At 63.3% G+C, this 57,671-nt stretch carries 48 protein-coding genes, 1 tRNA gene and 1 pseudogene (2 of these 50 running past the window's edge); 16 read left to right on the top strand and 34 right to left on the bottom strand.

Translation table 11 applies throughout. The features are described from left to right. The 3 genes and pseudogenes from P3T16_RS26450 to P3T16_RS26440 form a co-directional block, all read right to left on the bottom strand. Positions 1–157: the 5' portion of a 2-dehydropantoate 2-reductase gene (locus P3T16_RS26450; protein ID WP_429344516.1), read on the bottom strand. Its footprint begins 839 nt before the window's first position; only the first 157 of its 996 coding nucleotides appear in the window; its start codon is at positions 155–157; its stop codon lies off the left edge, out of view. Between the two features lie 7 nt (positions 158–164). Further along, a pseudogene (locus P3T16_RS26445) lies at positions 165–951 on the bottom strand (class II aldolase/adducin family protein). A 193-nt stretch (positions 952–1,144) separates the two neighbouring features. Further along, a complete protein-coding gene (locus P3T16_RS26440; protein WP_429256414.1) occupies positions 1,145–1,978 on the bottom strand; it encodes a squalene/phytoene synthase family protein in 834 nt (277 codons plus the stop codon). A gap of 227 nt (positions 1,979–2,205) precedes the next feature. Here P3T16_RS26440 and P3T16_RS26435 point away from each other — a divergent pair. Then, positions 2,206–2,292 (top strand) — tRNA-Leu (locus tag P3T16_RS26435). 69 nt (positions 2,293–2,361) lie between these two features. On the opposite strand, the gene P3T16_RS26430 is transcribed toward P3T16_RS26435, so the two are convergent. The 3 genes from P3T16_RS26430 to P3T16_RS26420 form a co-directional block, all read right to left on the bottom strand. Beyond that, positions 2,362–3,636, bottom strand: a complete 1,275-nt coding sequence (locus P3T16_RS26430) for a DUF1501 domain-containing protein (RefSeq protein WP_429344515.1) — start codon at positions 3,634–3,636, stop codon at positions 2,362–2,364. 63 nt (positions 3,637–3,699) lie between these two features. Then, positions 3,700–5,286 (bottom strand): DUF1800 domain-containing protein, encoded by a 1,587-nt coding sequence (locus tag P3T16_RS26425; RefSeq protein WP_429344537.1) that lies wholly within the window; start codon positions 5,284–5,286, stop codon positions 3,700–3,702. A gap of 242 nt (positions 5,287–5,528) precedes the next feature. Further along, a complete protein-coding gene (locus P3T16_RS26420; protein WP_429256632.1) occupies positions 5,529–5,861 on the bottom strand; it encodes a hypothetical protein in 333 nt (110 codons plus the stop codon). A 228-nt stretch (positions 5,862–6,089) separates the two neighbouring features. On the opposite strand from P3T16_RS26420, the gene ompR reads away from it, so the two are divergent. The 4 genes from ompR (at position 6,090) to P3T16_RS26400 (ending at position 9,620) form a co-directional block, all read left to right on the top strand. After that, positions 6,090–6,824 (top strand): two-component system response regulator OmpR, encoded by a 735-nt coding sequence (gene ompR / locus P3T16_RS26415; protein WP_006048917.1) that lies wholly within the window; start codon positions 6,090–6,092, stop codon positions 6,822–6,824. A gap of 46 nt (positions 6,825–6,870) precedes the next feature. Further along, complete coding sequence (locus P3T16_RS26410) at positions 6,871–8,220, top strand: ATP-binding protein (RefSeq protein ID WP_429256416.1); 1,350 nt, start codon at positions 6,871–6,873, stop codon at positions 8,218–8,220. 251 nt (positions 8,221–8,471) lie between these two features. Further along, the gene (locus P3T16_RS26405; RefSeq protein WP_429256417.1) at positions 8,472–9,020 is read left to right on the top strand and encodes a peroxiredoxin; all 549 of its coding nucleotides are present in this window, start codon (positions 8,472–8,474) and stop codon (positions 9,018–9,020) included. Positions 9,021–9,095: 75 nt separating this feature from the next. Continuing rightward, a complete protein-coding gene (locus P3T16_RS26400; RefSeq protein ID WP_429344514.1) occupies positions 9,096–9,620 on the top strand; it encodes a carboxymuconolactone decarboxylase family protein in 525 nt (174 codons plus the stop codon). Positions 9,621–9,788: 168 nt separating this feature from the next. Here the strand turns inward: P3T16_RS26400 and ispF are convergent, their stop codons facing one another. Beyond that, positions 9,789–10,268: a 2-C-methyl-D-erythritol 2,4-cyclodiphosphate synthase gene (gene ispF / locus P3T16_RS26395; protein WP_429344513.1), complete on the bottom strand. Its 480-nt coding sequence runs from the start codon at positions 10,266–10,268 to the stop codon at positions 9,789–9,791. 31 nt (positions 10,269–10,299) lie between these two features. Further along, positions 10,300–11,010 (bottom strand): 2-C-methyl-D-erythritol 4-phosphate cytidylyltransferase, encoded by a 711-nt coding sequence (gene ispD, locus P3T16_RS26390; protein ID WP_429344512.1) that lies wholly within the window; start codon positions 11,008–11,010, stop codon positions 10,300–10,302. 119 nt (positions 11,011–11,129) lie between these two features. Here ispD and mfd point away from each other — a divergent pair, with 119 nt between their 5' ends. The 4 genes from mfd to mscL all read left to right on the top strand — a co-directional run bounded on the left by mfd (position 11,130) and on the right by mscL (position 17,642). Next, entirely contained in the window at positions 11,130–14,606 is a 3,477-nt protein-coding gene (gene mfd / locus P3T16_RS26385) for a transcription-repair coupling factor (RefSeq protein ID WP_429344511.1), read from the top strand. A gap of 117 nt (positions 14,607–14,723) precedes the next feature. Further along, positions 14,724–15,956 (top strand): acetylornithine deacetylase, encoded by a 1,233-nt coding sequence (gene argE / locus P3T16_RS26380; protein WP_429344510.1) that lies wholly within the window; start codon positions 14,724–14,726, stop codon positions 15,954–15,956. Between the two features lie 57 nt (positions 15,957–16,013). After that, positions 16,014–17,057, top strand: a complete 1,044-nt coding sequence (locus P3T16_RS26375) for a threonine/serine dehydratase (RefSeq protein WP_429256422.1) — start codon at positions 16,014–16,016, stop codon at positions 17,055–17,057. Between the two features lie 144 nt (positions 17,058–17,201). After that, positions 17,202–17,642 carry a large conductance mechanosensitive channel protein MscL gene (gene mscL, locus P3T16_RS26370; protein ID WP_429344509.1) on the top strand — a complete coding sequence of 147 codons (441 nt, stop codon included), beginning with the start codon at positions 17,202–17,204 and terminating at the stop codon, positions 17,640–17,642. Positions 17,643–17,736: 94 nt separating this feature from the next. On the opposite strand, the gene P3T16_RS26365 is transcribed toward mscL, so the two are convergent. From P3T16_RS26365 to P3T16_RS26355, 3 genes are all read right to left on the bottom strand, one after another. Beyond that, on the bottom strand, positions 17,737–19,740 hold the full coding sequence (locus P3T16_RS26365; protein ID WP_429344508.1) for a response regulator: 2,004 nt from the start codon (positions 19,738–19,740) through the stop codon (positions 17,737–17,739). Positions 19,741–19,815: 75 nt separating this feature from the next. Further along, a complete protein-coding gene (locus tag P3T16_RS26360; RefSeq protein WP_429344507.1) occupies positions 19,816–20,289 on the bottom strand; it encodes a response regulator in 474 nt (157 codons plus the stop codon). 59 nt (positions 20,290–20,348) lie between these two features. Beyond that, a complete protein-coding gene (locus tag P3T16_RS26355; protein ID WP_429344506.1) occupies positions 20,349–21,971 on the bottom strand; it encodes a sensor histidine kinase in 1,623 nt (540 codons plus the stop codon). Positions 21,972–22,441: 470 nt separating this feature from the next. Between P3T16_RS26355 and P3T16_RS26350 the strand changes: the two genes are divergently transcribed. Continuing rightward, entirely contained in the window at positions 22,442–22,939 is a 498-nt protein-coding gene (locus P3T16_RS26350; RefSeq protein WP_429344505.1) for a hypothetical protein, read from the top strand. 135 nt (positions 22,940–23,074) lie between these two features. Here P3T16_RS26350 and P3T16_RS26345 read toward each other — a convergent pair whose 3' ends face one another. After that, positions 23,075–25,471, bottom strand: coding sequence for an AsmA family protein (locus P3T16_RS26345; RefSeq protein WP_429344504.1), 2,397 nt, complete (start codon positions 25,469–25,471; stop codon positions 23,075–23,077). A 102-nt stretch (positions 25,472–25,573) separates the two neighbouring features. Between P3T16_RS26345 and P3T16_RS26340 the strand changes: the two genes are divergently transcribed. Together P3T16_RS26340 and P3T16_RS26335 are read left to right on the top strand one after the other, a co-directional pair. Beyond that, positions 25,574–26,305: an ABC transporter ATP-binding protein gene (locus tag P3T16_RS26340; RefSeq protein ID WP_429344503.1), complete on the top strand. Its 732-nt coding sequence runs from the start codon at positions 25,574–25,576 to the stop codon at positions 26,303–26,305. Then, positions 26,302–27,117 (top strand): ABC transporter permease, encoded by an 816-nt coding sequence (locus P3T16_RS26335; protein ID WP_429344502.1) that lies wholly within the window; start codon positions 26,302–26,304, stop codon positions 27,115–27,117. The genes P3T16_RS26340 and P3T16_RS26335 overlap by 4 nt, the downstream gene beginning before the upstream one ends. Positions 27,118–27,144: 27 nt before the next feature. On the opposite strand, the gene P3T16_RS26330 is transcribed toward P3T16_RS26335, so the two are convergent. Together P3T16_RS26330 and P3T16_RS26325 are read right to left on the bottom strand one after the other, a co-directional pair. After that, positions 27,145–27,690 carry a DUF6013 family protein gene (locus tag P3T16_RS26330; RefSeq protein WP_429344501.1) on the bottom strand — a complete coding sequence of 182 codons (546 nt, stop codon included), beginning with the start codon at positions 27,688–27,690 and terminating at the stop codon, positions 27,145–27,147. A 167-nt stretch (positions 27,691–27,857) separates the two neighbouring features. After that, positions 27,858–28,874: a zinc-binding alcohol dehydrogenase family protein gene (locus P3T16_RS26325; protein ID WP_429344500.1), complete on the bottom strand. Its 1,017-nt coding sequence runs from the start codon at positions 28,872–28,874 to the stop codon at positions 27,858–27,860. Between the two features lie 168 nt (positions 28,875–29,042). Here P3T16_RS26325 and P3T16_RS26320 point away from each other — a divergent pair, with 168 nt between their 5' ends. Continuing rightward, the gene (locus tag P3T16_RS26320; RefSeq protein ID WP_429256432.1) at positions 29,043–29,981 is read left to right on the top strand and encodes a LysR family transcriptional regulator; all 939 of its coding nucleotides are present in this window, start codon (positions 29,043–29,045) and stop codon (positions 29,979–29,981) included. A gap of 82 nt (positions 29,982–30,063) precedes the next feature. Here P3T16_RS26320 and ligD read toward each other — a convergent pair whose 3' ends face one another. Continuing rightward, a complete protein-coding gene (gene ligD / locus P3T16_RS26315; protein ID WP_429344499.1) occupies positions 30,064–32,847 on the bottom strand; it encodes a DNA ligase D in 2,784 nt (927 codons plus the stop codon). Positions 32,848–33,035: 188 nt separating this feature from the next. Further along, complete coding sequence (locus P3T16_RS26310; protein WP_429344498.1) at positions 33,036–34,262, bottom strand: cytochrome P450; 1,227 nt, start codon at positions 34,260–34,262, stop codon at positions 33,036–33,038. A gap of 185 nt (positions 34,263–34,447) precedes the next feature. Between P3T16_RS26310 and serB the strand changes: the two genes are divergently transcribed. Then, positions 34,448–35,287 carry a phosphoserine phosphatase SerB gene (gene serB / locus P3T16_RS26305; protein WP_429344497.1) on the top strand — a complete coding sequence of 280 codons (840 nt, stop codon included), beginning with the start codon at positions 34,448–34,450 and terminating at the stop codon, positions 35,285–35,287. A gap of 36 nt (positions 35,288–35,323) precedes the next feature. Here serB and P3T16_RS26300 read toward each other — a convergent pair whose 3' ends face one another. The 12 genes from P3T16_RS26300 to P3T16_RS26245 all read right to left on the bottom strand — a co-directional run bounded on the left by P3T16_RS26300 (position 35,324) and on the right by P3T16_RS26245 (position 50,022). Continuing rightward, positions 35,324–36,676, bottom strand: a complete 1,353-nt coding sequence (locus P3T16_RS26300; protein WP_429344496.1) for a Fic family protein — start codon at positions 36,674–36,676, stop codon at positions 35,324–35,326. A gap of 158 nt (positions 36,677–36,834) precedes the next feature. Then, the gene (locus P3T16_RS26295) at positions 36,835–38,019 is read right to left on the bottom strand and encodes a cystathionine beta-lyase (RefSeq protein WP_429256436.1); all 1,185 of its coding nucleotides are present in this window, start codon (positions 38,017–38,019) and stop codon (positions 36,835–36,837) included. A 61-nt stretch (positions 38,020–38,080) separates the two neighbouring features. After that, positions 38,081–38,713, bottom strand: a complete 633-nt coding sequence (locus P3T16_RS26290) for a hypothetical protein (protein ID WP_429344495.1) — start codon at positions 38,711–38,713, stop codon at positions 38,081–38,083. Positions 38,714–38,752: 39 nt separating this feature from the next. Beyond that, positions 38,753–39,937: a beta-ketothiolase BktB gene (gene bktB / locus P3T16_RS26285; RefSeq protein ID WP_429344494.1), complete on the bottom strand. Its 1,185-nt coding sequence runs from the start codon at positions 39,935–39,937 to the stop codon at positions 38,753–38,755. A gap of 137 nt (positions 39,938–40,074) precedes the next feature. Continuing rightward, positions 40,075–41,001: a sugar kinase gene (locus P3T16_RS26280; RefSeq protein WP_429344493.1), complete on the bottom strand. Its 927-nt coding sequence runs from the start codon at positions 40,999–41,001 to the stop codon at positions 40,075–40,077. Positions 41,002–41,004: 3 nt separating this feature from the next. Beyond that, positions 41,005–42,396 carry a 30S ribosomal protein S12 methylthiotransferase RimO gene (gene rimO, locus P3T16_RS26275; protein WP_429344492.1) on the bottom strand — a complete coding sequence of 464 codons (1,392 nt, stop codon included), beginning with the start codon at positions 42,394–42,396 and terminating at the stop codon, positions 41,005–41,007. Between the two features lie 109 nt (positions 42,397–42,505). After that, positions 42,506–43,117, bottom strand: coding sequence for a polyhydroxyalkanoate synthesis repressor PhaR (phaR, locus tag P3T16_RS26270; RefSeq protein ID WP_429344491.1), 612 nt, complete (start codon positions 43,115–43,117; stop codon positions 42,506–42,508). A gap of 134 nt (positions 43,118–43,251) precedes the next feature. After that, entirely contained in the window at positions 43,252–43,992 is a 741-nt protein-coding gene (locus tag P3T16_RS26265) for a 3-ketoacyl-ACP reductase (RefSeq protein ID WP_429256442.1), read from the bottom strand. Between the two features lie 202 nt (positions 43,993–44,194). Further along, complete coding sequence (locus P3T16_RS26260; RefSeq protein WP_429256443.1) at positions 44,195–45,376, bottom strand: acetyl-CoA C-acetyltransferase; 1,182 nt, start codon at positions 45,374–45,376, stop codon at positions 44,195–44,197. 159 nt (positions 45,377–45,535) lie between these two features. Next, entirely contained in the window at positions 45,536–47,374 is a 1,839-nt protein-coding gene (gene phaC / locus P3T16_RS26255; RefSeq protein WP_429344536.1) for a class I poly(R)-hydroxyalkanoic acid synthase, read from the bottom strand. Between the two features lie 546 nt (positions 47,375–47,920). Next, entirely contained in the window at positions 47,921–48,754 is an 834-nt protein-coding gene (gene pgeF / locus P3T16_RS26250; RefSeq protein WP_429344490.1) for a peptidoglycan editing factor PgeF, read from the bottom strand. Continuing rightward, the gene (locus P3T16_RS26245) at positions 48,751–50,022 is read right to left on the bottom strand and encodes an RluA family pseudouridine synthase (protein ID WP_429256445.1); all 1,272 of its coding nucleotides are present in this window, start codon (positions 50,020–50,022) and stop codon (positions 48,751–48,753) included. The genes pgeF and P3T16_RS26245 overlap by 4 nt, the downstream gene beginning before the upstream one ends. 140 nt (positions 50,023–50,162) lie before the next feature. Between P3T16_RS26245 and P3T16_RS26240 the strand changes: the two genes are divergently transcribed. Continuing rightward, entirely contained in the window at positions 50,163–50,972 is an 810-nt protein-coding gene (locus P3T16_RS26240; RefSeq protein WP_429256446.1) for an outer membrane protein assembly factor BamD, read from the top strand. 163 nt (positions 50,973–51,135) lie between these two features. On the opposite strand, the gene rlmD is transcribed toward P3T16_RS26240, so the two are convergent. Continuing rightward, positions 51,136–52,482, bottom strand: a complete 1,347-nt coding sequence (rlmD, locus tag P3T16_RS26235; protein ID WP_429344489.1) for a 23S rRNA (uracil(1939)-C(5))-methyltransferase RlmD — start codon at positions 52,480–52,482, stop codon at positions 51,136–51,138. Between the two features lie 149 nt (positions 52,483–52,631). Here rlmD and P3T16_RS26230 point away from each other — a divergent pair, with 149 nt between their 5' ends. Beyond that, on the top strand, positions 52,632–53,543 hold the full coding sequence (locus P3T16_RS26230; protein ID WP_429344488.1) for an endonuclease/exonuclease/phosphatase family protein: 912 nt from the start codon (positions 52,632–52,634) through the stop codon (positions 53,541–53,543). Between the two features lie 22 nt (positions 53,544–53,565). On the opposite strand, the gene P3T16_RS26225 is transcribed toward P3T16_RS26230, so the two are convergent. The 5 genes in view from P3T16_RS26225 to surE are tightly spaced (at most 11 nt apart) and all read right to left on the bottom strand, a layout consistent with a single transcriptional unit that may run on beyond the window. Then, positions 53,566–54,339 carry a 3'-5' exonuclease gene (locus tag P3T16_RS26225; RefSeq protein WP_429344487.1) on the bottom strand — a complete coding sequence of 258 codons (774 nt, stop codon included), beginning with the start codon at positions 54,337–54,339 and terminating at the stop codon, positions 53,566–53,568. Between the two features lie 4 nt (positions 54,340–54,343). Then, positions 54,344–55,435: an RNA polymerase sigma factor RpoS gene (gene rpoS / locus P3T16_RS26220; protein WP_429256450.1), complete on the bottom strand. Its 1,092-nt coding sequence runs from the start codon at positions 55,433–55,435 to the stop codon at positions 54,344–54,346. 11 nt (positions 55,436–55,446) lie between these two features. After that, positions 55,447–56,409 (bottom strand): peptidoglycan DD-metalloendopeptidase family protein, encoded by a 963-nt coding sequence (locus P3T16_RS26215; protein ID WP_429256451.1) that lies wholly within the window; start codon positions 56,407–56,409, stop codon positions 55,447–55,449. A gap of 5 nt (positions 56,410–56,414) precedes the next feature. After that, complete coding sequence (locus P3T16_RS26210; protein WP_429344486.1) at positions 56,415–57,545, bottom strand: protein-L-isoaspartate(D-aspartate) O-methyltransferase; 1,131 nt, start codon at positions 57,543–57,545, stop codon at positions 56,415–56,417. After that, positions 57,542–57,671 carry the 3' portion of a 5'/3'-nucleotidase SurE gene (surE, locus tag P3T16_RS26205; protein WP_429256453.1) on the bottom strand. The gene runs 629 nt beyond the window's last position, so the window shows 130 of its 759 coding nt (coding positions 630–759); its start codon lies beyond the right edge, outside the window — the gene reads right to left on this strand; it ends in the stop codon at positions 57,542–57,544. The genes P3T16_RS26210 and surE overlap by 4 nt, the downstream gene beginning before the upstream one ends.

Genomic DNA, 57,671 nt, shown 5'->3' with positions numbered 1-57,671 from the left:
CGCCGACGATGCGAATGCCGTCGGCGCGAATCGCGTCGAGCGTCTTGCCGCGCGCGAGCACGCTCACGTCGTGGCCTGTCCTTACCGCCGCGGCGGCGATCAGGCCGCCGATCGCACCGGCGCCCACTACGGCTGTCCTGACTTGCGGAGAATTCATGACTGCGTTACTCCCTGTATGACGGATCGACACGATCGACCTGGCGCAGCAACGCGTCAAGCACGTCCTGACCCGCACCCTACCTCGGATCGAACTGCAACGCATCCTGCGTGCAGCGTTCGGCGATCTCGTCGGGAATGATGCGCGACGGTCCGAGCGCGGCCGTCGCCAGCTGGATCTCGCAGGCGCGATTGAGCGTCCACAGGCGCGAAAAGGTCTGAGCGATCGTCGCGCCGATCGCGAGCAGGCCGTGATTGCGCAAAATCATCAAGGACCTGTCACCCAGACTCGCGACGAGGCGCGGCCCTTCGTCGGCTCGCACGGTGATGCCTTCGAAATCGTGATACGCGACGGCGCCCGCGCAGCTGCGCCGAATAAAAGCTGGCGTTGTCCAGTCCGACCTGCGAGCAGGCAACCGCGAGCCCAGCGGTCGTATGGGTGTGCATCACGCAATGCGCGTGAGGCACCGTTCGATGGATCGCGGCGTGCACGACGAAACCGGCCGGATTGACACAGTATTTCGACTCCCCGACGACGCGCCCGTCGAGGTCGATCCTGACGAGATTCGACGCCGTCACCTCGCTGTAATGCAGGCCAAACGGGTTGATCAGAAAGTGCGTGTCAGGGCCCGGCAACCGGACAGTGATGTGGTTATAGATCAGCTCGGTCCAGCCCAGCATTGCGAAAACGCGATACGTGCCCGCCAGCTCGACGCGCAGCGTCCGTTCGCGTTGATTGCCGTGGTCGCTTCCGGATTCGGTGCTGCCGGAATGGATTTCATCGGTGGCTGACATTCCAGTCTCCTCGCCCGCGTTGCGGGCATGACACTGTCTTTCGACGCCAGGGTGCGTCAGCGCAGGATAGGAGGATCTGGTTGCGCGCGCAACCAACAGATCGCGGCGCACAGCCGCGCTTCAATCAGAAGAATGACCCCGACGAAGCCAGCATGCTGACGGGACAACCTCACTGCTGCCGCCGTCGGTCTGCTCAGCGCTGGCGCGCTGCGCGCCACGCGATCCACAGCTTGCGGATCGGCGTCAACGCGATCCGTTGATGCAGCACCTTGTAGCCTTCGCGTTCGATTTCGTCGAGCACGGCAACGGACAGCGCGGCCTGCGCGCGGAGCGTGCGTTGCGTCGGCCGTTCGTCCGCCGGGATGGCGGTGAGCGCGGCGGTGACTGCGTCGTGTGCGCGGGCCGTCTGGAAGCGCATCAGTTCGGTGAACGCATCGGTGTAACGGCGGTTGATCAGATCCGCCGCCGTTACATTGAAGCGCTGCATTTCGTCGATCGGAACATAGATGCGACCGTGGCGCGCGTCGTTGCCGAGTTCTTCGACGAACTGCGCGAGCATCAGCGCCTGACCAAGCGGCGCGGCCCAGTTCGACGCCTTCACCGGGTCGCGCGCAGTAGCGCGTGCGACGAGCGTCGCAAACGTACCGCCGACGCTCACCATATACCGCTGCAGGTTCGGATAGTCGAGATAACGCGCCTGGTCGAGATCCATCTCGTATCCGGCAAGCAGCGCCTGCAGCGATGGATATTCAGCCTCGACGTTTCCCTGGTACGCGGCCAGCGCCTTCGACACCGGATGCGACGGTTCACCTGCGGCAAGCGCCGCGATTTCCTTCTGCCACCACGCGAGCTTCGTACGACCGATGGTCGGATCGCTCGTTTCCTTGACGGTCTCCTCGAACTCGCGGCGCAACGCGAACAGGGCGGTCAAAAGCGGCTGGCGGGCGACGGACGCCTGACGTAGCGCGTAATAGGCGCTCGAACCAGGCGGCGCGGCTTTCTGCTGGCAATAGTCGTCGAAATTCACTGGATTGGGGGCGTGAGGAATCGGATGCAGATGGCGCGCACCCTGCGGTGCGGCAAGCCGAAAATTGTAGCATCGCGATCCATGTCGCAGATGCAGACAAGCGTTGGCCAATCGGTTAGAATTTCGCGCTTACGCTTTCGGACGCTGCTTTTGCGGGCAATACACGCAATGAGGCGACGGGGGCGAGCCAGAACATCGGGTAGCGTGCTCACGCATTCCACCCGGCTGCGAGGATGGCGAAATTGGTAGACGCACCAGGTTTAGGTCCTGACGCCAGCAATGGTGTAGGGGTTCGAGTCCCCTTCCTCGCACCAGTCTTTTTCCCGGTTGACTCCAGCGGTCAACTCTTAGGGGTTCCACGCGCGCAAATCCGCGTCAGCCCGTCACACCCGCAACAGAGGCAGCGGCTCGAACCGCTGCTGAAGAATGCTCGCTGAGTCGAGCCCCCACCAGGACCCGAGCACCGTTGCGTACATCTGCCGGAAGTCGATGCCCACCGGCAGATTGCCGTTCCCGTCGAGTTGCGCGAGCACCGGCGGCACGCCGTACAGGCCGCCGCGCACACGCCCGCCCATCACGAAGTGCGGCGCCACGGTACCGTGATCAGTGCCATTGCTCTGGTTTTCGCGCGGACGCCGTCCGAATTCCGCGTACGTCATCACCAGCGTGTTATCCCAGCGGCCCATCTCGATCAGCGCCGATCTCATCGACACAAACCCTTCCGCCAGTTGCCTCAGCAAGGCAGCCTGCTGGCCGGGCTGGTTCTGATGCGTATCGAAGCCGTTCAACGTCAGACGGATTACGGCGACGCCCTGATCTTCCAAGGGTTTGCCTTGCGCCGTGTCGCCAGCCGCCAGCACCTGCATCGCTGTCTTGATGGATGTTCCGAACGCGCCCGACGCAAACGTCGTCTTCAGCTGGAGCTGGCCATCGCGCGCGCCGGGCACGGGACGCAAACGATCGGCGGCTTTCACGATGTCGTTCTCGACGTCGAGAATGTGCGCGAGTTCGGGGTTACGCTCCTGCAGTGAAACCGGCGTGACAAGCCGCGACGCGCGCACAAACTGCGCCGGATTGACAAGCGCGATTGCGCGCGCGCCGTTCGCGAGCGGCCCCATCTCCGCACTGCCGATCACGACGCCATCGGCGGCGAAACCGGCCGGCACTGGACGCTGCGCAAACGCCCGCGAAAGCCAGCCGTCGCGCAGATACTGATCCGCACGCGATGCGGTGTCCCAGATTTCGATCGAACGGAAATGCGACAGGTTCGGCTGCGGATAGCTCACGCCCTGCACGATGGCGAGCTGATGATCCTGCCAGAGCGGCATCAGCGGCAGCAATGCGGGATGCAGCGCCGTGCGCTCATCGAGCGGAATCATCTGCTCGCGTTTGATGCCGATGTTTTTGCGCAGTTGATAGTAAGCGGGATCGGCGTACGGAATGACCGTGTTCAGGCCGTCATTGCCGCCTTTCAGTTCGACGAGGATCAACAGATTGCTATAACCCCGCGCGCCCGACGTCGCACCCGACAAGTCCCGCGATCCGTCCGACACCGCGGCACCTTCGCGCGCCGCGCCCCACTGCGCGCCGAACGCCGCCGGCAACCACAGCGCGGCGCCTGCCGCCGATGTCATCGCAAGGAAATCGCGTCGTTTCATGCCGCACCTCGTTCGTCTTTTAGTTCGACTCTTTGCGCTCTTTGCACTTTCATCGACGCGCGCTCATTTCAGCTGGTACACCGGGTCCATCAGCAACGCTTCCAGATACGCACTGCCCGTCGAATCTGTCGCGATCGCATCGACGGGCGCAAGCGGCAGCACCGCGTGCTGTAACTGCAGTTCGGTCGAGAGCCCGGGCTTCGCGTCCGGCTTTGTGTTGTAGCGCGCGAGCCAGCCATCGAGGTCGAATCTGACGCCGCCCTGCCCGACGCGCGCCATCGCGCGCTGCATCGAGCCCGCCGCGTTGTCGCTCATGTCCATGGCATTACCGCTTTGCGTTCGACGCGGGCCCGCAGTTTCAGTCGCGCGAAACATCTGCTCGACGAACTGCTTGCGCGCGAGCAGCGTCGAGCTGTTGATCCACGTCTGGCCGCCTGGCCAGCCCTTCACATTCGGCGGATAGAACAGATTCTCGCCGAGATTGCGCGTCGCTGCGGCGAACGGCGCGGTGTTCTCGTAGCTGATGTCAAACGCGCGCAGCGTGCCGACCACGAACTCCACCGGCGACTTCACGAGCACACCGCGATTGTCGTCGCGCCAGAACGCGTCAGTGAGGAGCAGACCGCGCAGTGCGACCTTGATGTCGTAGTGACTCGCGCGGAAGCGGTCGGCAACGCTCGCAACCTGCGCGGCGCCCGGCGTGTCCGAGACAAACTCGCGCCACAGCCGCGTCGTGACGAACGTCGCGGTCTCCGGACGCGCGAGCAGGATATCGAGCATCTGATCGCCATCAAACGGACCGCTCTCGCCGAACACCGTCTTGCTGCCATCGTCGTGGAAATTCGGCCGCCAGAGATAGGTCTGCGTATCGGGATCGAGACTCCAGCCGGTGTAGGCGCGCGCCGCTTCCGATACGTCCTGCTGCGAGTAGTGGCCTTCGCCGAGCGTGAACAGTTCCATCACTTCACGCGCGAAATTCTCGTTGGGCTTCCCCTTGCGATTGCCCGCGCCGTCGAGATACAGCAGCATCGCCGGATCTTTTGCGACGTCGTGCAGCATCACGCCGAAATTGCCGAACGCTTCGCGGCGCAGCAGCGCGTCCTGCCGCGCCATGACCTGCGGAAACGGCACCTTGTCCTGACCGGACGTGAAGTGGTTGTGCCAGAAGAGCGTCATGCGCTCGGTGAGTGGCGAAGGCGTCGTCGCCATTTCGCGAATCCACCACGCGCGCAACTCCTCATAGCGCTGGCGACGCATCCGCTGTTCGTCGCGACGCTGGTCGGGCGTCCACGCCTTGCGTTCGGCGCGCGTCGGGAGCGGTTCGGCCGTCCATGCCGGCAACGGCGTCGCGGCCTCAGTGCGCACGCCGCCGAGCACCTTGTCGACCGCCTGCTCGCGTGTGAGCCCGACGTATTGCGCGACTTCATTGCTATCGGGTGCGAAGCCGGTGCGGGTGAGGAAGAGGCGCGCGTCGTCCGCGTCGAGGATGGCGTCCGTTTCGTCGCCCGCTTTCAATGTGACCGCATGATGCTTCGGCCGGGCCGCATGCGATGCGCCGTCCTGCGCAACCGCAGTCGAAGTCGAAGTCGAAGCTGAAGCCAGCGCTGGCGCAATGCCGGCGCCCAACGCGAGGCAAACGAGCGCCGGCATCAAGCGATTGAGCGTGAGGAAGGTTTGCATCGTCCATTGTCCCTGAACGTAACGTGATGCGAGCGCATCAAAGGAAGGCGTTCGCGCCGGCAACGAAGATCTACGTTACACGCTCAACGGCAGTCGACGCGCGATAGTTGACGATGGAATTGCTACGAAATTTTTCATGCGCGCGAAAAGCGCAAGGGATCGTTCTCGACTGACAGTCAACGTCGGGCGAACGTCAGGCGAACGCAAACGCCTTACCGCTTGTAAAGCTCACGTACCGCATCTTCGATGTGCTGACGCAGCAGGCGGCGTTCTTCGGGCGTCATGTGACCATCGCGGCGACGTTGATCGAGATCGGGGGGAACTGCGGTGTGCATCATGATGTCCGATGCTGGCTGGTCGACAGTTGCGGCGTGCGGCGCACGCGGTACCTTGTTCCCGTTGTACCCGGGCGAGCGGGGATTCGCCATCCGGTCCGGCGCAGGCTGGGCGTGGGCGGGCATGGTAGCCAATGTGCCAGAGAGCGTGCCGGCAACCGCCAGTGCAATCACGCGCAAGCGCACGTTCGGCCAAACCCCTCCCTTCATTTTTTTCCCTTCGTGGCGCGGCAACCGGTACCTCAAATGCGTGTGCAGACCCCGGTAATGGCCGGGGTGCTAAAGTTTTTGTCGAATGAAGTATCTACCGAACAGCCGCAAACAGTAAAGGAGTGTAAGCGCGCACGCTTTACGCCGTGCCACCGGCAGGGTAAATTTTGTAACTGACTGTAACCCGATAATTGGTGCGAACAGGCACCGCTTTGTAATCGCGCTAAGATGCCGACTATGGAAACCAAAAACCCTTCAAAAATCCTCGTCGTCGACGACGATCCGCGTCTGCGCGATTTGCTGCGCCGCTATCTGGGCGAACAGGGCTTCAATGTCTATGTCGCTGAAAACGCGCCGTCAATGAACAAGCTGTGGGTCCGGGAGCGGTTCGATCTGCTCGTGCTCGACCTGATGCTTCCTGGCGAGGATGGTCTCTCGATCTGCCGGCGTCTGCGCGGCAGCAACGATCGCACGCCGATCATCATGCTGACGGCGAAGGGTGAAGACGTCGATCGCATCGTCGGGCTCGAAATGGGCGCCGACGACTATCTGCCGAAGCCATTCAATCCGCGCGAACTGGTCGCGCGCATTCACGCGGTGCTGCGCCGTCAGTCGCCGTCGGAACTGCCAGGCGCGCCATCCGAAACCACCGAGGTCTTCGAGTTTGGCGAGTTCGCGCTCAATCTTGCAACACGTACGCTCACCAAGGCCGGCCAGGAAATTCCGCTGACCACCGGCGAGTTCTCCGTGCTGAAGGTATTCGCGCGTCATCCGCGCCAGCCGCTGTCGCGCGAAAAGCTGATGGAACTCGCGCGTGGGCGTGAATACGAAGTGTTCGACCGTAGCCTCGACGTGCAGATTTCGCGTCTGCGCAAGCTCATCGAACCGGATCCGGGCAGCCCGCGCTTTATCCAGACGGTGTGGGGTCTCGGCTATGTTTTCATTCCCGACGGCGCAGCTTGACGGTATTCCTGAGGTTGTCGCTCCTGCTTTCTGACGAGAAGGGCCCATGCGGATCGACCGGCGCCTCCTGACGCTCGCGTTCGGCGGCCTTTTCTGGCGGACCTTTCTGCTGATCGCACTGTTGATCGCGGTCAGTCTCGCCGCATGGTTCCAGAGCTTCCGGGTGATCGAACGCGAGCCGCGCGCGCAGCGCGTGGCGTTGCAGCTCGTCGCCATCGTGAAGCTCACGCGCACCGCCCTCCTTTATTCCGATCCCGACCTGCGGCGCGCGTTGCTGCAGGATCTGGAAAGCAATGAAGGGGTGCGCGTGTACCCGCGCGAAACCACGGATAAATACCGCCTGCAACCGGACGAGTCGCTCAACCGGTTGATCGAACACGACATCCGCGGCCGTCTCGGCGACGACACCATCATCGCGCAGACGGTCAACGACATCCCCGGCGTATGGATCAGCTTCAAGATCGACGACGACGACTACTGGGTCGCGCTCGATCGCGATCAGCTCGACAACGTCACCGGCCTGCAGTGGGCCGGATGGGGCATCTTTGCGCTCGCACTATCGCTATTCGGCGCGGCGTTCATCACGAGTCTCGTGAACAGACCGTTCGCGCGGCTAGCGATGGCCGCGCGCAAGGTGGGTTCCGGGCAATCGCCTGAGCCGCTGCCGGAGCGCGGCATGGGCGTGGCCGCCGAAACCAACCGCAGCTTCAACCAGATGGTGACCGACCTCGAACAGCTCGAGGCCGATCGCGCGCTGATGCTCGCCGGCATTTCGCACGATCTGCGCACGCCGCTCGCGCGGCTGCGGCTCGAAACGGAAATGAGTCCGTCGGATCAGAGCACGAAAGATGCGATGGTCGACGACATCGAGCAGATGGACATGATCATCGGCCGCTTCCTTGATTACGCGCGTCCAGTGCAACGAATGACTGAACCGGTCGACCTTTCCGTGATCGCAGGAGAACTGGCTGCGCGTATGGCAAGCGAGGACGGCATGCGCCTCGTCACGCGGCTCGCGCCGTCGGCGGTTGTCGAGGCGGATGAAACCGACATGCGGCGCGTCGTCGGCAATCTGGTCGAGAACGCGCGCAAGTATGGGCTGAGCGACGGCGACGGCATTCCGCGTGTCGTCATCGAAACGCGCGTGTCGCACTCGCGCGTGGAACTGTCCGTGGTGGACGAAGGCCCCGGTATTCCCGAAGACCAGCTCGCGCTTGTCACACGACCGTTCTATCGTGTCAATTCGGCGCGCAGTCAGGCGAACGGCACGGGTTTGGGCATGGCGATCGTGCAGCGGCTCGTTGGCCGTTATCGCGGCTCGCTGCGTCTGCGCAACCGGACGCCTGGCCCCGGGCTCGAAGTCACGATCGACTTCCCACTTGCCAAGGGCATCTGAACCGGCCGCCATTTCACAGGCCGGCGCGCCCGATGCGCGCCGAACGGCGGCAGCCTCGTAACACCCAAAAAATGGAGACGCATGGCTCATGCCTATCGGGCCAGTGAATAAAAGCTATCCGCTTTGTTAGTTAAAAACTATTGATTTGATTGATCAATAGAGTTATAGTGAAATTTGTGTAGCGCAGCATGCGTTACAACGAGCAGGCAGCTTGAACAGATTGTTTTTCCAACACATACAGGAGTATCTGCATGAAAACCGTGGGCGATAAACTCGAAGCTTTCACCGTCACAGCAGCCAAGCCGGGCTTCAACAATCACGAAGAAAACGGCGTGTCGGCGTTCGAAGAAATCACCGAACAGTCGTTCCCGGGCAAGTGGAAGATCATCTACTTCTACCCGAAGGACTTCACGTTCGTGTGCCCGACGGAAATCGTCGAGTTCGGCAAGCTGGTCAAGGACTTCGACGAGCGTGACGCCGTTCTGCTCGGCGGCAGCGTCGACAACGAATTCGTCAAGCTCGCATGGCGCCGTGAGCACAAGGACCTGAACAAGCTGAACCACTACGCGTTCGGCGACGTGAAGGGCGAACTGATCGACCAGCTCGGCGTGCGCGACAAGGAAGCCGGCGTCGCACTGCGCGCGACGTTCATCGTCGATCCGGAGAACACGATCCAGCACGTTTCGGTGAACAACCTGAACGTCGGCCGTAACCCGGAAGAAGTGCTGCGTATTCTCGACGGTCTGCAAACGGACGAACTGTGCCCGTGCAACCGCGCGGTCGGCGGCTCGACGCTGTAAGTATTGCAGTGGAAAGCCCGCTAAGCTTGAAAGAGCCGGCGGGCTTTTTTATCGGCAATCTGATAGGAGATATCAATGGAATTCCTTGCTTCGATTAAAGAGCTCGTTCCCGACTACGCGAAAGATATCCGCCTGAATCTGGACGGCACGATTGCCCGCTCGTCGCTGGAAGGCACGGACGCGGTTGGCGTCGCGCTGGCGGCGGCGTTCGCGGCGAAGAGCCATGTGATCGTCGATGCGATCCGCGATTCGGGCGCGCTGTCGCCGGAAGAAACGAACGGCGTGCTGACGGCAGCCGCGTTGATGGGCATGAACAACGTCTGGTATCCGTACCTCGAGATGGCCGACAATGCCGATCTGAAGACGCAACCGGCCGGCCTGCGGATGAACGCGTACGCGTCGCACGGTGGCGTGGAGAAACGTCGCTTCGAGATGTATGCACTCGCGGCTTCGATCATCGGCAAGTGCCACTTCTGCGTGAAATCGCACGCGGAGAACCTGGTCGCCGAAGGCATGAGCACCACGCAGCTACGCGACGTCGGTCGCATTGCCGCGGTGATCAACGCGGCAGCGCTGGTGATTTCGGCTGAAGGGAAGTAAGCAGCCGGCGCTGCGCGAGAGCACAGCAGCCGGTAGCGCAGCCTTCTCGCAATGCGGGACGGTGCGCCACAAAAAAACGCCACGCGTAATAACCGCGTGGCGTTTTTTAATACCGTCGGAACTGACGCGTGAAATCCACTGGACCGACGCGCCCGCTACGAAGAACGATCAGGCACGGGAGAGCAGCACTGCCGCCTGTGCTTCGATCCCCTCGCCTCGCCCCAGATAACCGAGCTTCTCGTTGGTCTTCGCCTTCACGTTGACGCGATCCAGCGGCAGGTTCAGATCTTCAGCGATATTCGCGCGCATCGCGTCGATATGTGGCGCGAGCTTCGGCGCCTGCGCGATCACGGTGCTGTCGACATTGCCGATCACAAAACCCGCATCCGTCACCCGCTTCGCGCATTCGCGCAGCAGCACGCGGGAATTCGCGCCCTTGAAGCGCTCGTCCGTATCCGGAAAGTGACGTCCGATGTCCCCCATCGCCGCCGCGCCGAACAGCGCGTCGGTGATCGCGTGCAACAGCACGTCGGCGTCGGAATGGCCGAGCAGGCCGCGGTCGTACGGCACCGTCACGCCGCCGATGATGAGCGGCCGCCCCGGCACGAGCGCGTGCACGTCATAACCCTGTCCGATCCTGAAATCCATATGTACTGGTGTCCTGTCGTCCGTTGTTGAATCAGGAAGCCGCTGGCCGGCTGAGAATTGCGTCCGCGAGATCGAAATCTTCCGGATACGTGACCTTGAAGTTGCGCAGACTGCCCTGCACGAGGCGCGGCGCATGGCCGAGCCACTCGATGGCGCTGGCTTCGTCGGTGAGATCGTGGCCGTCCTGCTGGGCGCGCAGAATCGCCTCGCGCAGCATGCCGACGCGGAACATCTGCGGCGTCTGCGCCTGCCACAGGCCGTCGCGGGCCTCGGTGCGGGCAATCCGGTTGTCGCTGTCCGGCGTGATGCGCTTGAGTGTGTCGGCGGCGGGGAGCGCCATGATGCCGCCCACAGGGTCGTCCTTCAACGCCGCGACCAGCGAGCGGATCAGCGCCGACGTGATGCCCGGGCGTGCGGCGTCGTGCACCAGCACCCAGTCGTCGTCGCTGGCGCCGAATTCGGCGAGCCCATGCAGGCCGTTCAGCACCGAGGCCTGGCGCGACGCCCCGCCCGTGCGGCGCACGGCGAAACGCAGGCCGGCGAACCGGCGGGCGTCGAAATGCTGGTCGTCGGGGGCGATCACAACGAGTGTCTGTGCAAATTCGCTGCACGCATCGAACGCGGCCAGCGAGTAATAAAGCATGTCTCGGCCCGCGACCGTACGATACTGCTTGGGCATCGCGGCGCCTGAACGGCTGCCGGTTCCGGCGGAGGGGATCAGGGCAAAAAGACGTGAAGTCACGAGGGCGAACGCCGGGAAAGTCAAAGTGAAGGACGGATTTTATAATAGGTCCTTCGCATCCACCTCGGGACGCGCGTAAACTTGCCGCTCACGTGTGAGCCAGGGCTGCCTTTTTCGTTATGCCAGATATCGCCGCTTCATTGCAGTCCACCCCGCCCGTCGCGCTGGTCAAGGCCGGCCAGCGTTTCGCCTTCGACGGCACGCACGGCTCATCCGATGCGCTTCTGATCGCCCGATACCACCTCGCCTACCGCGAACAGGTGCCGCTGCTGGCGGTCGTCTGCGCGAGCGCAGTCGATGCGCAGCGTCTGACGCAGGAAATCGCGTTTTTTGCGCCCGAAGCCCGCGTGCGCCTGCTGCCCGACTGGGAAACGCTGCCTTACGACACGTTCTCACCGCACCAGGATCTCGTCTCCGAGCGGCTCGCCACGCTGCATGATCTCGGCGAAGGCCGTTGCGACATCCTGCTCGTGCCCGCCACGACGGCGCTGTACCGGATGCCGCCGGCGTCGTTCATGGCGGCGTACACGTTCTCGTTCACGCAGGGCGAGCGGCTCGACGAAGCGAAGCTGAAGTCGCAGCTGACGCTGGCCGGCTACGAGCACGTGAGTCAGGTCGTGCGTCCCGGCGAATACTGCGTGCGCGGTTCGCTGATCGACCTGTATCCGATGGGCTCGCCGCTGCCGTACCGTATCGACCTCTTCGACGATCAGGTCGACTCGATCCGCGCATTCGATCCCGATACGCAACGCAGCCTCTATCCGGTGCGCGATGTACGCCTGCTGCCGGGCCGCGAATTTCCGTTCGACGAAGCCGCGCGCACCGTGTTTCGCAGCCGCTGGCGCGAAGTGTTCGAAGGCGATCCGAGCCGCGCGTCGATCTATAAGGACATCGGCAACGGCGTGCCGTCGGCGGGTATCGAGTATTACCTGCCGCTCTTCTTCGAAGATACAGCCACGCTCTTCCACTATTTGCCGGAGCGCGCGCAACTGGCATTCGTCGGCGATCTGGAAGCGGCAATCCGGCGCTTCACGAACGACACGAAGCAGCGTCACAACTTCCTCTCGCACGATCGCGACCGGCCGATTCTCGACCCAGAGCGCCTGTTTCTCTCCGACGAGGATTTCTTCACGCTGGCTAAGCCGTTCGCGCGACTTGTGCTGCCGGGCGACGCGGGCGGCGGCTGGGCGACGCCGCTGCCGAACCTCGCCATCGACCGTCACGCGGAAGATCCGATCGCCGCATTGCGTGCGTATCTCGACACGACGCCGCATCGCGTGCTGTTCGCCGCAGAATCGGCGGGCCGGCGCGAGACGATCATGCAACTGTTCGTCGACAATCATCTGAAGCCCGCGTCGACCGACAGCTACTTCGACTGGCTCACCACCGATGCACGCTTCGCGCTAGGCGTGTCACCGCTGTCGAGCGGCTTCGCGATTCCCGCCGAAGGCATCGCGGTCGTCACCGAAACGGAACTGTACGGCCCGCTCGCGCGCCGCGCCGGGCGGCGTCGGCAGGAACAGGCAAGCAACGTCGATTCGATGGTGCGCGATCTGTCGGAGCTGAAGATCGGCGATCCGGTGGTGCATTCGCAGCACGGCATCGGCCGCTACATGGGCCTCGTGACAATGGATCTCGGCGAAGGCGACACCGAGTTCCTGCACCTCGAATACCAGGGCGACAGCAAGCTCTACGTACCGGTCGCGCAGCTACACGTCATCTCGCGCTACAGCGGCGCCGATCCGGAAAGCGCGCCGTTGCATTCGCTCGGCTCCGGCCAGTGGGAAAAGGCCAAACGCAAGGCTGCACAACAGATCCGCGACACCGCCGCCGAACTGCTGAATCTGTACGCGCGCCGCGCGCTGCGCCAGGGCCACGCATTCCCGCTCGATCCGCGCGATTACACGAAGTTCGCCGAAAGCTTCGGCTTCGAGGAAACGCCCGACCAGGCCGCGGCAATCGCCGCCGTGATCGGCGACATGACGAGCGGTAAACCGATGGACCGCCTCGTGTGCGGCGACGTCGGCTTCGGCAAGACCGAGGTCGCGTTGCGCGCGGCGTTCATCGCGGTGCTCGGCGGCAAGCAGGTCGCCCTGCTCTCGCCCACTACGCTGCTCGCCGAGCAACACGTGCAGACGTTCACCGACCGCTTCTCCGACTGGCCGGTGCGCATCGCGGAACTGTCGCGCTTCAAGTCGACGAAGGAAGTCAACGCGGCGATCCAGCAGATCAACGAAGGCACCGTCGATATCGTCATCGGCACGCACAAGCTGCTGTCCTCGGATGTGCAGTTCAAGCGGCTCGGCCTCGTGATCATCGACGAGGAACACCGTTTTGGCGTGCGCCAGAAAGAAGCGCTGAAGGCGCTGCGCGCCGAAGTCGACGTGCTGACGCTCACCGCGACGCCGATTCCACGTACGCTTGGCATGGCGCTCGAAGGTCTGCGCGACTTTTCGGTGATCGCGACCGCGCCGCAGAAGCGTCTCGCGATCAAGACTTTCGTGCGCCGCGAGGAAGACAGCGTGATCCGCGAGGCCATGCTGCGCGAACTCAAGCGTGGCGGCCAGGTGTACTTCCTGCACAACGAAGTCGAGACGATCGAGAACCGTCGCGCGATGCTCGAAGCGCTCGTGCCGGAAGCGCGTATCGCCGTTGCGCACGGCCAGATGCACGAGCGCGAACTCGAGCGCGTGATGCGTGACTTCGTCGCGCAGCGCGCGAACGTGCTGCTCTGTACGACGATTATCGAAACCGGCATCGATGTGCCGAGCGCCAACACGATCCTGATTCACCGCTCCGACAAGTTCGGACTTGCGCAGTTGCATCAGTTGCGCGGCCGCGTCGGGCGCTCGCATCACCAGGCGTATTCGTATCTGCTCGTGCACGATCCGCAGGGTCTGACGAAGCAGGCGCAGCGACGGCTCGAAGCGATCCAGCAGATGGAAGAACTCGGCGCGGGCTTCTATCTGGCGATGCATGACCTCGAAATTCGTGGTACCGGCGAAGTGCTGGGCGATAAACAGTCGGGCGAGATTCACGAGATCGGGTTCCAGCTTTACACCGACATGCTGAACGATGCGGTCAAGGCGTTGAAGGAAGGCCGCGAGCCGGATCTCACCGCGCCGCTCGCCGCGACCACCGAAATCAACCTGCACGCGCCGGCGATTCTGCCCGCCGATTATTGCGGCGACGTGCAGGAACGCCTGTCGCTCTACAAGCGTCTCGCGAACTGCGAGCACAGCGATTCGATCGACGGCATTCACGAAGAGCTGATCGATCGCTTCGGCAAGTTGCCGCCGCAGGCGCATGCGCTAGTGGAAACGCATCGGCTGCGTCTGGCGGCGAAACCGCTGGGCATTTCGAAGATCGATGCCGGCGAAACGGTGATTGGCCTGCAGTTCATCCCGAATCCGCCGATCGACGCCATGCGGATCATCGAAATGGTCCAGAAGCACAAGCACATCAAGCTCGCCGGACAGGACAAGCTGCGCATCGAGACACGTACACCTGATCTCGCCGTACGCGTCTCGACGGTGAAAGAGACGTTGCGTGCACTCGGCGCGCCGACAAAAGGCACCGCCGCAGCGGCGCGCTAGACACGCCATGTTGCGGCGCGTCATATGCGCGCTGCAACACACGTTTCTTATTTGAGGCTTTGGCTCGGCGTATGTTTTTTGGGTATGATCGAACGATAACGATGCTGGAGATCCGTCATGTCACATGTCGCTGAAACAGCGCAATCCGCAGCCTCTTCTTCGTCCGCTTCCGCCTCGCCTGCTTCGCTTCCCTGGGTCAAACGCCTTGTGTCGATCGACACGGTCAGCCGCAATCCCAACCTGGGTCTGATTGAAATGGTGCGCGACGATCTGCGCGCGCACGGTATCGAAGCGACCCTCACGCACGACGAAAGCGGCAAATGGGCGAACCTGTTCGCGACGGTGCCCGCGCACGACGGCGAGACGAATGGCGGCATCGTGCTGTCCGGTCATACAGACGTGGTGCCTGTCGACGGCCAGCAATGGGACAGCGATCCGTTCAAGCCTGAAATCCGCGGCGACAAGCTCTACGGACGCGGCACGTGCGACATGAAAGGCTTCATCGGCGCGGCGCTGACGCTGCTGCCGCAGATGCAGAACACGAAGCTCGCGAAGCCGATCCATTTAGCGCTGTCGTTCGATGAAGAAGTGGGCTGCGTCGGCGCACCGCTCCTGATTGCCGACCTGATGAAGCGCGGCATCAAGCCGGAGGGCTGCATCGTCGGCGAGCCGACCAGCATGCGCCCGATCATCGCGCACAAGGGCATCAACGCGTATCAGTGCCGCGTGCGCGGCCAGGCTGCACATTCGTCGCTGACACCGAAGGGGCTCAACGCGATCGAATACGCCGCGCGCCTCATCTGTTATATCCGCGATATGGCCGACCAGTTCCGCGCTGAAGGCCCGTTCGACGAACTCTACGACGTGCCCTTCACCACCGCGCAGACCAGCACGATCGAAGGCGGCAACGCGATCAACACTGTGCCGGCGGAATGCAGGTTCGACTTCGAATTCCGCAATCTGCCGACGCTCGAACCTGAACCGATCTTCGCACGTATCGATCAGTACGCACGCGAAACGCTGCTGCCGAAAATGTTGCGCGAGCATCCATCGGCCGCGATCGAAATCACGAAGATCGCCGCGGCGCCCGGGCTCGATTCGTCCGAGCAGGCCGCGATCACGCAGCTCGTACGTGCGCTGACGGCCGATCAGGACAAACGCAAGGTCGCGTATGGCACTGAAGCGGGCCTCTTTTCGCTGGCGGGCATTCCGAGCATCGTGTGCGGTCCCGGCGATATCCTGCAGGCGCACAAGGCCAATGAATTCGTCGCGCTCGATCAGCTGGTTGCGTGCGAGCGTTTTCTGGGCAAGTTCATCCACAGCATGTCCGTGGAAGCGCATACGCACTGAGCTTCGCGATTGACCCGCGGGCCGTCACGTCACCGCGAATCACACAGAGCCAACGCCATGTCCACCGCCACCCCGCATCACACCGACCACACGATTGACGGCGAGCCCATTCCGACGCTCGACGACATCGCCGCGCAGCACTTTGCGCTGACGCCGTGGGTCGTGCGCACGCCCGTGTTCGAGCGGCAGGATTTTCCATCGCTCGAAGGCACGATGCTCAATTTCAAGTTCGAGCTGCTCCAGTCGGGCGGGAGCTTCAAGGCGCGCGGTGCGTTCACGAATCTGCTCGCACTCGACGACGCGCAGCGCAGTGCGGGCGTCACGTGCGTATCGGGCGGCAATCATGCGGTCGCGGTCGCCTATGCGGCAATGCGGCTTGGCATCAGCGCGAAGGTCGTACTGTTTCATTCGGCGAATCCGGCGCGCATCGCGTTATGCGAGCAGTACCGCGCGGAGATCGTGATGGCGGGCGGCCCCGCCGAAGCCTTCGAAGTGGTGCGCCGGATCGAAGCTGAGGAAGGCCGCTACTTCGTGCATCCGTTTAACGGTTATCGCACCGTGCTGGGCACATCGACGCTCGGTTATGAATGGGCCACGCAGACGCCCGATCTCGATGCCGTTATCGTGCCGATTGGCGGCGGCGGACTGGCTGCCGGTGTATCGACCGCATTGCGGCTCGCGAATCCGCGTGTGCACGTGTACGGCGTCGAACCGGAAGGCGCCGACGCGATGAGCAAGAGTTTCGCGGCGAAGCACACGGTCAGGCTGCATCACCTGCACAGCATCGCTGATTCGCTGATGGCGCCGTATACCGAGGAATACAGCTACGAGCTGTGCCGCCGGCACATCGACCGCATCGTAACCGTCACCGACGATGAACTGCGTATCGCGATGCTCACGCTGTTCAACCAGTTGAAGATCGCCGTCGAGCCGGCGTGCGCCGCGGCGACCGCTGCGCTGCTCGGCCCGTTGCGCGACACGTTGCAGGGCAAGCGCGTAGGCGTGCTGCTGTGCGGGACCAATATCGATCCCGCCGCCTTCACCGCGCATATCGACAGCGCACGCGCATTGATTCAACGCGAGGCGAACGCATCCATCTGACCGCGCGAATCATCGTCGACACGCGGTTTTGTAGCGGCATCGCCGGCAAAACCCTACCCGTTGACGCTCGCGTTGGCTATCATTGTGCTGACCGCAAACGCAAAACCGAGGGCATCTGCCTCGATTCCAAGGGAGGAAGCAACAATGAGCGTGATCAAGGAGTTCAAGGAATTCGCCATCAAGGGCAACGTGATGGATCTCGCTGTCGGTGTGATTATCGGCGGCGCATTTTCCACCATCGTCAATTCGATCGTGAAAGATCTGATCATGCCGGTTGTCGGTGTCGTTCTCGGCGGCCTCGATTTCTCGAACATGTTTATCCGGCTCGGACATATACCCGACACGTTCAAGGGCAATCCTGATTCCTATAAAGATCTGCAGACCGCGGGTGTCGCCGTATTTGGCTACGGCTCGTTCATTACGGTGTTGATCAACTTCATCATTCTTGCGTTCATCATTTTCCTGATGGTGAAGTTCATCAACAATCTCCGTAAGCCGGCCGTCGATGTACCGCCGCCGGCAACGCCGGAAGACGTCGTTCTGCTGCGCGAAATCCGCGATACGTTGAAGAGCCAGGCGCGCTGATTATTTCCGCTGACCCTGCGCTTTTCACAGCGTCGCTGGAAGCAGAAAGGCCTGCGTGAATGTCACGCAGGCCTTTCTGTTTTATCGATGGAAGTCAGGCAGACGCAGGGTCGAGATCATCTGCGCTGTCGGCCTTGCTCCTCTTCGCACTCGCTGCGTTCTCGATCATCTGCTCGAGCTGCGTGAAATTGACGGGCTTCGTCAGATGCGACGTGAAGCCCGCCGCAAGACAACGGCGCACGTCGTCGTCGGTGCCGAAACCTGTCAGCGCGACGGCGGGCACGTCTGAGTGTTCGCGGAACGCCATGATGAAATCGAGCCCCGTGCCATCCGGCAAGCCAATGTCGCTCACGACCAGATCGAACGCTTCTGTCTGCGTCGCCGCGAGTGCGTCAGCCACGCGGCCCACAACCGTCACCTCGTGACCCAGGCCGCGAACCAGCTGCGCCATCACTTCGGCTGTATCCAGGTGATCCTCGATCAGCAGGATCGCGAGGCCGCCCTCGGGATGCGGCTCAGCCAGCGCCTCGATCATGACCGGTTCGGCCGGCTTCGCGGCCGTCGGCATCGTGATCGTAAACGTCGCGCCGCAATGCGCGCCAGGGCTCTTTGCCGTGACCGTGCCGCCATGCACATCGGTCAGCGCCTTCGTGATCGCGAGACCCAGACCCAGGCCGCCAAACTGGCGCGTCATGTTCTGGCTGCCCTGCTCGAACGCATTGAAGAGCTTGCCGATCTGCTCGGGCTCGATGCCGATGCCGGTGTCTTCGATGAAAATCTGGATCTGCATCCGTTCATCGCGCGTGCGCACGTAGATATGGCCACCGTCGGGCGTGAACTTGGCCGCATTGCGGATCAGGTTCCAGAGCATCTGCTGCAGCCGCGCGCGGTCAGCAAGCACGTAGTGATGCTGCGCCGCCTTATCGACATGCACGTCCTGCTGCTTGATCTGGATTTCACTGCGAAAGAGTTCGAGCACGCTGTCGATCACGTCGTGCACATCGACCGTTTCCAGCGACAGCCGCAACTTGCCATTAGCCACACGCGTGAGATCAAGCAGATCGTCGATCAGTCGCGCTTCCAGTTCGACGTTGCGCAGGATCATCCGCACGCCCGCACGGGCACTTTCGGGCAGATCCGGCGTCATTTCGAGCACGCGCGCGCCGGCCAGCACAGGCGTGAGCGGCGTGCGCAGTTCGTGCGACAGCATCGCGAGAAAGCGGTCCTTCGCGCGATTCGCTTCTTCGGCGACCTGACGGGCGGTCTGCTCTGATGCGAGCAGCCGCTCGCGCTCCTCGATCGCTTCGCGTTGCGGATGGATATCGGTGCAACTGCCGAACCACTTGCTTACGCTACCGTCCGGATCCTGCACGGCGACGATACGCGCAGCGAACCAGCGATACGCGCCGTCGTGGCGCCGGATGCGCAGTTCGTGCCGATAGTCGGTCGCACCGCTGCGCACGGCCTTGAGCCATGTCTGACGGATTTCCTCGCGATCGTCCGGATGCACGGCTCCGAGCCACGCGAGACCGTGCGAAACGGCTTCGGTCAGGCCCGTGTACTCGAACCACTGCTTCGAAAAGAAATCGCAGTCGCCGTTCGCGTCGCAGGTGAGCACCAGATGCGGCAACGCTTCGGAGAGCGTGCGGTAGTGTTGTTCGCGATCGCGCAATAACACCGCTTCCGCCGACGCCTTCTGCAAACGCACCTGTGACAGCGCGCGGTCCACCGCTTCCGGCAGATAGTCGAGGTAATCGCCCGATTTCGGCACGACGTCCGACACGCCCGCGCGCAACGCTTCGATCACCCGCGATTCGTCGGTGAAGCCGGTGACGAGGATGGCCGGAATGCGCACCCCCTCCGCACGCAGACGGCGGAAGAAGTCGAGGCCGGTTTCCGCGCTGTCGAGCTGATAGTCGAGCACGATGAGATCGGGCGCTTCCTGCGCGATGCGTTCACGCGCGCGGTCAACCGTCGCGCACGTCGCCACACGATAGCCCGCCCGGTCGAGCGACTTCCGCGCGAGGCGCAGAATGCCCTCGTCGTCGTCGACAACGAGCACATAGGCGGGTTGATGTGGCGATGCGTCGTCGGTCATGGTGGCGTTTCGTATGCGAATGCCCTGTTGCTGGCGAACCTGCGCACGAGGTTGCGCGATTGATTGCGGTGCCGGTTACGACGCAATGTGCCGGCCCGGCGGTAGCTTCACGACCTGCAGGAAAAACCCGAGGCGCCGCACGGCCTCGATAAACGCATCATATTCGACCGGCTTGGTGATGTAGACGTTGCAGCCAAGTTCATAACAACGATCGATTTCGCGCGGATCGTCGGTGGTCGTCAGCACGATAACGGGCAATGCAGCGGTCTCTGGCGCTTCCTTCAGCCGGCGCAGCACCTCGAAGCCGTCGACACGCGGCATCTTCAGATCGAGCAGCACGACAAAATTCGCGAGATCGTCGCGCGAAGGCCGTTCCGAAGCCGCATCGCCGGCAGGCTCGCCAAAGAAAAAATCGAGCGCTTCCTGGCCGTCGGCAAAGCGCACAAAGCCGTTGGTCAGCCCCGCCCGGCGCAGATTGCGCTCGACGAGGGTGGCGTGGCCGTCGTCATCCTCGATCAGGATGATGCCCACCGATTCCCCGTGTGACATGTTTGCCTCCGTGACCGCTTCTGTCTGTGATGCGCCGCATGCTCATGCGCGGCGCTTCTTCATACGTTTCGCGCCGGCTGCTCCGGCAGCGCGACAAAAAACGTCGAGCCGACGCCTTCCGTCGATTCCACCCACACCCGCCCGCCGTGCCGCTCGGCGATCCGCCGCACGAGCGCGAGACCAATCCCCTCGCCTTTCGCGATATCGCCATGCAGCCGCTGGAACGCACGAAATACTTTCGGCATGTAAGCAGCCGGAATACCAAGACCATTGTCGCGCACATAGTAGGTGCGCGTCCTGCTGGCGAGGGGCAGGATCACGCCGCGCCCGTCCGATGCGTCGGACTCGAGCGCGCCGATTTCGATACGGCCGGGCCGCGCCGGATCCAGATAGTTGAGCGCGTTCGCGACCAGGTTGCTGAAGATCTGCTCGATCGCGCCCGGATCGCCCCACGCCGGCGGCAACTCGCGCATGGTCACCACCGCGGCGCGCTCACGCACGGCGCCCTGCAACGCGTCGACGACCCGCGCCACCGCTCTGCCGACGCTCACGCGCTGCGGATGATATTCGCGCCGACCGGCGCGCGAGATCGACAGCAGCGCTTCGATGATCGCGGCCGCGCGCGTTACGGCCGTGCGCAGGAACCGCAGCGACTCGCGCACGTCGCCGTCGAGCACGGCCGCCAGCCGCTGGCGTTCGTGTTCGGGCAGTTTCGCTGACTCGACGGTCGCGCGCAGATCGTCCCAGGAAACCTGCAACTCCTTCGAAAAACCCTGCAGGTTGACGAGCGGCGAGCGCAGATCGTGCGACACGCTGTAAATGAACATCTCGTTGTCCTGCGTGCCTTGCCGCAGTTCTTCATTGACGATCGCCAGTTCGGCCGCGCGTGCCTGAAGCCTCGCCTTCAGCGTCGCGTGTTCGCGCCCGGCCAGCCGCAGGCGCGCGCCGGTCTGGTGCAGCACGGCGTCGAGCGCGGCGATTTCGTCACGGCCGGGCAGTGGCTCGGCGAGCGGCTGGCCGTTGCCGAGCCGTTCCGCGTTGCCCGTCAGAACGGCGATCCGTCGTCCAAAGTGGCGCGCGACCACCAGCGCCGTGATTGCCCAGATCAGCATCGACCCGACGATCGCCGCGATCAGCGTGGACTGCTGGCGCTGGCGATTCTCCGAGAGCGCCGCAAGACGTGCGGCGTCAAGACCGGATTCCGCTGCATTAAAGGCGTCGAGGCGATCGCGGAACACGGCGATCGAAGCGGGCACGTCCTCGCGCTCGGTGGCGACAAGCGCGGTAACGTCGCGTTTGTTGCGCAGCGCCTGCGCGACCGCGTCGGCATGAGCGTGATAGCCATCGACGGCTTCACGCATGTCACGCACGCGCTGCCGTTGCTGCGGACTATCGGCCACCAGCTGATCGAGCTGCGCGAGCTTTCCGGTGAGATCGGGCCACACCTCGTTGCCGCCGACGAACGACGCATCGCCCGTGACAAGCGCTGTGCGCACGCGCGCTGCCTCGCTCAACAACGGGCCCATGACGGACGAGGCGCGATAGAGAATCTGCGCGCTGCCCGTGACCCATTGCGCAGCCTGCGCGGTCTGTGCCTGCGTGTTGAACACGGCGCCGAGCAGCGCCAGTTCGATGGCGCCGGGGACCGCGATGAGCAACAGGCCTTTGGTATAAAGGTTCATGAGGGTCCGGCAGTCCTTGCAGTTGCGACGACGTGCCGTCGTATCCCGGCGATGGTCCCACGTCAGGTCCCAAGCGTCAGGTCCCACATTGGATCGAGCGGTCGGCCTTCGCAAAGACACAGGCTCGAATGCGGCCGGCTTTTGCGGGCAAACCGCCGGCAGATAAAGGGCCGGGCCATTATCGACGTGAATCCGCGATATTTCAACGCCGTACGCCGTATGAAGATGTGCTGGCACACATGTGCTGGCACACATAAAAATGCCTTTTTTATGGGTGCCGGAGTCACCAGCGCGGCGGCTGAGTCTATTATGGTGTTAGATGTTCGGAGATGCGAAAGCGCGCGGCGAGCAGATAGAGCATGAATCGTGCGGGTGGAGTGATGCGGACGAACCGTCGAATCACCGTGAATCCGGCATCACCGTATGCTATAAAAGATCGACGTGCGGCGCGCGAAGCCGGGAGTGGTCGCATGAGGACGCTGTGTTTCTTGCAATTCTTTTTCAGGCGAATTTTTATGTCCTTCCCGAAAAAGCGTAGGCGCGCGAAGGCGGACGGCGATGAGTCGTTCCTCGCGGTACTGCGGCATTTCAAACCGTTCGGCCAGCTCGACACCAAGATCGCGCGGGCCCGTGCGCAAGACGAACCCGTGCTCTACGCTCATGTCCTCCCGGGGCTCGATGTGCTGCTGTGCAGTGTACGCGGCGCCCATCCTCCTTATCCTGAAGTCGCTGAACTGCGTCGGCGCTGTATCGAATCGATTGCGAATGCGCTGGAGCAGCCGCTCGATGGACTCGAGAACGGCGGCTACTGGTACGAGGCAAACGGCTTCGGCTTTCTCGTATTCGCAAGCCGCGCGCGTGCGCGGATTCTGCCCGAGTTCGGTGCAGCAAAGGCCGCCGCTGGTGCGCGCCGCGGCGTGCGCAGACAGGACGCGGCCGGCGATGCCGCACCGCGCTCGCTTCGATAGTTTTCCGGTCAGATTCTCGCTGCGGTAAGTTGCTGCGGTAGTTATTTCAAAACGACAGTGGGGCGGCAACGCCCCACTGTCGTTTTTGTGTCGGCGCATGCGTCAACGCGCGACCAGGTCGGGGAATCGCAGGAATCAGCTTCCCTTGTATTCCGCCGCGCTGGCTGGCGACATTCGCGTCGCAGGCGCCAATGCCGGCGACGGTGCGCTCGGCACGGAGAGCCGCGCGCCGTTCGCCGCCGAAGCCGCTGCATCGACGCCGCGCGGCGTCGTCATCTTCTGGCCGGCGGGCGGCGCATCGGGACGCGCGCGCATCTGCGCGAGCAGATCGTTGCATGGCAGCGGTTTGTTGTTGCTCGGCGCGATCAGCGGAATCAGCGCGGCGAACGGGTTGAGCAATCCAAGGCCTACCACCGCGCCGCCGCGCACGGCGAGCGCCGTCGCGTTGACGCCGACGTGCGGATCCTTGAACGTCCCCTTCACATACAGCGGCGAGCGCAGCGAAAACACGCGGAAGCCTTTCGTGTGCGGATGGATGTTGAGGTCCATTGACTCATCGCCCAGGTTGATGTGGCCATCCATATTGACGACGGCGTCGTCGGTATCGAGCGCGAACACCTTCGAATCGAGCACACCGTTTGTCACGATAAAGTCCGCCGCCGCGCAGTTGATCTTCACGTCGCGCTTGCCGAAAAGCTTTTCGTAGACGACATTCGCCACGTTCAACCCGGCCGCCTCCATGTACAGACGGCTCACCGTGCCGTCGGTGATCAATGCCTTCACTTCGCCATTCGATGTCGAAGCCAGCGCCGCGGGCGAATTGCCGGTCGCGGACAGCGCGGCGTCGCCGTTGATTTCGCCGAGCGCGCTCTGCATCGTTTTCACGGTCGGGAACAGCTGCTTTAGCCGCAGATGACGCGCCTGCGATCCAACGCGGGCCTTGAGCGGCGTGGCGCTGCCGTCGAGATGAATATCCGAATCGAGTGACCCGCCCGCGACGCCGAACCTGAGCGGCTCCAGCGCCAGCACGCCGTCCTTCATCACGACATGCGTATAGAGATCGGTGACCGGCAGGCTCGGGTCCTTGATGATGCGACGGCCGGTGAACGTCACGTCGGCGTCGATGGCCTTCCAGCGGTCGGTGCGGAATTCCTCGACCGGCAGCGCCTTGCCCGACGGCTGGTCCGGTGCGGCGCCGCGCTTCGCCTTGCTCGCATTCGAATCGGCGCCGATGACCGGCGCGAGATCCGAAAATTGCAGCAGGTTCGACACCATTTCGCCCTGCAACAGCGGACGCGGCTTCTGTGCGTAGTAGGTCATCGACCCGTTCAGGTCGCTTCCCCCTACCCGACCTGTAAAGTTTTCGTACTTGAAGACGCTGGCGTCCGGCTTGAACTGGCCCGTCAGATGCCCTTCGGTCGCGTAAGGCGGCGTGTCGGGCAGCGTGACGCCCGTCAGCGGATAGAGATGCGCCGCGCTCATGCCCTGCAACCACAGCCGCATATCGATCGCGGCCAGATGCACCGGGTCCGTCACCGTGCCGACCACGGCAATATGCGTGTCGCCCACCTTCACATCGGCCTGCACGGGGAACGGCCGGGTGGTGTCCTGCACGGCAAGCACGCCGCCGACCTTGCCGCTACCCGATAGCGCCGTCGCGTTATAGGTGCCCTTGATCGTCCAGCCGATACCGTATGGTGGAACCGTCTCGCGCGCCGACACGGCTTGCGGCGCGCTCGCGCCCGAGGCGGTCGCGACGACCGCCGTGCCCGATGCCGCCTTCTCAGCCCCCGCGGCCCCGGAAGCGCCCGACGCCGAAGCCGCCTCAGCCGCCGCCTCCGATGCCGCCGCCGCATCAACCTGCTGCGTCAGCCTGCTCGCACCCTCTTTGCCGACCACCTGCGCCGACGAACCTCGCGACGCCTCTTCCTGCTGTTTCATGACATCGCCGATCGGAACCGGCTGGCCGAGTGTATCGATGACCATCTGCACGTCGGCCTTCTTCTGCTGGTCGGAATACGCGACATTGCCCCTGGCGAACTGGATATCGTGCAATTCGAGCTTCCACTCCGAAGGGCTCGACGACGAGGCAATCTTGAACGTCCAGTTATTGCGACCGTCGAGGAGCCGTTCCAGATCGACGGAAGGGTTCACGAAATTGATCGCGGGAATGACGATGTCGTGCGCGAGCAGCGGCAGAACCTTGACCTGAAAATCGATTTCATCGAGTGTGGCAAAGTGCTTCTGCTTCGACCAGTCGGGATTGGCGACCGTGATGTTCTCCGCCGAAAAGCGCGGCCAGGGCACCCATGAGCGCCAGCCCGTCTCGCCGACCGGATGACGCCAGCCGACCTTCAGATCGCCTTCAATCGCAAACGGCCGGCCGATAGCCTCGCTGACCTTGTCGCTGATATACGGACGTGCGCGGTTCCAGTCGAATGTCAGAATGAAAACGACAAGCGCTGCGATGAGCGCGGCGAGAACCGCCAGCACCCACGCGAAAAATTTTCCAGCACGTCGCGACACCGCCATGAAGGCTCCTTTCCCATTTTCTTTATCGTTAGCGGAGCACGTGCCGTGCCCGCCCTGCTGCGTCTATCATGACGCACTGCCACACACGCCGCCCGATCCACCATGACGGATATTCCGATTGTCGAAGCGTTCGACATCTGCCGCCGCGATGCGCAGCGCGGCAACGTACTGCTCCAGCCGACCTCTCTTGCACTGTCCGCCGGCGACCGCGTCGCCGTGACCGGCCCGTCCGGGTCCGGCAAGAGCGTATTTCTGCGCATGCTCGCCCTGCTCGATCCGCTCGATGCAGGCCACATCGAATGGCATGGCAAGCCCGTTTCACGCGCCACGATTACGCGTTATCGCCGCAACATCGCCTATATCCGGCAGCGGCCCGCCATTCTCGACGGCACCGTGGAAGACAACCTGCGTTATCCGTACACGCTGGGCGCCTATCGCGACGTGCGGTTCGATCGCGACCGCGCGATTTCGTTCGCGGTGCAGGCCGGCCGCGGCCATGATTTCCTCGACAGGCTGGCGAGCGAACTGTCCGGCGGCGAAGCGCAGATCACCGCGTTGATACGCGTGCTGCAACTCGCGCCTGAAGTGCTGCTGCTCGACGAACCGACGGCATCGCTCGACCCTGAGTCATCCCATGCGATCGAAGCGCTGGTACAGACGTGGCTCGCATCGGGCGACGCACAACGCGCGTCGGTGTGGGTCTCGCATGATCCGGCGCAGGCGAAACGCGTGAGCGACCGGCATCTGACGATGCGTGCGGGTGTGCTCAGCGAACCGGCTGCATCCGCTGGGCCTTCTGCCACGCACAGCGAAGCACGGGAGGATACCCGATGAATCAGGGCCTGCAGAATCTGAGTTTATGGGATGTCGGCATCGCGGCGCTGCTGATCGTGGTGAACGGCGCGGTGTCGGTGGTGCTGAAGCTCGATCTCGAACGCAAGCTGGCATGGGCGGCTGTGCGCACGATCGTCCAGTTGCTCGCGATCGGTTATGTGCTCGGCTGGGTGTTCGCCTACGACCGCTGGTTCGTGGTCCTGCCGCTGATGATCCTGATGACGCTGATCGCCGGCTTCGCGGGCGCAGATCGCGGTCTGCGCACGTACGCGGGACAACGTGCGGACAGCATCATGTCGATCTGGGTGAGTTCGTGGCTCGTCGCGGCGGTCGGACTCTTTGTCGTGATCCGTATTCATCCGTGGTACGAACCGCAATATGCGATTCCGATTCTCGGGATGATTCTGGGCAATACGCTGACCGGCGTTTCGCTCGGCATCGAGCGCATGACGGAAGAACTCACCGCGCGACGTGATCGCGTCGATATGGCGCTCGCGCTCGGCGCAACGCGCTGGGAGGCGGCGCAGGGTCCAGCGCGGCAGGCGGCGCGCGCGGGCATGATTCCGACGCTGAACCAGATGGCCGTGGTCGGCGTGGTCAGCCTGCCCGGCATGATGACGGGCCAGGTGCTGGCCGGACAGTCTCCGTTGCAGGCAGTGCGCTATCAGATCGTGATCATGTTTCTGATCGCGGCTTCATCGGCGCTGGGGACCGTGGGCGCGGTGCTGCTCACCTATCGCCGGCTGTTCTCGGCTGAGCACCGGTTTCTGGCGTCGAGGCTGATCGAGCGCTCACCGCGAAGCGGGCGGTGAGCCTCACCATCACGCGTCCACAACGCATCACCGACGCGCCGACACGGCAACCGTCGTACCGTCGCTAATCGTGATCGTCTTCGCGGTGCCGTTGGTCGGCATCGTGAAGCGCACCACCTGGCTCACCGTCACGTCGTTCGGACACTTGACCGTTTGCCCGTTTGCAGTGACCGACTTCGTGCCCTTCGGCGTCTGCGCCTGGAAGTTCATCTGCACGGTGGCGGTGCCGTCATTGGCGACCACAGGCGCGAGCCGCACCTGTATCTGGCGGATCATCGCGCCGTTCGCGTCGACCGCCAGCGAGGCGTAGTTCGGGCACTGGTCCGTGCCCGGCACCGCGCCGCCTGGCGGCACGGTCTTCCACGTGTAGTCGTCGGACTGACCGGAGCGGATCTGGCGCGTCTCCTGCGCATTGCCAAACTGCTTCGATGTGACCTTGACGGTGTACTTGATCGGCCCGTCCGGCGCGGACTGCGACGTAACCGTGATCGGCGTGGCGGCCTGCGACCGCGTCGCAAATCCGCATACGACAACAGCAACAGAAACGGCGAAACATCTCAGGCTGGGGCTCATAACGTCACCTCGTTGTTGTGCCGCTGCGCACCCGCGATGCGGGTCGCGCAGCCGTTATTACGCGATGCCCTGCCAGTCTACCGCCAAGCGGCGACGCGCGCGCTTCCGGAGGATCGGGTGTTACCCCGCTTGCGGCGACGCCGTTTCTGCTCATACGTTTCGCTGCATCAGAACCCGGTCAGCACGAGCTTGCCGATCGCGCGGCCTGCTTCGAGCATCGCGTGCGCGCGGCGCAGATTGGTTGCATTGATCGTACCGAGATCCTCGCCGACCGTCGTGCGCAGCGTGCCCGCATCGACGAGACGCCCCACTTCGGTCAACAGCTTGTGCTGCTCGATCATGTCGGGCGTACCGAACATCGAACGCGTAAACATGAACTCCCAATGGAATGCAGCGCTCTTCGCCTTCAGCAGTTCGACGGGAACCGGCCTGTCGTTTTCCACGATCGTGCAGATGCCGCCTTGCGGTTTGATGACAGCGGCGGCCGCGGGAAAATGCCGGTCGGTGTCGTTGAACATCAGCACATAGTCGACCTGTTCGTGGCCGAGCGCCTTCAGTTGCGCCGGGATGTCCTTGAAGTGATCGACGATATGGTCGGCGCCCAGTTCGGTCGCCCACTTCGCCGATTCGGGCCGCGACGCCGTCGCGATCACCTTCAGCTTGCCGAGCTGCTTCGCGAGCTGGATGCCGATCGAGCCCACGCCGCCCGCGCCCCCGATGATCAGTACCGAACGTCCCGCGTCCCGGCCTTCCGGCGACACGCCGAGACGCGCGAACAGTGCTTCCCACGCGGTGATCGCCGTGAGCGGCAACGCTGCCGCCTGGGTGAAATCGAGCGAAGCCGGCTTGCGGCCCACAATCCGTTCATCGACAAGGTGATATTCGCTGTTCGCGCCCGGCCGCGTAATGCTGCCCGCATAAAACACCGGATCGCCGACCTTGAAAAGCGTCACATCAGGACCGACGACGGCAACCGTACCCGCTGCGTCCCAGCCCAGCACGCGCGGCGTCTTCTCGATCTGGTCTTTCGGCGCGCGAACCTTGAAGTCCACCGGGTTCACGGAGATCGCCTCGATCTTGACGAGGAGATCGTGGCCGGTGGCTTCGGGTTGAGCGATCTCGATGTCGATGAGCGATTCGGGATTGTCGATGGGCAAATAGCGATGAAGACCGACGGCTTTCATGGAGCACTCCTGATGCGTGGATTCAATTCGAAAACGTGGCGACCGGTATGCGATCCGGGCTTTGTGCCTCAGTGAGCGTATTTCGATCGGACCCACACGATCGTAGGCCGTTCTTTCTTCTTCTAAAACAGTCATAATGACTGAAACATTTTCCTGATTTTCAGAATAATGGCCACTTCCCGACTGCAACGAGGGCGCGAACGGCTCGATCTGCTCGACGTCGGGCTATTTGTACGCGCGGCGCTGCTGAATAACGTGTCGGCGGCCGGGCGCGAGTTTGGCCTTTCGGCGGCGGTGGCGAGCGCGCGGATCGCGAATCTGGAACGGCTGCTGGGCGCGCGGCTCCTGCATCGCACGACGCGCCGCATCAGCCTCACGCAGGACGGCGAGGCATTCATGACGCACGCGCAGACGCTGCTCGATGCCGCCGAGACCGCGCGCGGCTCGGTCGGATGCGCGCAGTCGGGTCCGCAGGGCCGGTTGCGCGTAACAATGCCCTCGTCGTTCGGGCGGCAGCATGTGTCACCGGTGATGCCCGCGTTCCTGCGGCAGAATCCGGGCGTCAGCATCGACCTGCGGTTGTCCGACCAGATGGTCGATCTCGTCGACGCCGGCATCGATGTCGCGATCCGGCTCGGCGCATTGAAGGATTCGTCGCTGGTCGCGCGACGGCTTGCCGTGAACCAGCGCGTGATCTGCTGCTCGCCCGCGTATCTGGCGGCGCATGGCACGCCGCGTCATCCGTCCGATCTCGTCGATCACGAATGCGTGATCCTGTCTGACCAACGCGACTGGGGATTCGTGACGCCGGCTGGCCGGGTCAATGTGCGCGTGAACGGCCGCTTCGCGACCGACAACGGCGAAGTGATCCGCGACGCGTTGCTCGACGGCTTCGGCATCGCCCTGAAATCGACGTGGGACGTAGCGACGTATCTGCGCAGCGGCCAGCTGGTGACGATTCTCGACACCTACCCGCTGGCGGACACGGTAGCGATCTGGGCGGTGTACCCGACGCGCGCCTTCGTTCCGCCGAAGACGCTCGCCTTTATCGACTTTCTCGCCGCGCATTTCGGCGATCCGCCGTATTGGGATCAGGCGCCGCGCTGATGCCACGCGCGGCGTTTTCATCAAGGTAAATCAGTGTTTGCCGCGCGATCCCCCGCGAGCGACGAAGCGCCCGCGACATCGCTCATTCATGCCCGGCTTCGTCCAGCCGCTTCTTCATCGCGGCTGTGATGCGTTGACGCGTTTTTGCATAGCCGGCCCACGGGTCTTCCTTCAGTGCGTCGAGCCGTTCGTGCAGGTTGGCAATGTTCCATTGATCGCCGGCAGTTGTCTCCGGCACTTCGTCCCAGGTGAGCGGCACGGATACGCCGAGCCCGGGCCGCGCCCGCGCCGAATAGGCGGCGACCGTGCTCGAACCGCGGTTGTTGCGCAGATAGTCGACGAAGATCTTCTTCCTGCGGTTCTGCGCGCCCATCCTGGCCGAGAAATGCGTGGGCAGCGCCGTTGCCATGTGCTGCGCGATCGCCTGCGAGAACGCCTTGACTTCGTCCCAGCCCGCCTGTTTCGCAAGCGGCACGACGACGTGAAAACCCTTGCCGCCGCTTGTCTTGCAGAACGATGTGAGGCCGAGTTCTTCGAGCAGCGAGCGCGTCAGCAAGGCGGCTTCGATCATCTTGTCCCAGCCGAGCGACGGGTCAGGGTCAAGGTCGAATATGACGCGATCCGGCGTCTCGATGCTCGACGCCACCGCGTTCCACGTATGCAGTTCGATTGTGCCCATCTGCGCCGCGCCGACGAGCGCCCTGACGCTATCGATCGTGATCAGCGGTGGATGGCCGGGATCGAGATCGGGATGCTGCGTCACATTGGGAATCGACAGCTTCTGGCTGTGCTTCTGGAAGAACAGCTCGCCGCCGATATCCTCGGGCGCACGCGCGAGCGAGACCGGACGGTGTTGCAGATGCGGAAGTATCCAGTCCGCTACCGATTCGTAATAGCGCACGAGATCGATTTTCTGCGTGCCCGTGCTTTTGTCGATCACGCGCTCGGGATGCGAGACGCGTACGCCCGCGACGGTCGTCTCGCCCGCTTTCGTCGCGTCGCCCGCGGTGCGTCCGGTGGCGGATTTCCTGGCGGGCTTTTCGGTGGCTGTGCCGACGGCTTTGTCCTTCTCCGCCTGTTTCGTCGCACGCTTTTTCGGCGTGGCGGCTTCCTTCATGGATTCGGTGAGCGTCTGTTCCACTTCGGCTCCTTTGCGCGGTGCTTCCAGGACGATCTGCCGCGCCGGTTTGTCGCGACGCAGACTGACGAACGACGCCTGCCGCACGATCTGCTCGCTGGTCCACTCCGCAAAGTTGCATTCCGCGACGAGCTCCGGTTTCACCCAGTGCACCGGCGTGCGGCTGCGTTCGCGCGGCGGGCTCGCGAACGGCATGCGGCTCGTTTCCCGCGCATCGAGTTCCTCCTTGATGGAGCGCAGCAGCGCCGTATCGAAACCTGTACCGACGCGGCCCGCGTATTGCAGCTTGCCGTGTTCGTCGTACACGCCGAGCAGCAGCGCGCCGAAGGCGACGCGACTGCCCGCCGGCCCGGTATAGCCTCCGATCACGAACTCCTGACGCCGCCTGCATTTGAGCTTGATCCACGACTGCGAGCGTCCCGACGTATAGAGACTGTCGCGGCGCTTGCCGATGATGCCTTCGAGCGCCATTTCGCGTGCGCTCTTGAGCAGAGCGTCGGCCCTGGAGCCGAAGTCGTCCGAGAAACGCAGCACATCGCGCTTCGCTGGTTCGAGCAGCGCCTTCAGGATCGCGCGACGCTGTACGAGCGGCACGCCGCGCAGGTCGTAGCCATTCAGAAACGGAACGTCGAACAGATAGACGACCATGTCCTGCGGACGGTTTGCATCGAACGCGTTCTGCAGCAGCTGGAAGCTCGGCACGCCGTTGTCGTCGAGCACCACGACCTCGCCGTCGAGCCACGCGGATTCGATATCGAGCGTCCCGAACGCCTCGACCTGCTTGCCGAATTTCGCGGTCCAGTCGTTGCCCGCGCGCGTGAAAATCTGCACCGGGTCCTGTTTCCTTGCATGACGATCGATACGGGCCAGCACGCGATAGCCATCGAACTTGATCTCGTACGACCACTCGTCGCCCGATGGCGCGGCGTCGACGAGCGTCGCCAGCTGCGGTTTGAAGCCGGCCGGAAGCGACGCCTTTTTAGCGCCTTCGATAGCCGGCGATGTGGCCAGTTCACGCAGCGATTTCGCGCTGCGCGTGGTGACGATGTCGGTCTTCTTCGAATCGGCTGCGGTTGCATGCCTTTTTGCGGCCGGGCGTTTTGCCGCCGCCGTCTTTCTTGCGGCGAGCGCGCGCTTGCCGCTATCGAGCACACTGCCCGGCAGTTCCTTCAGCACGTCGTATTCGCCTTCGTTACGGGCCTCGCCGTCGCGCTCCTTGATGAGCAGCCACTGCTCCTTGTCGCCGCTGCCAGGCATATGGCTGCGCACGAGCATCCAGTTGCCATGCAGCTTTTCGCCGTGCAGTTCGAACTTGAGCTTGCCGGACGTGTACATTTCGCGTGCGTGCGCTTCACCGCCAGCCGGTTCCCACGTGCCGCGATCCCAGACGATCACATCGCCCGCGCCATAGTTGCCTTCGGGAATCGTGCCTTCGAACGAACCGTATTCGACCGGATGATCTTCAACATGCACCGCCAGACGCTTCACCGAAGGATCGAGACTCGGCCCTTTCGGCACGGCCCACGACAAAAGCGTTCCATCGAGTTCGAGACGGAAGTCGTAGTGGAGCCGACGCGCGTCGTGTTCCTGAATGACATACGACAGCGCGTGCGTGCGCGTACGTGCGGACGTTTTCGAACCCACGCGCTTTTTTGACGCGCCCCCTGCCGGTTCCGGCGTTTTGTCGAAGCGACGCTTGCGGGTATAGGTGTCGAGTCTGTCGCTCATGATCGGGCCTCGAAGCATGAAACTGGAGCGGAGCAGCAAGCGTGCCACAGGTAAAGTCGTGGCACGGGCGCCATGCCTTAACGCGCTGCGCCGCTTAAGGCTTCAGCCGCTAACACGCGGCGAAGCCGTAAGTCTTGCGTGGTGCCGGAAAAAGATGCGGGTCCCGGCGGTCTCGAACGCGCGCTCCTTCAGCCAACATCACAAGGCACGGCCGCGTAGCCTCGAAAGCGCACGCGCCCGCCTCGTAGAGGCTCACCGCCCAGCCGGTACGTCGGGAAGCGCTGCACAAACCGGCCAATCGCGATCCGCGCTTCGAGCCGCGCCAGCGACACCCCCGCGCACTGATGAATGCCGAAGCCGAACGCGAGATGCCGGTTCGGCTCGCGGCGGATGTCGAAGCGATCCGGGTCGACGAACTGTTCCGGGTCGCGATTCGCCGCGCCGATACACAGCGTAACCGGCGTGCCCTTCGCAACTGCGACGCCGCCAATTTCCGTATCGTCAGTGGTCATGCGATTGCCCAGCTGGTTGGAACTTTCGAAGCGCAGGCATTCTTCGACCGCGCTCACGATCAGCTCCGGTTCGTGTTGCAGCGCCGCGCGTTGCTCCGGCCATTCGCTGAGCGTGACGATGCCATTGCCGATCAGATTGGTCGTCGTCTCGTGACCGGCGTTGAGAATGAAGATGCAGTTCTGCAGCAACTCAGCTTCAGACAGACGTTCGCCATCGGTTTCGCCTTCGATCAGCCGCGTGAGCACGTCATGTAGCGGATCGCCAGGCGCACGGCGGCGAGCGGCCACCAGCTCTTTCAGACAGGTCACAAACTCCGTCACGGCGCGATTGCCGCGTTCGAGCTGCTGTTCGTTGGGCACCGGCTCGAGCGCGCCGAGAATCGCCAGCGACCACCCTCGCAACGGCCCGCGCGCTTCATGCGGCACGTCCAGCAGATTGCCGATGACTTCGACCGGAATCGCCGACGCGAAATCGCCGATCAGATCGATCTCCCCGCGCGCGGCGGCGGCATCGAGCAGTCCGTCGACGAGCCTGATCAAACCGGGCTCCATCGCCGCGATCGCGCGCGCGGTCAGCGCGCCGGCGATCAGCTTGCGCACACGCGTATGCAAAGGCGGATCGTTGAAGACGAGGCTTGTCGTGTGATGCTCATACAGCGGCGACGCACCGTATTTCGGCCGGAATTCGACCGTCTTGTCGGAGCTGAATGTCTTGGGATCGCGATACACCGCCTGCACGTCGCGATAGCGCGTGAGAAAGAGCGAGCCGTCGGGCATGCGTTTGACGGGGTCATGCGTACGGAGCGCGTGGTAGACCGGATACGGATCGGCATAGAACGCGGGCGTCAGGTGACGCAGGTCAAAATCGCGGGCGAGCGCGAGTTCGTCGGCGGCTGAGGGCATGGCGTGTCTCCGTTTTGGTCCGCTTCTTATGCGGGGCGCCTTGTTCGTCAGGCGAGTATGCAGCACCGCGCACGCATGCGCGCGGGTGTGCGGCGCTGAACCGTTACAATAGCCGGATTTTCCACGCGTGCAGCGTCTCCGCCCTGTGTGCGTCCCGTGCTCGCCCCGCCTTTATTTGCGTCGTCATGAACCTCGTCATCCAAAGCCTCGCGCCGATCGCTGAATCCCATTTCAAACCGCTCGTCGCGCTTGCGCGCGGCAGCCGCGCGACGCCCGTCGACGCCCGCACGGTTCGCATTGAAGACGCGGACCCGTTGCAGCGCCCCGATCTCGACGTGTACTGCGGCGCGCACGAACTCGACTACGCGTTTATCGAGCCGGGCCGCCAGCTGCGCGATTTTGGTCTGGTCGCGATGGACATGGATTCGACGCTGATCACGATCGAATGCATCGACGAGATCGCCGATTTTTGCGGACTCAAGGCGGAAGTGGCGGCGATCACCGAAGCGTCGATGCGCGGCGAAATCAAGGACTTCAATGAAAGCCTGACACGCCGCGTCGCGCTGCTCGAAGGACTCGACGCGAGCGCGCTGGAACGGGTTTATGAAGAGCGCCTGCAGCTTTCGCCTGGCGCCGAACAGATGCTCACAGGTGCGAAGGCCGCGGGTCTGAAGACACTGCTGGTTTCTGGCGGTTTCACGTTCTTCACGGAGAAACTGAAGGCGCGTCTTGGGCTCGATTTCACGCGCGCGAACACGCTTGAAATCGTCGACGGCAAGCTGACGGGGCGAGTTACCGGCGAGATCGTGAATGCGGAGGTCAAGGCGCGTACGCTGCGCGAAACCTGCGCACAACTCGGCATCGAGCCTGAGCGCGCCATCGCGATGGGCGACGGCTCGAACGATCTGAAGATGATGGCTGAAGCGGGTCTGTCGGTGGCGTTTCGGGCGAAACCGGTTGTGCGTCAGGCGGCGAGCGTCGCGTTTAACTTCGTTGGGCTTGATGGGTTGCTGCGGTTGTTTTGAGGGCGCCTGGGTTGCCCGCCGCCGATCGGTTAATTTCTACTGAGGGCGCCCCGCGGCGATCCATGCATCGGTAGTGCTCATCGTTAATCGATAACGGGCGCAGTTATATGGCTCAAGCTTTGCGAGTTCGTCAACGAGCAACGCGCTGAATCCCGGAGCCGTCTCTTCCGTCAGCCCCATCTCAAACATGCTCGCACGTATCGCTTTTCGCTCTCGCACGACGAGCCCGATAGCCTCGTTCAACGTTTCCCGGTATCGCAGGCGCACCGGGTCAGGTGCGCCCATCGATTCCATGACCACCACGTATTTCTTCAACGAACGACGATAGGTCCAGTTGAAGAGATCCACGGCCATCGAGACGTCGAGGAACTCGTAGACACCCATCATCGCCAGCGCATAGTCATGCCGGTCCACGTCAAGGAACGACAGCGGCGCGCAGTTGTACAGCATCAGTGGAATGTTTGCGGCGAGGCGGCTGGTGCGCTTGTTTCCGTCTTCGAAAGGCTGCAGGCAGGCCAGGTTGACCCACAGGAAAAAGGCCGCCTCGAGGGAATTCTTGATGAGCCGCGCCTTGGCGACAATGCTCTCAAGCATTTCGTGCAATATCGACGGTACCTGCATGGGCACATACGCCGTGTCGCTGATATTCACGACCTTGTTGCGGATGGCACCCAAATTGCCAGTGTCCGCGAGCAGGTCTTGCATTAACACGGCGTGCAGATTGCGAATCAGGGCCGTCGACAACCCTTGCGTCGGAACGGCGTCGACAAGAAACTCGATTGCGCTCTTGTGATTGAGCAACATGACAGCATCGACATCGCCGTCGGAAATGCCGTTTCTGAACAGCTCCTCAGTCGCGAGCAAACTGTAGCGGTTGCCCTCAAGACGTGACGACGACCACGACAGGTCGATCAGCAATTGCTCGAGCACCTTGCGTGCATACGTGCCAGCTGGCTGCTGTCCCTGCATGCGTCCAAGATGGGCGAGTTCAACGGCCAGCGGTTCCGGGAGCAACCAGGTCTTGTTGGGCTTGTAGCGGTCCACGAATTCGCGCTGGTATGTCACCGGCTCCCGCGCGGCTAGTGGCACAGAAAGCCGTTCGCGAAGCGACTCACTGGCTGCCGACCAGCGCAGATTTCCAGCGGGCGGCGGAGTGTGTACCGTCAATGGCTGCGCCACGTCCAGTGGCAAGGAATATCGGGTGGCGCGCGCCTTGCCCTCCCGGACGACTTTACCGTCGGCATGAAGTCGGCCCAGAAGTCGTTTTACCGTCGCAGCGCTTCCGTTCGCAGCGGCAGCGAGTTGACTCGAGGTGACGGGTCCTCGACCCTGCGTGGCAAGATCGCGCATGACCTGCACCAGACCATCGGATGTCAGCTTATTCGGCATGAATCGGCTCAAAAATCGGCTCAAAAATTAAGCCAATTCTATTTTTTTGAGCCGATTTGTCAAATAATGAGCCGATTTATTTTTCTTTGAGCCGATTTATCTGGTTTTGAGCCGATTCCCGCAACCGACCTTCGGCAAGTCGTCCAGCAGACGCACCCTCACCCCAGCGCCGCCAGACTCTGCTCGATATCCGCACGCAGATCGGCCTCTTCCTCCAGCCCGATATAGAAGCGCACCAGCGTGCCGCGATGTGGCCACTGCGCCCCGGTGCGCATCGACGCGACGTCATACGGCATCGCCAGGCTGTGCGCGCCGCCCCAGCTCCAGCCGAGCGAGAACAGTTCGAGCGACTCACAGAACGTGTCGATCTGCGCCGGGCTGTATTTCCCGTCGAACACGACGGAAAAGAGCCCGCCCGCGCCCGTGAAATCACGCATGTAAAACTCATGCCCCGGACAGTCCGGCAACGCCGGGTGCAGCACCGCCGCGATTTCCGGACGCGTCTTCAGCCATTTCGCGATGCCAAGCGCGCTGCGGTCGTGTTGCTCGAAGCGGATCTTCATGCTCGGCAGGCTGCGCAGAATCAGCGAACAATCGTCCGACGACACGCCGATGCCCATGCGCATCCGCGCGGCCTTCAGCTTCAGATGAAGCTCGCGGTCGGCAGTGATCGTCGCGCCCATCAGCACGTCGCCGCCGCCTGACTGATACTTTGTCAGCGCCTGCACCGAGATGTCGACGCCCTGTTCGAACGGACGGAACGCGAGACCGGCCGACCACGTGTTGTCGATGGCCGTCACGACGTTGCGCGCACGCGCGACCGTCGTGATCGCGCGCACGTCGGGCACTTCCATCGTCACCGAGCCGGGCGCTTCCAGCCAGATCAGGCGCGTATTCGGCTGGATCAGATCAGCGATACCCGCGCCGATCATCGGATCGTAATAGCGCGCCGTAATGCCGAAATCGCGCGCCAGCCAGTCGCCGTGATCGCGGTTCGGCGAATAGACGTTGTCGGGAATCAGCACATCGTCGCCCGCTTTCACGAGGCCGAAGTACACGTTCGAAATCGACGACAGACCCGACGGCTGCAACAGCGCGTGATTGCCGCCTTCAAGCGCCGCGAGCCGCTGCGCGAGCACAAGCGACGTCGGCGTTGCGTGCAGACCGTAGCGCCACTGCGCGTCGTTGCGCCAGTCGAGCGCGCGCATCGCCGCGAGATCCGGGAATACCACCGTCGACGCGCGTGTGACCGGCACGGCAAACGATTCGAAGCCGGGTGTGAGGTCGTCTTCCGCGCGCACGATGCGGGTCTGCAGGCCGCGTCTGGATGGAGTGTCAGTCATGGTGGATTCGTCGTTCAGAAATGAGTGGCGTGATTTTCGAGGCGGGTTCGAGCAGGTCGCGTCAGTCGCCCGTTGTGACATTGCTGACGCCGCCAACTGGATGACCATTGTTCGCCGCAGGCGTAGCCGCGGCGCCAGGCTTGACGGCCGCCGCCGGCGGTGGCGCTTTCGCGGCGGCGGCAGCCGCAGCTGGCACCGGTTGACCCGCCGCGAGTGGACGCAGATCGAACGGCTGCGGATTGGAGTCGTCGACGTTCATCCGCTCGCCGGCGAGTGTGCCGTCGGCGGCAAATTTGCCGACCCAGTTTCCGGTGATATGCGTGCCGTCGTTCGACTCTTCGACTTCGAGCGTATCGCCGTCACGATCGCCCGCAATCAGGATGACTTCACCGTTATCCGTGAACTGATATTCGCCGTGCACGCCGGAAGGATCGTCGGTCTTCGCGCCGAGCCGCAGCACGATCTGGCGCGTGCCGAGCGTGCCCGTGTAGCGCGGGAACTTCGCGAACTCCCTGCTCGGCTTTAGCGGCAACTCGATCGGCGGCGGCGCGGCCAGTTCCTTGACCGCGTCGCTCTGCGCGTGCGCCAGCGTGGGCAACAGCATGCCCGCGCCAGACAGCAATGCCAGTGCGCATGCGCCGGTAATCAGGCCACGCCAGGGCGCGCGCTGCTTCATCGACTTCGATTGATGCATCCTTTCTTTCCTTCCTTCGTGCCGGCGTGTTGCCGAAAATCAGATGCGCTCGAAGATCGCCGCGATGCCCTGGCCGCCGCCGATACACATCGTCACGAGCGCATAGCGTCCGCCGATGCGTTGCAGTTCGTACAGCGCCTTCACCGTGATCAGCGCGCCGGTCGCGCCGATCGGATGGCCAAGCGAAATGCCTGAACCATTCGGATTGACCTTCGCCGGATCGAGCCCGAGTTCCTTGCTGACCGCGCAGGCCTGCGCAGCGAAGGCTTCATTGGCCTCGATCACGTCGAGGTCGGCAACCGTCAGGCCCGCGCGTTCGAGTACCTTGCGCGTGGCCGGCACCGGGCCGATCCCCATGTACGCCGGATCCACGCCCGCATGCGCATACGCGACGAGGCGCGCCAGCGGCTTCGCGCCACGCTTTTCGGCGACGCTGCGTTCCATCAGCACGACGGCCGCAGCTGCGTCGTTGATGCCCGACGCGTTGCCCGCCGTCACCGTGCCGTTTTCCTTCGCGAACACGGCCTTGAGCTTCGAGAAGTCTTCCTCCGATGCGTTCAGTCGCACGTGTTCGTCCGTATCGAACACGGTATCGCCCTTCTTCGACGGAATCGTGATCGGGAGAATCTGTTCCTTGAAGTAGCCGTTCACGATCGCGTTGGCCGCACGACGATGCGATTCGAGTGCGAGCGCGTCCTGCGCTTCGCGCGAGATGTCGAATTTCTTCGCAACGTTCTCAGCAGTCACGCCCATGTGGATTGACTGGAACGGATCGTTCAGCGCGCCGAGCATCATGTCGACGAGACGGGCGTCGCCCATGCGCTGGCCGAAGCGCGCGGCGGGCATCATATATGGCGCGCGGCTCATGTTCTCCGCACCGCCGCCGATTGCAATGTCGGTGTCGCCCAGCAGAATGCCTTGTGCCGCCGAGACGATCGCCTGCAGACCCGAGCCGCACAGACGGTTCACGGTGAGCGCCGGCGCGTGCTGTGCGACACCGCCGTTGAGCGCCGCGACGCGCGCGAGATACATGTCCTTCGGTTCGGTATGAACGACGTTGCCGAACACGACGTGACCGACGTCTTCACCCGACACGTTCGCGCGCGCCAGTACTTCGTGCACGACACGTGCGCCCAGATCCGTCGGTGAGAAATCCTTCAGGCTGCCGCCAAAATCGCCGATTGCGGTACGTACCGCGCTGACCACTACGACTTCTCGTTGCATTGCTCGCTCCTCTTCCTTGAATGATCTGGAGGCGGCTCGTTGGCCGCCTTTTGACCGGGTCGTGCATCGACCGGGTCACGCTTTGACCGGGTCACGCTTTGACCCGGTCGCGTCTCGACATCAGCCAGCGCGACGCTTTAGCTGGCCAGTATGTTTTCCACCGACTGCCGGTCCGGAATCGGCGCAACCGCGCCGAAACCCTGTGTCGACAGCGCAGCTGCCGCGTTCGCATAGCGCGCGGCTTCGAATGGATCGTCGCCCGCGACGATGCGCGCGATAAACGCGCCACCAAAGCAGTCGCCCGCGCCGGTCGCGTCCACGGCTTTCACAACGCGGCCAGGCACGACGCGACGCTCATCCGGCGTCGCCACGTAGGAACCTTCCTTGCCGAGTTTCAGCGCAACGACGCGTGGGCCACGCGCCAGCAGAAAATCGACGATTTCGTCGCGGCCCGTGAGGCCCGTGAGTTCGGTGACGTCGTCCCAGCTTGGCAGACAGATGTCCGTCTGGCGGATCGCTTCGAGCATCACAGCGCGCGCCCGCGCGAGCGGCCACAACTTCAGGCGCAGATTCGTATCGAAGCTCACCCGCACGCCATTCGCGCGCGCGTGCCCGATCGCGGCAAGCGCCGCATCGCACGCGCTCACACTGATCGCGAGACTGATGCCCGACAGATGGATGACCTTTGCAGCCGCGATCGCATCGAGCGGCAGGTCACGCGGCGCGTAGCGGCTCGCAGCCGAACCCGCACGCAGATAGTCGAACTGATGACCGTCCGGGCCGTGCGACACGAAGTACACGCCGGTCGGCGCCTCTACATCGACGCGCACCGTCGACGTATCGACGTTCTCCTTTTTCCACAGGTCGACCAGCAGACGCCCGAAATGGTCATCGCCCACCGCCGATACAAAGCCTGTACGCGCGCCCTGACGCGACGCCGCGATGCAGAAGTTCGACGTATCGCCGCCGAAGCCCTGCAGATAGTTCGGCTGATCTTTCGACGACTGGTTGAATTCGACCATCGCCTCACCGAGCGCGAGGATGTCGGGACATGCTGACGTCATCGCTTAAACCTCACCCCACAGATCGTGGCCGTCGGCGCCGGTGATTTTCACCGAAACGAAATCGCCGACCTTGTAGCGCTTCGATGCTTTCGTGGCCGGGGCGATATACACGACGCCGTCGATCTCGGGCGCATCCGCTGCCGTTCGGCCGATGCCGCCGTCCGTGTTAATTTCGTCGACGAGCACCTTCAGCGTCTTGCCGACCTTCTTCGCGATGCGCTTCGCCGAGACTTCTTCGGCGACTTCCATGAAACGCGCGCGACGTTCTTCGCGCACTTCGTCAGGCAACGCGCCGTCGAGTTCGTTGGCGCTCGCGCCTTCGACAGGCGAATACGCAAAGCAGCCGACGCGATCGAGTTCCGCTTCGCGGATGAAGTCGAGCAGCGTCTGGAACTGCTCTTCCGTTTCACCCGGGAAGCCCGCGATAAACGTGCTGCGGATCGTCAGGTCCGGACAGATTTCGCGCCATGCGCGCACGCGCTCCATCACCTTTTCGGCGTTAGCCGGACGCTTCATGCGCTTCAGCACTTCCGGATGCGCATGCTGAAATGGCACGTCGAGATACGGCAGCACGTGGCCCTTGAACGGACCGGCGGCCATCATCGGAATCACTTCATCAACGCTCGGGTACGGATACACGTAATGCAGACGCACCCACGCGCCGTACTGCGCGGCGAGTTCGCCAAGCGCGCCGACGAGATCCGTCATGCGTGTCCTGACCGGCTTGCCGTTCCAGAAACCGGTGCGATATTTGACATCGACGCCATACGCGCTCGTGTCCTGCGAGATGACGAGCAGTTCCTTGACGCCGGACTTGAACAGGTTCTCCGCTTCGAGCATCACTTCGGCGACCGGGCGCGACACGAGGTCGCCGCGCATCGACGGGATGATGCAGAACGTGCAGCGGTGGTTACAGCCTTCGGAAATCTTGAGGTAGGCGTAGTGACGCGGCGTGAGTTTCACGCCCGCGGCCGGCACGAGATCGACGAACGGATCGTGCGGCTTCGGCAGATGGGTGTGCACGTGCTGCATCACTTCGCCCAGTGCGTGCGGGCCGGTGACGGCGAGCACCTTCGGATGCACTTCCTCGATGAGGCCGCTACCGCTCGCGCTCTTCTTTGCGCCGAGACAGCCCGTGACGATCACCTTGCCATTTTCGGTGAGGGCTTCGCCGATCGCGTCGAGACTTTCCTGGACGGCTTCGTCGATGAAGCCGCAGGTGTTGACGACGACGAGATCCGCGCCGTCATAGGTGCCAGAGATTTCGTAACCTTCGGCGCGCAGCTGCGTGATGATCTGCTCGGAATCGACGAGCGCCTTGGGGCAGCCGAGCGACACGAACCCGACCTTCGGGGCGGCCGTCGTCGGCGTAGTGGGGGAGGAAGTCTGCGGCATAGGGATGGTCCGGCGGATGGCGGTAACGTAACCCCGCATTGTACCGCGCCGCCGTGTCTGGCCGCCTGCGCGCAAAGCGCGGGAGCGCGCGTGGCCTGTACCGCTCCCGCTACTTCTTCTCGGGCTCCGGCTTTGGCTCCGGCTCCGGCTTCGACTCACGATTCGGATTCGCCTGCTTGTTGAACGGGAACGTGCTGAACATCGACTTCGCCTGGGTCTGCATCTGCTCCTGCATCTGCACGAACATGTTCTTCGACTGCTCGATGTAGCTGGTCATCATCCCCTGCATCATCGGCGCCTGCATGTTCATGAACTGCGACCAGACTTCCGGATTCATCGCGTTGCCTTCGTAGAGCGTCTTCGACTGGTCGGTCAGCTTGTTCTGGATGTCGATGAACGCCTGGATGTTCTTCTCCAGATAGGTGCCCATCATGCCCTGCATCGCGTGGCCGTAGAAACGGATGATCTGCGACAGCATCGACGAAGAAAACATCGGCAGCCCGCCGCTTTCTTCTTCAAGAATGATCTGCAGCAGGATCGCGCGCGTGAGGTCCTCATTGCTTTTGGCGTCGATGACCTTGAAGTCTTCCTGATCGAGCACGAGCGTCTTGACGTCCGTCAACGTGATGTACGTGCTGGTCTCCGTATCGTACAGCCGGCGGTTCGGATACTTCTTGATGAGTCGTTCGGCCGTCGTCTTCTTTGTAGTAGTCGTTGTCATTTAACGCCTTTAAGCGCCCGTGAGCGCAGAAACGGCGCCAGTCGCACGCGCAATCGAACCCCTTGCGCAATGCGAGACGCCGCCGGAACCATCTGACCCGCAGCACGCCCCGCCACGGCGGGGCGCCAGCTGGATCAGCCCATATGCAGGCCGCCATTCAGCGAAAAATCGGCGCCTGTCGCAAAGCCCGATTCGTCGGACGCAAGCCACGCCACAATCGAGCCAATTTCGTCCGGATGACCGAGGCGGCGCACCGGAATTGTCGCCACGATCTTTTCGAGCACATCAGGGCGAATCGACTTCACCATGTCCGTGCCAATATAGCCCGGCGAAATGGTGTTGACCGTCACGCCCTTCGTGGCCACTTCCTGCGCCAGCGACATCGTGAAGCCATGAATGCCGGCCTTCGCGGTCGAATAGTTGGTTTGTCCGAACTGGCCTTTCTGCCCGTTCACCGACGAAATATTGATGATGCGGCCAAAGCCCCGCTCCACCATGCCGTCGATCACCTGCTTCGTCACGTTGAAGAGACTCGTGAGGTTGGTGTCGATCACCGCCGTCCAGTCTTCATGCGTCATCTTGCGGAACACCACGTCGCGCGTGATGCCGGCGTTGTTGACGAGAATGTCGATCTCGCCGACTTCGGCCTTCACCTTGTCGAATGCCTGCTTGGTCGACTCCCAGTCGCCGACGTTGCCTTCGGACGCGATGAAATCGAAACCGAGCGCCTTCTGCTCGCCCAGCCACTTCTCACGACGCGGGGAATTCGGGCCGCAGCCGGCGACGACCTTGAAACCTTCCTTGTGCAGACGCTGGCAGATACTCGTGCCGATGCCGCCCATCCCGCCCGTTACATACGCAATTCGCTGTGACATAAACCACACTCCATTATCGTTGTGCGAGGTGCCGACTGGCAGCCTCCTTCCTCGCCACTACTGTCTCCGTTTTCTGCCCTGCGTGAATCCCTGCCTGACTGCGTGCCGGAATCCCGCCTCCGCGCGAACTGCATGACGCCCGGCGCCAGCGTGGGCGCGGCGCTGTATCCACCCCGCCCTCCGCGGCACTCACGACCCGAGGTCAATAGCGTTCGAGCGCCAGCGCCACGCCCATCCCGCCGCCGATACACAGCGACGCCAGACCCTTCTTCGCATCGCGCTTCTGCATTTCGTACAGCAGCGTGACGAGAATCCGGCAGCCGGACGCGCCGATCGGGTGGCCGATCGCAATCGCGCCGCCGTTCACGTTGACCTTCGACGTGTCCCAGCCCATCTGCTTGTGCACAGCGAGCGCCTGCGCGGCGAACGCTTCGTTGATTTCCATCAGGTCGAGGTCCGACGGGCTCCAGCCCGCGCGTTCCAGACAGCGGCGGGATGCCGGCACCGGGCCCATGCCCATCACCTTCGGATCGACGCCTGCATTCGCGTACGCCTTGATGCGGGCGAGCGGCTTGAGGCCGAGCGCTTCGGCCTTCTTCGCCGACATCACAACCACCGCTGCTGCGCCGTCGTTCAGACCAGAGGCGTTCGCTGCCGTCACCGTGCCTTCCTTCGAGAACGCCGGCTTCAGGCCCGCGAGCGATTCGGCGGTCACGCCGTGACGCACGAATTCGTCCGTGGCGAAGCGTACCGGATCGCCCTTCCTTTGCGGTATCTCAACCGGAACAATTTCATCATCGAAACGGCCGGCCTTCTGTGCGGCTTCCGCCTTATTCTGTGACAACGCGGCAAACGCATCCTGCTGCTGGCGCGTGATGTCGTATTCCTTCGCGACGTTTTCCGCGGTGACGCCCATGTGGTACTGGTTGTATACGTCCCACAGACCGTCGACGATCATGCTGTCGACCAGCTTCGCGTCACCCATGCGGAAGCCGTCGCGCGAACCCGGCAGCACGTGCGGCGCCGCGCTCATGTTTTCCTGACCACCCGCAACGATGATATCCGCGTCGCCCGCGATGATCGCGTTGGCGGCGAGCATCACGGCCTTCAGCCCCGAGCCGCACACCTTGTTGATCGTCATGCCGGGCACGGCGGCCGGCAGCCCGGCCTTGATCAACGCCTGACGCGCCGGGTTCTGGCCCGAACCTGCCGTCAGCACCTGTCCGAGAATGACTTCACTGATCTGCTCGGGTTTCAGGCCCGCACGCTCGAGAACAGCGCGGACAACCGTCGCGCCAAGATCGGGCGCGGCGATTTTCGCCAGCGACCCACCGAATTTGCCGACTCCAGTACGTGCGGCCGATACGATCACAACATCAGTCATTTTCATTTCCTCCGGGCACCGCGGTTAAATGCGCCGCAGCCCGTCAAGTTAAAAATCCATCTGCTTCGATTGCGGCTTGCTTCAAATACGCTTTACCTTGCTACCGACGCTGCAGCTGCGGTCGCCTGTTCCTGCCGCCGTTGCCGCGTCATTCATCCACTATGCGTCGCGTTGAAGCACATAGCGACCCGGTGCGGGCTCGATTTCGCGATGCTCCGCCGAGCCGGGCTCGGCACGCGGCTTCACCTTTTTCCCTGCGTACTGGTCAAGCCAGTCCGTCCATTCCGGCCACCAGCTGCCGGGGACTTCGTCGGCCCGTTCAAACCAGGCGTCGGCCGTTTCCGGCATGTTCCTGTCTTCGCCTTTGAGTACCCAGTAGTTGCGTTTGTTCTTCGCGGGCGGATTGATCACACCGGCGATATGCCCCGATGCGCCGAGCACGAACTTCATCGGACCCGTGAGCAGCGGCACCGATGCGTACGCCGTTTGCCACGGCACGATATGGTCTTCGCGTGAACCGTAGATGAACGTCGGTACATCGATGCGCGTCAGGTCGACAGACTCGCCGCACACCGTCAACGCGCCCGGCTCGCGCAGCTTGTTCTCAAGATACGTGTTGCGCAGATACCAGACATACATCGGCCCCGGCAGGTTCGTCGAATCGCTGTTCCAGTACAGCAGATCGAACGGCACCGGCGTGCGGCCCTTCAGATAATTGTCGACGACGTAATTCCACACAAGGTCGTTCGGACGCAGGAACGAGAACGTGTTCGCGAACTCGATGCCGCGCATCAGGGCCGGCTGTCCGCCGCCGATGCCGCCGATGGTCTGCTCGCGCATCTTCACATGCGCTTCGTCGACGAAGACGTCGAGCACGCCGGTATCGCTGAAGTCGAGCATCGCGGTGAGCAGCGTCATCGACGAAACCGGGTGTTCGCCACGTGCGGCCGCCACTGCAAGCGCGGTAGCGAGCATCGTACCGCCGACACAAAAACCCAGCGTATTGATCTGTTCACGTCCGCTGATCTGGCCAACGATATCGATCGCCTTGAGCACGCCGTCGTCGATGTAATCGTCCCACGTCTTGTGTGCGATCGATGCGTCCGCGTTGCGCCACGAAATCAGGAACACCTGGTGCCCCGAGTCGAGACCATGCGCGACCAGCGAGTTCGCCGGCTGCAGATCGAGAATGTAGAACTTGTTGATGCACGGCGGCACGATCAGCAACGGCCGCTCGCGCACGGTGGCCGTACGCGGCTTGTACTGGATCAGCTGCAGCAGTTCGTTTTCGAAGACGACCGAGCCTTCCGTATTCGCGAGATTCTTGCCGACCACGAAGCCGGATTCGTCTGTCTGCGAAATCTTGCCGCGCTGGAGGTCGCCGAGCAGATTCATCACGCCCTGGCGCAGGCTTTCGCCCTGACTTTCCAGCAGCGTCTTCTGCGCTTCCGGATTGAGCGCGAAGAAGTTGCTTGGCGACGCCGCCGCCGTCCATTGCTGGACAGCGAAGCGGATGCGCTCGCGCGTCTTCGCATCGGTATCGATCGCGTCGACGAGTTCCTGCAGATAGCGCGCGTTCAGCAGATACCACGCGGCCGTGAACGCATACGCGGGCGTCGCCGACCACGCGTCGGCGCTGAAGCGGCGATCTCTCAGTTCGGGAATGGTCGGCTTCGTGTCGGCGGCCTGCTGGATCAGCTGCATCGCTTCGCGCGAATAGTCGGACTGTAACTGCTGAAGGCGCTCAGGCGGAATCGCCGCCGACGGCATCTTCAAGCCGCCAAACGGTGACATCGGCAACATCGACGCCGCGGCCTTGCTGAAATCCGGCATGCCGGGAAAGGACGGCATCTGTGGCATGCCGGGCATCTGGAACGACGCCCCGTTCGCGAAGCCACTGCCGGCCCACCAGGGCGCCGCAGCGTTGCCCTCGGGGCGCTGCGCCGCACTACCGACAGCACGCCACGCATTTGTCCAGGCGTCGAGCATCTGCTGCATCCCGTCGGGCGGGGTCGCGGTATCGGGTGCGGCCTGCGGTTGCGGGGCGTCCGATGAAGTGGTCTTACGGGAAGAAGTCGTAGAACGTTTTGATGCTGCCATACCTGCTTTGACCGGTAAGTCCTGACGGACTGGTTGAGAGGCAGGTGATTGCGCACGTGGGCGATTGCTCGCGACCTCGTCACGCCCTGCCCCGTGGTGAGGAACATTCTTGCTCCCCATTGCAAGGCATGTCAATGCTTGATCCCGATTTTGCCGCAGTGCGATATTTTTTTAATTATCGTTTTCCCCATGTCTTTTGAACGACGTTGAGATCGCAATTTATCGACGCTTTGGGTACATGTAAAAAAAGCCCTGAATACAAGGCTTGTTTTACGTTTAATGGCGGCCTGATTGTCGCATATGCGGCTCAACCACGCGATCATCCACTCAGTTTGCCGCCGCTTTGCGTGCGATTCCGGCGGCGCAGCAAATTTCGAGGCCCGCAAGCCCGCCAACCTCACGCAAACCCTGGTGCCACGCGCTTTCGATCGGCCTGCCGTGCGCTCAATCTGCAAGCCAGATCATCGCCGCCATACGACCGGTTTCGGAATCGCGTCGATACGAATAGAAACGCTCGCGTTCAGTCACGGTACAGGCATTTGCATCGGTGATCTGCGTAATACCCATCTGATTCAGACGAATGCGTGCGAGTGCGGGGAGATCGGCGAAGTATTTGCCGGCCGCTTCGGCACGGGGCACGAATGCCCGAGATGTGGCATCGCGTTGTGCACCGTCGACACCCTTCATGAAGGCGTCACGCACATCTGCCCCGACCTCGAATGCCGTCGGTCCAATCGACGGGCCGAGGTACGCGTGCAGCCCTTCGATGCCGGAACCCGCGAGGTCCGCGACGCGCATCGCGGTCTTCTCGACGATGCCTGCCGCCAGACCTCGCCAGCCTGCGTGCGCGGCGCCCACTGCGCGACCGTTCGCGTCGCACAGCAGCACCGGCATGCAGTCGGCGATCATCACGATGCACATCGTGCCCGGCTGACCGGTCACGCTGGCGTCGGCGCGCACCGGCGCCGCGCCCTGCTGCGCGCCCGCGAGCACGTCGGCGGCGTTCACCACCTCCGCGCCGTGGATCTGTTCGAGCCAGGCAGCCGATGCGCCCGTCAGCGCCAGCAGACGCGCGCGGTTGATTTCGACAGCCGCGGGATCGTCGCCCGCGCGGCGACCGAGATTCAGGCCGCCCGGCTGATCGACGCCGTCCTTCCAGCGCCCGAACGGCGGCAGGCTCACGCCACCGTTACGCGTCGTCACCAGCGCGCGCACGCGCGGCGACACGCGCCACGCGGGTTGCAGGACATCGGCGAGCGTCAGGTCGGGTGCGGTCATCGTGTTTCGTCCCTGTCGCTGTCGTCGTGTTCGCTGTCGTCGTCTTCGTGCGCTTCGTCGTCCGGCAGATCGCCCGGGGATGTGTCGTACGCGTCTTCGCCGTCGTCGTATTCGTTGTCGTATTCATCGTCGAACGCGCCTTCGTCGTCACGACCGAGACCGAGCGCTGCCGAAAGCGCAGCCATGTCGCCCGGCACGTCCGCGCGCCACTGCATCGAGCGACCCGTCTGCGGATGGATCAACCCGAGGCGCCATGCGTGCAGCGCCTGCCGCGCAAAGCCGTCCGGCAGCGGCGTCACGGAACGCTTGCCGCGGGCACGCCCATACACCGGATCGCCCAGCAGCGGATGACCGATGTGCGCGCAATGTACGCGGATCTGATGCGTGCGGCCGGTTTCCAGATCGCAGTGAATCGCCGACACCGGCTGACGTTCCCACATCGTCGAATCGATGCGCCGGAAGTGCGTGCGCGCGGCCTTGCCCGCCGCGCTCGTGACCACCGCCATGCGCGTGCGCTCGCGCGGATCGCGGCCGATGGGTGCGTCGATCGTGCCTTCCTCGGGCATGTTGCCCCACACGAGCGCGAGATAGCGACGCTTCACCGTACGCGCCTGCAACTGGCGCACGAGGTCCGTCTGCGCCTCGAGCGTACGCGCGACGACCATCAGGCCGGAGGTTTCCTTGTCGAGCCTGTGCACGATGCCGGCGCGCGGCAGGCCGGCCGCCGAGGCGCCGTAGCGATACAGCAGGCCATTGAGCACCGTGCCCCCCCAGTTGCCCGCCGCCGGATGGACGACGAGCCCAGGCGGCTTGTTGATCACGACGAGCGTGTCGTCTTCGTAGACGATATCGAGCGGCACCGGCTCCGGCGTAAATGCCAGCTGCTCGGGCAAAAGATCGGGAATCAGTTCAATCGTGGCGCCGAGCGGCACCGGCTGACGGATTTTCGCGGGCGCGCCGTCGACGCGCACACGCTGCGCCTCGATCCAGCTTTGCAGCCGGTTACGCGAGAATTCGGGGAAGACTTTGGCGAGCACCTTGTCGAGGCGATCGCCCGCCATCTCGTCCGGCACCAGCACGGTACGCGGCGTTTCGTCGGCCGGCCGGCCTGCGACGACCTGCGCGGGTTGCGGCACGAGCACGTCGCTAACGAGATCGTCGTCGAGGGAATCGGCTGCCAGCGCGTCGTCGGGCTCGGCGCTTGGGCTATAATCTTCGTTGCTATCCCGGGTACCGGCAGCGGTACCCGGAGTTTTTGAGCGGGTCATTGAGTCTGGGTCACCTGGACGTAAAGCTAGACTGGAAAATGCGAGCCTTGAACATCATTACTAATACGGCCCAAACAGTGGCACAAGCAGCGGCACAGGCAGCGGCCCATGCAGCGGCACGATCAACCAGCCGGGCAGCGATGCAGAAAGCGAAAAGCGCGGCCCGATATGTTGCCTGTGCAGCGGCGCTCGCAATCGTGGCAGCCTGCCACGGCCTGCCCGAGAAGACGGACGAGACCGCCGTCTGGACCAACAACAAATTATATACGGAGGCGCAGGACGCGCTGACCGGCGGCGACTGGGGCAAGTGCGCGAAATACTTCGAGCAGCTTGAAGGCCGCGACCCGTTCGGCCATTTTGCGCAACAGGCGCAGATCAATGTAGCGTACTGCAGCTGGAAAGACGGCGAAACGGCGAATGCCGATCAGGCCATCGACCGCTTTATCCAGTTGCATCCGGATCATCCGGACATCGCCTACGCGCACTACCTGAAGGGCATGATCCACTTTAATGACGATCTGGGTCTGTTCGGCCGCTTCTCCGGTCAGGACATGAGCGAGCGCGATCCGAAGTCGCTGCGCGAGTCGTATGACGCGTTCAAGGTGGTCGTCGATAAATATCCGGACAGCAAGTACGCGCCGGATGCCGCACAACGTATGCGCTACATCGTGAACGCGCTGGCTTCGCACGAAGTGCACGCGGCGGACTACTACTATCGTCGTGGCGCGTATGTGGCGGCGATCAACCGCGCGCAGCTCGCGATCAAGGAATACAAGAACGCGCCGGCAATCGAAGACGCGCTGCACATCATGATGCTGTCGTATCAGAAGCTCGACCAGCCGCAACTGGCCGACGATACGAAGCGCGTGCTGGCCGGCACGTTCCCGGACAGCCCGTATGTCACGGGGCATGCGCGTCCAGGCGCGGCAAAGTCCTGGTGGCAGTTCTAAACGGGTCTTTACCGTTGATCACGGCCTGAGCCTCGTCGGCTCGGGTCAAACAAAAACGCCACGGTTGTCCGTGGCGTTTTTGTTTGTGGCGTCTGGATCTGCGCGCGTTTACTTCGGCAGCAATGCAAATCGCATCGCCCAGTGCCGCCTCAACGCCACTACCTCAATCCCGCTCGAACAGCGCGATCGATTCGACATGCGACGTGTGCGGGAACATGTTCACCACGCCCGCGCCCTTCAGACGATAGCCCGCTTCGTGAACCAGCAGACCCGCATCGCGCGCGAGCGTCGCCGGATTGCACGACACGTAGACCATGCGCTTCGGCAACGGCCCATCGCCGCTCTGCGCGATCTCAGCCAGCGCCTTCGCTACAGCCAGCGCGCCTTCGCGCGGCGGATCGATCAGGAACTTGTCGAAGTGACCGAGCGCGCGCATATCGTCGGCGGTGACTTCGAAGAGGTTGCGGCACGCGAACGACGTGTGACCCGCGACGCCATTTTCTTCGGCGTTGGCCAGCGCGCGTGTCGTCAGCGCATCGCTGCCTTCGATGCCGACCACTTCCTTCGCGATCCGTGCGAGTGGCAGCGTGAAGTTGCCGATGCCGCAAAAGAGATCGAGCACGCGATCCGTGGCGGACGGCGCGAGCAGACGCAGCGCGCGGCTCACCAGCACGCGGTTGATCTGGTGGTTCACCTGCGTGAAATCGGTCGGCTTGAACGGCATCCGGATGTTGTATTCCGGCAGCGTGTAGTCAAGCTGTGCGTCGAGCGGGTAGAACGGCGCGACCGAGTCCGGTCCCTTCGGCTGCAGCCAGAACTGCACGTTGTGTGCGTCGGCGAAATCGCGCAGCAGCTGTTCGTCGGCGGCGTTGATCGGCTCCAGCACGCGCAGCACAAGCGCCGTCACCGACTCGCCCACCGCGAGTTCGATCTGCGGCATGCGATCGCGGATGGACAGCGCTTCGACCAGACGACGCATCGGCACCAGCATCGCCGACGCATGCGGCGGCAGCACTTCGCAGCTCGTCATGTCGGCCACGAAGCTGCTCTTCTTTTCGTGGAAGCCGACCAGCACGCCGCCCTTCTTCTCGATGTCCCGCACGGTGAGACGCGCACGATACCGATAGCCCCACGACGGCCCGTGAATCGGCCGGAACACCGTTTCGGGGCGCAGCTTCGCGAGATGCAGGAGATTGTCTTCGAGCACACGCTGCTTGACGGCGATCTGCGCGCGGATATCCAGATGCTGCATCGAGCAGCCGCCGCACGTGCCGAAAAACTGGCACTGCGGTTTCGTGCGGATCACGCTTTCGCGCAGCACGTCGACGACCGTTGCCTGCTCGAACTTTGGCTTCTTCCGGTAACTCAAATAGGTGACACGCTCGCCTGGCAGTGCGCCTTCGACAAAAATGACCTTCCCCGGCTCGCCGTCTTCATTGACCGTACGGCCGACGCCGCGCGCTTCCATGTCGAGCGAGTCGATTTCGAGAATGGGGGCAATAACAGGCACGTCACCTGCGGCCGTTCTGGCGGACGCGGACGCGAAGCGGTTTCTACGCGAGCGATGATGGGCAGTTCGAGACACCTGCGGCTTCCTGACAGACTTGTGGGGAAAGGCGAGATTGTAGACGAACCGCAACCTGCACCGGAGATTTGACAATGTGGCTGATCAACTGGAATGTGCAATGGGGACGCAGCGCGGACGGCAAGGTCGACCTCGCGCATACACTCGATGAGGCGCGCCGTCTTGCCGATTTCGACGTACTGTGCCTGCAGGAAATCACGCGCGGCTTCAGCGCGCTGGCCGGGCATCCGGGCGACGACCAGTTTGCCGAGCTCGCTCGCCTGTTGCCCGGGTATGCGGTGCTGGAAGCGATCGGCGCTGATTTGCCAGCGGTGCCTTCGGGTGTTTCGGGTACATCGGGTGCGCTGAAGGCGACAGACGCGGCCGGCGCGTCAGGCGCATCGCGGCGTCGCCAGTTCGGCAACGCGCTGGTTACGCGGCTGCCGGTCGAGCGTGTGATCCACCACACGTTACCGTGGCCAGCCGATCCGGCCGCGCCGTCGATGCAGCGCGTCGCGCTCGAAGCCGTGCTGGACGCGCCGGGCGGCGCAGTCCGCGTGCTGGTAACGCACCTGGAGTTTTACTCGTTGCCGCAACGGCTCGCGCAGGTCGACGAACTGCGGCGGCTTCAGCTGGAAGCCGTCGACCACGCGAAGCACCCGGCGGCGGCCGAAGGCGCCATCGGCCCGTTCAGTGCGAGTGGACGGCCGGTCAGCGCACTCGTCTGCGGCGACTTCAACAGTGCGTTCGAGAGCGAGGCGTATCAGCGGATGCTGGAGCCGCTGCCGGGCAGCCCGGCGTTCATCGACAGCTGGACGACACTGCATCCCGGCGCCACGCCGCCGCCGACTGCCGGCGTCTACGACACGGTGCAGTGGAAGAACGGTCCGCTAACCTGCGATTTCGTGTTCGCGACGGAAGATCTGAGCGGCCGTCTGCGCAGCTGTGAGATCGACGGCGCGACGCGCGCATCGGACCACCAGCCGATCGTGCTTGAACTGGATTAAGGATGCGTTCGTGCGCCACCTTCTACCCAAACGCCGCCAGGTACTCAGCCCAATGCGCCGCCGGTTCCTGCGCGAGCGCGTTTTTGACGAGATTGATTTCGTCCTCGTACTCCGCGGCTGAAAAGCCACCGCGCAGCAACTGGAACCGGCAATACAGCAGATACGTGTTGACGACGTCCGTCTCGCAATAATTGCGGATTTCCTCGATGCGCCCCTGCTGGAACGCGTGCCACACCTGGCCGCCGTCCATCCCGAGCTTGCCGGGAAAGCCGCACATCTTCGCGAGCGCATCCAGCGGCGCATTGGCGCGCGCCTGATACATCGCGAGCACGTCCATCAGATCGGTGTGACGTGCGTGATAGCGGCTGATGTAGTTATTCCACTTGAAATCGCGATCGTCCTCGCCGAGATCCCAGAAGCGCGACGCCGGAATGCCGTTGACGAGTGCCCGGTAGTTAAGCACCGGCAGGTCGAACCCGCCGCCGTTCCATGACACCAGTTGCGGCGTGTACTTCTCGATCACCCGATAGAACGACTGGATCAGCGCCGGCTCGCCGTCGGCCAGCGTACCGAGCGAGCGCACGCGAAACCCCGCGTTGTCACGAAACACACACGAAATTGCCGCAATGCGCTGCAGATGGTGCGGCAGGAAATCGCTGCCCGTCTTCTCGCGACGCGCGGCGAAGGCGTGTTCGGCGACTTCGTCGTCGGTCAGCGTGGCGGGGAGTCCTTCGAGACGGCGAATGCCGGCGACATCGGGAATCGTCTCGATGTCGAAAACAAGAATGGGTGTCATCAGGTTATAAGACGGCGTCCTTGCGAACACCGTTAGAGGCGAAGAACCGCTTCAGGCGCACCAGCGCTTCCTGCTGGATCTGGCGCACGCGTTCGCGGGTCAGGCCCATTTCGTCGGCGAGTTCTTCCAGCGTGGCCGGCTCGATGTGATTCAGGCCGAAGCGGCGCTCGATCACATGACGGTGCTTGTCCGACAGCCGCGCGAGCCACGCCCGTGTCAGCGTTTCCAGCTCGCGGTGCTGCACCTCGGCATCCGGCGACTGGCTCTGGTCGTCGGACAACAGGTCGAGCAGGCTGCTTGCCGGATCGAGATCGAGCGGCGCGTCGAGCGATGCCGTGTGCTCGTTCAGCGCGAGGATGTCAGTGACTTCGTCGGTGGTTTTGCCGGTCAGATAGGCGATGTCGTCGATGCTGGCGTCACGGCGGTCCGCCGCTGCGCCGGCATTCATCGAATTCTTTTCCAGATGGCGCTTCGCGCGCAGCACCTGGTTCAGTTCGCGGATCACGTGAACCGGCAGCCGCACGGTACGCGCCTGGTTCATGATCGCGCGCTCGATGCTCTGGCGGATCCACCACGTGGCGTAGGTCGAAAAGCGGAAGCCGCGCGTCGGATCGAATTTTTCGATCGCGTGCATCAGGCCGAGATTGCCTTCCTCGATCAGATCGAGCAGCGGCACGCCTCGATTCAGATAGCCCTTGGCAATACTGACGACGAGCCGCAGGTTGCGCTCGATCATCACCTGCCGCGCCTCGAATTCGCCGGCCTTGGCGAGCCGCGAATAACGCTGCTCTTCCTCGACAGTCAAGAGCGGCTTGACGCTGATGCGGTTGAGGTAATGCTGGATGGTGTCGGCGGTGAGTTCCGCCTGAAGCAGCGCGCGAAAGTCGTCCGCGTCGGGCACGGAATCGTTTGCGCCCTCGCGCGCATCGCCGGCCTCTTCGGCGCCGGCCTGACGTTCGTCAAGGTCGGCGGCGTTGTCGATTTCGTCCGCGCTGTCTTCGTCGTTCACAGCGCCGCCTTCCTCCACCGAAACAGGCGTGGCACGGCTGACTGTCTCAGTTCCGGCTTGCTGCGGGCGGCGCTTCGATTTCGGCATGGTCGTATCGCTTATTGCGGCGGCAAATACTTCAGTGGGTCGACAGGCTTGCCCTGCCGGCGAACTTCGAAATGCAACATCACGCGGTCCGAATCGCTGTTGCCCATCTCGGCAATCTTCTGCCCTCGGGATACAGCGTCACCCTCTTTTACCATCAAAGCACGGTTATGTGCATATGCGGTGAGATAAGTCGCGTCATGCTTGATGATAATGAGATTGCCGTATCCGCGCAGCCCATTTCCAGCATAAACGACACGACCGTCTGCCGAAGCCTTTACCGCATCGCCCGCCGCACCGCCAATATTCACGCCTTTGTTCTTCGAATCGTCGAAGGTGCCGAGGATCGGACCGCGCACCGGCCATGCAAACGCAACGTTGCCGTTCGCGGCAGCGTTGGCATCGCTTGCGCTCGCTTGCGGCGTCGCGACCGGCGGCGTCGTGGCCGTCAGGCCCGAGCCGTAGACCGGCGGCGCGGCGGTGACACCCGTCGTCACACCTGAGGTGCCCGCGGTACCTGGTGCCGCGCCGTTGAGCGGCGTGGCCTGCACACCGCCACCACCAATCGGCGACGTAGCGACGCCCGGCGTCAGCGCGGCGACGTTCGCACCCGGAGGCGCGACGCGCAGCAACTGGTCGACTTCGATCTGGTTCGGGTTGGTGAGGTTGTTCCAGTTCGCGATGTCGCGATAGTTCTGGCCGTTCTCCAGCGCGATCCGGTACAGCGTATCGCCTGGCTTCACACGGTAGTAACCCGGAGGCGGCGGTCCGAGCGGCACGGCCGGCTGCGTCGCCGAGGTGCCGGCCTGCGTGCCGATCGCGCCCGTACCGGAGCGGTCGACGACGGGCGCGGCGTCAAAGCGCGTCGCGCAGGCCGTCAACAGGGAGAGCGCGACCACGCAGGCGCTACGCCGGGCTACGGTCATGACGGTCGAGTCGTTCAGGCTGGTTGTTTGCATCGCGCGCAACATACTCATCGGTTTCAGATCACTCCGGATTTTAAGGGTACAAAGAAAACGCGATCAAGCCGCGACTCGCGCCACTGCGCGGGCCCGGTGCGCTCGACGAGCGTCAGCACCTGCGACTGCCCCTCCTGCGAGCCAACCGGCGCGACGAGCCGCCCGCCGATCGCAAGCTGTTCAAGAAGCGCGTGCGGCACATCGAGACCGGCGGCGGCAATCACGATCGCATCGAACGGCGCGACGGCCGGCAAACCGATGCGTCCGTCGCCGTAATGCAGACGGATGTTCGGAATGCGCAACGGCCGCAGATTGGTCTTCGCGCGTTCGAAGAGCGGCTTGATACGTTCAATCGAATAGACATCGCGTGCGACCTGGCTCAGCACGGCCGCCTGATAGCCGCAGCCAGTGCCGATTTCCAGCACGCTCGCAAGCGGCCGGCCCGCCGCGGCCAGCTCGATCATGCGGGCCACGACGGACGGCTTCGAGATTGTCTGGTGATGACCGATCGGCAGCGCCGCATCTTCGTAGGCCTGAGTCGCGAGACCGGGATCGACGAACATGTGGCGCGGCACAACCGACATCGCCTTCAGCACACGCTGATCGGTCACGCCGTTAGCCCGCAGGCGTTCGACCATCCGCTCGCGAACGCGTTCCGAGGTCAGCGCCATTGCGCTGTTCAGCGCGACGTTCGGTGCTGCGGTGCGCTCGGAACGCGGCGCGGCCAGTTTTATCTGAGACGGTTTGACCGGCGATGCTTTTAACTGCGCCGGTTTGACGGCCGCGTGTTTGACTGCCGCCGGTTTGACGGTCGCAGGTTTCACTGTCGCCGGTTTGACGATCGCTGTGTGCACTGCGGCAGATCTGGCGATCGCGGGTTTAGCTGTCGCAGGTTTGGCGATGGCCGGCTTGCTGGCCAGCGGTTTGACGGTCGCGGGCGTGGCGTTCGCCGGTTTAATGATCGAGGGCCTCGCGATCGCGGGCTTCGCTGCCGCGGGCTTTGCGGTCGAATGCTTCGTTGCAGCAGGGCTCGCGACCACCGGCTTGATGCCAGCCACCACGCGCGTTTCGCCAGGCCGGCCCTCGGACCGGCGCGGCTCACGCACGAGATCGGCGAGACCGAGCGGAAAGCGCTTTGCGCGCTCGCTGGTCATGAAGCGCCGCTCCCGGCGCGCGCCCAGTCGCGCGCCGCGGGCAGCATCTGCGTGTGGGTCAGGTCGAGTTGCAGCGGGGTGATCGAGACATGGCCATTCGCAACCGCGTGAAAATCGGTGCCTTCA

It is taken from the genome of Paraburkholderia sp. GAS42 (genome assembly GCF_050436565.1).
Classification (GTDB): Bacteria; Pseudomonadota; Gammaproteobacteria; order Burkholderiales; family Burkholderiaceae; genus Paraburkholderia.
Note: the sequence above shows the minus strand (reverse complement) of the source record. Positions and strands in the feature narration are given on the sequence as shown.

Excerpts from the sequence above, each read along its gene's own strand:
- P3T16_RS26430 (WP_429344515.1), bottom strand. The coding sequence starts at position 3,636 with ATGAAACGACGCGATTTCCTTGCGATGACATCGGCGGCAGGCGCCGCG.
- P3T16_RS26425 (WP_429344537.1), bottom strand. The coding sequence starts at position 5,286 with ATGCCGGCGCTCGTTTGCCTCGCGTTGGGCGCCGGCATTGCGCCAGCG.
- P3T16_RS26420 (WP_429256632.1), bottom strand. The coding sequence starts at position 5,861 with ATGAAGGGAGGGGTTTGGCCGAACGTGCGCTTGCGCGTGATTGCACTG.
- ompR (WP_006048917.1), top strand. The coding sequence starts at position 6,090 with ATGCCGACTATGGAAACCAAAAACCCTTCAAAAATCCTCGTCGTCGAC.
- P3T16_RS26410 (WP_429256416.1), top strand. The coding sequence starts at position 6,871 with ATGCGGATCGACCGGCGCCTCCTGACGCTCGCGTTCGGCGGCCTTTTC.
- P3T16_RS26405 (WP_429256417.1), top strand. The coding sequence starts at position 8,472 with ATGAAAACCGTGGGCGATAAACTCGAAGCTTTCACCGTCACAGCAGCC.
- P3T16_RS26400 (WP_429344514.1), top strand. The coding sequence starts at position 9,096 with ATGGAATTCCTTGCTTCGATTAAAGAGCTCGTTCCCGACTACGCGAAA.
- ispF (WP_429344513.1), bottom strand. The coding sequence starts at position 10,268 with ATGGATTTCAGGATCGGACAGGGTTATGACGTGCACGCGCTCGTGCCG.
- mfd (WP_429344511.1), top strand. The coding sequence starts at position 11,130 with ATGCCAGATATCGCCGCTTCATTGCAGTCCACCCCGCCCGTCGCGCTG.
- argE (WP_429344510.1), top strand. The coding sequence starts at position 14,724 with ATGTCACATGTCGCTGAAACAGCGCAATCCGCAGCCTCTTCTTCGTCC.
- P3T16_RS26375 (WP_429256422.1), top strand. The coding sequence starts at position 16,014 with ATGTCCACCGCCACCCCGCATCACACCGACCACACGATTGACGGCGAG.
- mscL (WP_429344509.1), top strand. The coding sequence starts at position 17,202 with ATGAGCGTGATCAAGGAGTTCAAGGAATTCGCCATCAAGGGCAACGTG.
- P3T16_RS26365 (WP_429344508.1), bottom strand. The coding sequence starts at position 19,740 with ATGACCGACGACGCATCGCCACATCAACCCGCCTATGTGCTCGTTGTC.
- P3T16_RS26360 (WP_429344507.1), bottom strand. The coding sequence starts at position 20,289 with ATGTCACACGGGGAATCGGTGGGCATCATCCTGATCGAGGATGACGAC.
- P3T16_RS26355 (WP_429344506.1), bottom strand. The coding sequence starts at position 21,971 with ATGAACCTTTATACCAAAGGCCTGTTGCTCATCGCGGTCCCCGGCGCC.
- P3T16_RS26350 (WP_429344505.1), top strand. The coding sequence starts at position 22,442 with ATGAGGACGCTGTGTTTCTTGCAATTCTTTTTCAGGCGAATTTTTATG.
- P3T16_RS26345 (WP_429344504.1), bottom strand. The coding sequence starts at position 25,471 with ATGGCGGTGTCGCGACGTGCTGGAAAATTTTTCGCGTGGGTGCTGGCG.
- P3T16_RS26340 (WP_429344503.1), top strand. The coding sequence starts at position 25,574 with ATGACGGATATTCCGATTGTCGAAGCGTTCGACATCTGCCGCCGCGAT.
- P3T16_RS26335 (WP_429344502.1), top strand. The coding sequence starts at position 26,302 with ATGAATCAGGGCCTGCAGAATCTGAGTTTATGGGATGTCGGCATCGCG.
- P3T16_RS26330 (WP_429344501.1), bottom strand. The coding sequence starts at position 27,690 with ATGAGCCCCAGCCTGAGATGTTTCGCCGTTTCTGTTGCTGTTGTCGTA.
- P3T16_RS26325 (WP_429344500.1), bottom strand. The coding sequence starts at position 28,874 with ATGAAAGCCGTCGGTCTTCATCGCTATTTGCCCATCGACAATCCCGAA.
- P3T16_RS26320 (WP_429256432.1), top strand. The coding sequence starts at position 29,043 with ATGGCCACTTCCCGACTGCAACGAGGGCGCGAACGGCTCGATCTGCTC.
- ligD (WP_429344499.1), bottom strand. The coding sequence starts at position 32,847 with ATGAGCGACAGACTCGACACCTATACCCGCAAGCGTCGCTTCGACAAA.
- P3T16_RS26310 (WP_429344498.1), bottom strand. The coding sequence starts at position 34,262 with ATGCCCTCAGCCGCCGACGAACTCGCGCTCGCCCGCGATTTTGACCTG.
- serB (WP_429344497.1), top strand. The coding sequence starts at position 34,448 with ATGAACCTCGTCATCCAAAGCCTCGCGCCGATCGCTGAATCCCATTTC.
- P3T16_RS26300 (WP_429344496.1), bottom strand. The coding sequence starts at position 36,676 with ATGCCGAATAAGCTGACATCCGATGGTCTGGTGCAGGTCATGCGCGAT.
- P3T16_RS26295 (WP_429256436.1), bottom strand. The coding sequence starts at position 38,019 with ATGACTGACACTCCATCCAGACGCGGCCTGCAGACCCGCATCGTGCGC.
- P3T16_RS26290 (WP_429344495.1), bottom strand. The coding sequence starts at position 38,713 with ATGCATCAATCGAAGTCGATGAAGCAGCGCGCGCCCTGGCGTGGCCTG.
- bktB (WP_429344494.1), bottom strand. The coding sequence starts at position 39,937 with ATGCAACGAGAAGTCGTAGTGGTCAGCGCGGTACGTACCGCAATCGGC.
- P3T16_RS26280 (WP_429344493.1), bottom strand. The coding sequence starts at position 41,001 with ATGACGTCAGCATGTCCCGACATCCTCGCGCTCGGTGAGGCGATGGTC.
- rimO (WP_429344492.1), bottom strand. The coding sequence starts at position 42,396 with ATGCCGCAGACTTCCTCCCCCACTACGCCGACGACGGCCGCCCCGAAG.
- phaR (WP_429344491.1), bottom strand. The coding sequence starts at position 43,117 with ATGACAACGACTACTACAAAGAAGACGACGGCCGAACGACTCATCAAG.
- P3T16_RS26265 (WP_429256442.1), bottom strand. The coding sequence starts at position 43,992 with ATGTCACAGCGAATTGCGTATGTAACGGGCGGGATGGGCGGCATCGGC.
- P3T16_RS26260 (WP_429256443.1), bottom strand. The coding sequence starts at position 45,376 with ATGACTGATGTTGTGATCGTATCGGCCGCACGTACTGGAGTCGGCAAA.
- phaC (WP_429344536.1), bottom strand. The coding sequence starts at position 47,374 with ATGCAGCAGATGCTCGACGCCTGGACAAATGCGTGGCGTGCTGTCGGT.
- pgeF (WP_429344490.1), bottom strand. The coding sequence starts at position 48,754 with ATGACCGCACCCGACCTGACGCTCGCCGATGTCCTGCAACCCGCGTGG.
- P3T16_RS26245 (WP_429256445.1), bottom strand. The coding sequence starts at position 50,022 with ATGACCCGCTCAAAAACTCCGGGTACCGCTGCCGGTACCCGGGATAGC.
- P3T16_RS26240 (WP_429256446.1), top strand. The coding sequence starts at position 50,163 with ATGCAGAAAGCGAAAAGCGCGGCCCGATATGTTGCCTGTGCAGCGGCG.
- P3T16_RS26230 (WP_429344488.1), top strand. The coding sequence starts at position 52,632 with ATGTGGCTGATCAACTGGAATGTGCAATGGGGACGCAGCGCGGACGGC.
- P3T16_RS26225 (WP_429344487.1), bottom strand. The coding sequence starts at position 54,339 with ATGACACCCATTCTTGTTTTCGACATCGAGACGATTCCCGATGTCGCC.
- rpoS (WP_429256450.1), bottom strand. The coding sequence starts at position 55,435 with ATGCCGAAATCGAAGCGCCGCCCGCAGCAAGCCGGAACTGAGACAGTC.
- P3T16_RS26215 (WP_429256451.1), bottom strand. The coding sequence starts at position 56,409 with ATGAGTATGTTGCGCGCGATGCAAACAACCAGCCTGAACGACTCGACC.
- P3T16_RS26210 (WP_429344486.1), bottom strand. The coding sequence starts at position 57,545 with ATGACCAGCGAGCGCGCAAAGCGCTTTCCGCTCGGTCTCGCCGATCTC.